47 protein-coding genes and 1 pseudogene are annotated in these 57,653 nt (G+C 37.0%); 10 read left to right on the top strand and 38 right to left on the bottom strand.

Annotated elements, in window-relative coordinates; translation table 11 throughout:
- Nucleotides 1-23 precede the first annotated feature (23 nt).
- The 16 genes and pseudogenes from AB3I72_RS12620 to AB3I72_RS12545 all read right to left on the bottom strand — a co-directional run bounded on the left by AB3I72_RS12620 (nucleotide 24) and on the right by AB3I72_RS12545 (nucleotide 21,001).
- A complete protein-coding gene (locus AB3I72_RS12620) occupies nucleotides 24-335 on the bottom strand; it encodes a hypothetical protein (RefSeq protein WP_061100765.1) in 312 nt (103 codons plus the stop codon).
- Between the two features lie 15 nt (nucleotides 336-350).
- The gene (locus AB3I72_RS12615) at nucleotides 351-1,211 is read right to left on the bottom strand and encodes a hypothetical protein (protein ID WP_002385041.1); all 861 of its coding nucleotides are present in this window, start codon (nucleotides 1,209-1,211) and stop codon (nucleotides 351-353) included.
- Nucleotides 1,201-3,267, bottom strand: a complete 2,067-nt coding sequence (locus AB3I72_RS12610; RefSeq protein ID WP_368023973.1) for a cellulose biosynthesis cyclic di-GMP-binding regulatory protein BcsB — start codon at nucleotides 3,265-3,267, stop codon at nucleotides 1,201-1,203. Before AB3I72_RS12610 ends, AB3I72_RS12615 begins: the two co-directional genes overlap by 11 nt.
- Nucleotides 3,268-3,281: 14 nt before the next feature.
- Complete coding sequence (locus AB3I72_RS12605; protein ID WP_368023972.1) at nucleotides 3,282-4,544, bottom strand: glycosyltransferase family 2 protein; 1,263 nt, start codon at nucleotides 4,542-4,544, stop codon at nucleotides 3,282-3,284.
- Entirely contained in the window at nucleotides 4,541-6,124 is a 1,584-nt protein-coding gene (locus AB3I72_RS12600) for a hypothetical protein (RefSeq protein ID WP_368023971.1), read from the bottom strand. The genes AB3I72_RS12605 and AB3I72_RS12600 overlap by 4 nt, the downstream gene beginning before the upstream one ends.
- Nucleotides 6,114-7,634 (bottom strand): hypothetical protein, encoded by a 1,521-nt coding sequence (locus AB3I72_RS12595; protein ID WP_368023970.1) that lies wholly within the window; start codon nucleotides 7,632-7,634, stop codon nucleotides 6,114-6,116. Before AB3I72_RS12595 ends, AB3I72_RS12600 begins: the two co-directional genes overlap by 11 nt.
- Nucleotides 7,635-7,647: 13 nt before the next feature.
- Nucleotides 7,648-8,856: a hypothetical protein gene (locus AB3I72_RS12590; RefSeq protein ID WP_002415916.1), complete on the bottom strand. Its 1,209-nt coding sequence runs from the start codon at nucleotides 8,854-8,856 to the stop codon at nucleotides 7,648-7,650.
- An 81-nt stretch (nucleotides 8,857-8,937) separates the two neighbouring features.
- Nucleotides 8,938-9,867: a primosomal protein DnaI gene (dnaI, locus tag AB3I72_RS12585; protein ID WP_002355760.1), complete on the bottom strand. Its 930-nt coding sequence runs from the start codon at nucleotides 9,865-9,867 to the stop codon at nucleotides 8,938-8,940.
- Complete coding sequence (locus tag AB3I72_RS12580; protein ID WP_002385033.1) at nucleotides 9,867-11,276, bottom strand: replication initiation and membrane attachment family protein; 1,410 nt, start codon at nucleotides 11,274-11,276, stop codon at nucleotides 9,867-9,869. The genes dnaI and AB3I72_RS12580 overlap by 1 nt, the downstream gene beginning before the upstream one ends.
- 15 nt (nucleotides 11,277-11,291) lie before the next feature.
- Nucleotides 11,292-11,774 (bottom strand): transcriptional regulator NrdR, encoded by a 483-nt coding sequence (gene nrdR, locus AB3I72_RS12575; RefSeq protein ID WP_010827221.1) that lies wholly within the window; start codon nucleotides 11,772-11,774, stop codon nucleotides 11,292-11,294.
- 179 nt (nucleotides 11,775-11,953) lie between these two features.
- Complete coding sequence (gene coaE, locus AB3I72_RS12570; protein ID WP_002390402.1) at nucleotides 11,954-12,553, bottom strand: dephospho-CoA kinase; 600 nt, start codon at nucleotides 12,551-12,553, stop codon at nucleotides 11,954-11,956.
- Complete coding sequence (mutM, locus tag AB3I72_RS12565; protein ID WP_002419374.1) at nucleotides 12,550-13,392, bottom strand: DNA-formamidopyrimidine glycosylase; 843 nt, start codon at nucleotides 13,390-13,392, stop codon at nucleotides 12,550-12,552. The genes coaE and mutM overlap by 4 nt, the downstream gene beginning before the upstream one ends.
- 99 nt (nucleotides 13,393-13,491) lie before the next feature.
- Nucleotides 13,492-16,140, bottom strand: coding sequence for a DNA polymerase I (polA, locus tag AB3I72_RS12560; RefSeq protein ID WP_002415913.1), 2,649 nt, complete (start codon nucleotides 16,138-16,140; stop codon nucleotides 13,492-13,494).
- A 187-nt stretch (nucleotides 16,141-16,327) separates the two neighbouring features.
- Nucleotides 16,328-17,239 carry an aldo/keto reductase family oxidoreductase gene (locus tag AB3I72_RS12555; protein WP_010715059.1) on the bottom strand — a complete coding sequence of 304 codons (912 nt, stop codon included), beginning with the start codon at nucleotides 17,237-17,239 and terminating at the stop codon, nucleotides 16,328-16,330.
- A 68-nt stretch (nucleotides 17,240-17,307) separates the two neighbouring features.
- Nucleotides 17,308-18,733: pseudogene (locus AB3I72_RS12550) on the bottom strand (helix-turn-helix domain-containing protein).
- A gap of 123 nt (nucleotides 18,734-18,856) precedes the next feature.
- Nucleotides 18,857-21,001: a heavy metal translocating P-type ATPase gene (locus tag AB3I72_RS12545; protein ID WP_002361337.1), complete on the bottom strand. Its 2,145-nt coding sequence runs from the start codon at nucleotides 20,999-21,001 to the stop codon at nucleotides 18,857-18,859.
- Between the two features lie 125 nt (nucleotides 21,002-21,126).
- Between AB3I72_RS12545 and AB3I72_RS12540 the strand changes: the two genes are divergently transcribed.
- Nucleotides 21,127-21,825 (top strand): helix-turn-helix domain-containing protein, encoded by a 699-nt coding sequence (locus AB3I72_RS12540; RefSeq protein ID WP_002415909.1) that lies wholly within the window; start codon nucleotides 21,127-21,129, stop codon nucleotides 21,823-21,825.
- Between the two features lie 69 nt (nucleotides 21,826-21,894).
- Here AB3I72_RS12540 and AB3I72_RS12535 read toward each other — a convergent pair whose 3' ends face one another.
- Both AB3I72_RS12535 and AB3I72_RS12530 read right to left on the bottom strand, forming a co-directional pair.
- Nucleotides 21,895-23,901, bottom strand: coding sequence for a KUP/HAK/KT family potassium transporter (locus AB3I72_RS12535; RefSeq protein ID WP_002415908.1), 2,007 nt, complete (start codon nucleotides 23,899-23,901; stop codon nucleotides 21,895-21,897).
- A gap of 333 nt (nucleotides 23,902-24,234) precedes the next feature.
- Nucleotides 24,235-26,880, bottom strand: a complete 2,646-nt coding sequence (locus tag AB3I72_RS12530; protein ID WP_368023969.1) for a calcium-translocating P-type ATPase, PMCA-type — start codon at nucleotides 26,878-26,880, stop codon at nucleotides 24,235-24,237.
- Between the two features lie 823 nt (nucleotides 26,881-27,703).
- On the opposite strand from AB3I72_RS12530, the gene AB3I72_RS12525 reads away from it, so the two are divergent.
- Entirely contained in the window at nucleotides 27,704-28,009 is a 306-nt protein-coding gene (locus AB3I72_RS12525) for a helix-turn-helix transcriptional regulator (protein ID WP_002355748.1), read from the top strand.
- A gap of 344 nt (nucleotides 28,010-28,353) precedes the next feature.
- Here the strand turns inward: AB3I72_RS12525 and queA are convergent, their stop codons facing one another.
- The gene (queA, locus tag AB3I72_RS12520) at nucleotides 28,354-29,385 is read right to left on the bottom strand and encodes a tRNA preQ1(34) S-adenosylmethionine ribosyltransferase-isomerase QueA (protein WP_002355747.1); all 1,032 of its coding nucleotides are present in this window, start codon (nucleotides 29,383-29,385) and stop codon (nucleotides 28,354-28,356) included.
- Nucleotides 29,386-29,550: 165 nt separating this feature from the next.
- Between queA and AB3I72_RS12515 the strand changes: the two genes are divergently transcribed.
- From AB3I72_RS12515 to AB3I72_RS12490, 6 genes are all read left to right on the top strand, one after another.
- Nucleotides 29,551-30,441, top strand: coding sequence for a ring-cleaving dioxygenase (locus AB3I72_RS12515; RefSeq protein ID WP_002355746.1), 891 nt, complete (start codon nucleotides 29,551-29,553; stop codon nucleotides 30,439-30,441).
- 626 nt (nucleotides 30,442-31,067) lie between these two features.
- The gene (locus tag AB3I72_RS12510; protein ID WP_002355745.1) at nucleotides 31,068-32,261 is read left to right on the top strand and encodes a betaine/proline/choline family ABC transporter ATP-binding protein; all 1,194 of its coding nucleotides are present in this window, start codon (nucleotides 31,068-31,070) and stop codon (nucleotides 32,259-32,261) included.
- Nucleotides 32,262-32,264: 3 nt separating this feature from the next.
- Entirely contained in the window at nucleotides 32,265-32,900 is a 636-nt protein-coding gene (locus AB3I72_RS12505; RefSeq protein ID WP_002355744.1) for an ABC transporter permease, read from the top strand.
- Nucleotides 32,901-32,902: 2 nt separating this feature from the next.
- Nucleotides 32,903-33,823, top strand: a complete 921-nt coding sequence (locus AB3I72_RS12500; protein WP_002355743.1) for an osmoprotectant ABC transporter substrate-binding protein — start codon at nucleotides 32,903-32,905, stop codon at nucleotides 33,821-33,823.
- Between the two features lie 3 nt (nucleotides 33,824-33,826).
- Nucleotides 33,827-34,489 carry an ABC transporter permease gene (locus tag AB3I72_RS12495; protein ID WP_002363261.1) on the top strand — a complete coding sequence of 221 codons (663 nt, stop codon included), beginning with the start codon at nucleotides 33,827-33,829 and terminating at the stop codon, nucleotides 34,487-34,489.
- A 71-nt stretch (nucleotides 34,490-34,560) separates the two neighbouring features.
- Nucleotides 34,561-35,025: a GNAT family N-acetyltransferase gene (locus AB3I72_RS12490; protein WP_016630129.1), complete on the top strand. Its 465-nt coding sequence runs from the start codon at nucleotides 34,561-34,563 to the stop codon at nucleotides 35,023-35,025.
- 32 nt (nucleotides 35,026-35,057) lie between these two features.
- Here AB3I72_RS12490 and AB3I72_RS12485 read toward each other — a convergent pair whose 3' ends face one another.
- From AB3I72_RS12485 to AB3I72_RS12465, 5 genes are all read right to left on the bottom strand, one after another.
- Complete coding sequence (locus AB3I72_RS12485; RefSeq protein WP_002379167.1) at nucleotides 35,058-36,881, bottom strand: APC family permease; 1,824 nt, start codon at nucleotides 36,879-36,881, stop codon at nucleotides 35,058-35,060.
- Between the two features lie 297 nt (nucleotides 36,882-37,178).
- Nucleotides 37,179-38,348 (bottom strand): cation diffusion facilitator family transporter, encoded by a 1,170-nt coding sequence (locus AB3I72_RS12480; protein ID WP_002386999.1) that lies wholly within the window; start codon nucleotides 38,346-38,348, stop codon nucleotides 37,179-37,181.
- A 220-nt stretch (nucleotides 38,349-38,568) separates the two neighbouring features.
- Nucleotides 38,569-41,235 (bottom strand): YhgE/Pip domain-containing protein, encoded by a 2,667-nt coding sequence (locus tag AB3I72_RS12475; RefSeq protein WP_080442427.1) that lies wholly within the window; start codon nucleotides 41,233-41,235, stop codon nucleotides 38,569-38,571.
- A gap of 120 nt (nucleotides 41,236-41,355) precedes the next feature.
- Nucleotides 41,356-41,586 (bottom strand): hypothetical protein, encoded by a 231-nt coding sequence (locus AB3I72_RS12470; protein ID WP_002355737.1) that lies wholly within the window; start codon nucleotides 41,584-41,586, stop codon nucleotides 41,356-41,358.
- A 78-nt stretch (nucleotides 41,587-41,664) separates the two neighbouring features.
- Nucleotides 41,665-42,417, bottom strand: coding sequence for a tyrosine-protein phosphatase (locus AB3I72_RS12465; protein ID WP_061100775.1), 753 nt, complete (start codon nucleotides 42,415-42,417; stop codon nucleotides 41,665-41,667).
- A gap of 173 nt (nucleotides 42,418-42,590) precedes the next feature.
- Here AB3I72_RS12465 and AB3I72_RS12460 point away from each other — a divergent pair, with 173 nt between their 5' ends.
- The gene (locus tag AB3I72_RS12460; RefSeq protein WP_261998559.1) at nucleotides 42,591-44,069 is read left to right on the top strand and encodes a helix-turn-helix domain-containing protein; all 1,479 of its coding nucleotides are present in this window, start codon (nucleotides 42,591-42,593) and stop codon (nucleotides 44,067-44,069) included.
- Between the two features lie 51 nt (nucleotides 44,070-44,120).
- On the opposite strand, the gene lepB is transcribed toward AB3I72_RS12460, so the two are convergent.
- The 7 genes from lepB to acpS form a co-directional block, all read right to left on the bottom strand.
- Entirely contained in the window at nucleotides 44,121-44,870 is a 750-nt protein-coding gene (gene lepB / locus AB3I72_RS12455; RefSeq protein WP_368023968.1) for a signal peptidase I, read from the bottom strand.
- Between the two features lie 58 nt (nucleotides 44,871-44,928).
- Nucleotides 44,929-45,255, bottom strand: coding sequence for a hypothetical protein (locus AB3I72_RS12450; RefSeq protein WP_142961169.1), 327 nt, complete (start codon nucleotides 45,253-45,255; stop codon nucleotides 44,929-44,931).
- Nucleotides 45,236-46,531, bottom strand: coding sequence for a hypothetical protein (locus tag AB3I72_RS12445; protein WP_368023967.1), 1,296 nt, complete (start codon nucleotides 46,529-46,531; stop codon nucleotides 45,236-45,238). The genes AB3I72_RS12450 and AB3I72_RS12445 overlap by 20 nt, the downstream gene beginning before the upstream one ends.
- 24 nt (nucleotides 46,532-46,555) lie before the next feature.
- Nucleotides 46,556-47,251 (bottom strand): hypothetical protein, encoded by a 696-nt coding sequence (locus AB3I72_RS12440; RefSeq protein WP_368023966.1) that lies wholly within the window; start codon nucleotides 47,249-47,251, stop codon nucleotides 46,556-46,558.
- Between the two features lie 321 nt (nucleotides 47,252-47,572).
- A complete protein-coding gene (locus AB3I72_RS12435; protein WP_002355729.1) occupies nucleotides 47,573-47,950 on the bottom strand; it encodes a type II toxin-antitoxin system PemK/MazF family toxin in 378 nt (125 codons plus the stop codon).
- Nucleotides 47,951-47,965: 15 nt separating this feature from the next.
- A complete protein-coding gene (gene alr, locus AB3I72_RS12430) occupies nucleotides 47,966-49,081 on the bottom strand; it encodes an alanine racemase (RefSeq protein ID WP_002419384.1) in 1,116 nt (371 codons plus the stop codon).
- A gap of 29 nt (nucleotides 49,082-49,110) precedes the next feature.
- Nucleotides 49,111-49,464: a holo-ACP synthase gene (acpS, locus tag AB3I72_RS12425; RefSeq protein WP_002355727.1), complete on the bottom strand. Its 354-nt coding sequence runs from the start codon at nucleotides 49,462-49,464 to the stop codon at nucleotides 49,111-49,113.
- Between the two features lie 304 nt (nucleotides 49,465-49,768).
- Here acpS and AB3I72_RS12420 point away from each other — a divergent pair, with 304 nt between their 5' ends.
- Nucleotides 49,769-50,035, top strand: a complete 267-nt coding sequence (locus tag AB3I72_RS12420; protein WP_010827210.1) for a hypothetical protein — start codon at nucleotides 49,769-49,771, stop codon at nucleotides 50,033-50,035.
- A 60-nt stretch (nucleotides 50,036-50,095) separates the two neighbouring features.
- On the opposite strand, the gene AB3I72_RS12415 is transcribed toward AB3I72_RS12420, so the two are convergent.
- The 7 genes from AB3I72_RS12415 to AB3I72_RS12385 form a co-directional block, all read right to left on the bottom strand.
- Nucleotides 50,096-51,643 (bottom strand): DEAD/DEAH box helicase, encoded by a 1,548-nt coding sequence (locus AB3I72_RS12415; RefSeq protein WP_002355724.1) that lies wholly within the window; start codon nucleotides 51,641-51,643, stop codon nucleotides 50,096-50,098.
- Nucleotides 51,644-51,945: 302 nt separating this feature from the next.
- On the bottom strand, nucleotides 51,946-53,319 hold the full coding sequence (murF, locus tag AB3I72_RS12410) for a UDP-N-acetylmuramoyl-tripeptide--D-alanyl-D-alanine ligase (protein WP_305728526.1): 1,374 nt from the start codon (nucleotides 53,317-53,319) through the stop codon (nucleotides 51,946-51,948).
- Nucleotides 53,320-53,397: 78 nt separating this feature from the next.
- Nucleotides 53,398-54,468, bottom strand: coding sequence for a D-alanine--D-alanine ligase (locus AB3I72_RS12405; protein ID WP_002355721.1), 1,071 nt, complete (start codon nucleotides 54,466-54,468; stop codon nucleotides 53,398-53,400).
- A 140-nt stretch (nucleotides 54,469-54,608) separates the two neighbouring features.
- Nucleotides 54,609-55,055, bottom strand: a complete 447-nt coding sequence (locus AB3I72_RS12400; protein ID WP_176944838.1) for a YaiI/YqxD family protein — start codon at nucleotides 55,053-55,055, stop codon at nucleotides 54,609-54,611.
- On the bottom strand, nucleotides 55,052-56,080 hold the full coding sequence (locus AB3I72_RS12395; protein ID WP_016614050.1) for a hypothetical protein: 1,029 nt from the start codon (nucleotides 56,078-56,080) through the stop codon (nucleotides 55,052-55,054). The genes AB3I72_RS12400 and AB3I72_RS12395 overlap by 4 nt, the downstream gene beginning before the upstream one ends.
- Before the next feature lie 93 nt (nucleotides 56,081-56,173).
- Nucleotides 56,174-57,184 carry a sugar kinase gene (locus AB3I72_RS12390; RefSeq protein WP_368023965.1) on the bottom strand — a complete coding sequence of 337 codons (1,011 nt, stop codon included), beginning with the start codon at nucleotides 57,182-57,184 and terminating at the stop codon, nucleotides 56,174-56,176.
- 9 nt (nucleotides 57,185-57,193) lie between these two features.
- Nucleotides 57,194-57,653 (bottom strand): KDGP aldolase (locus AB3I72_RS12385; protein ID WP_002379154.1); only part of this gene is annotated, 460 nt, incomplete at its 5' end.

Genomic DNA, 57,653 nt, shown 5'->3' with positions numbered 1-57,653 from the left:
ATCATAGCTAATGCAGAAGCTTTTTAGATTTCTTCTATCAATTCAATCGATTGCCCACCAACATGCGGTGGAATCGACATAGTCATCGGTGGCAAGCCCACGACTGTGAAACGGACTTTGGTCCCTTTTTTCAAGTGAGACAGTGGGATACTTTCCTCTAACTGTTCAACAAGTATGTTTAAAATTACCCCATGAGAAAATAAGGGCACAATGGATTCTGGATCACTTTCTGCTTGGATATTTTCTAAATGTAATCGCATTGACAATGGCTGCGTCTCATTTAACACACCAGCCTCTGCTAATTTCCCTGTAAAAACAGCAATTTTTTCAGTCATTTGTTTGCCTCCTTTTTAAACATCATATTGAAGAGAATTAATTCCATCCCCTAAAAATTCTGAAGCGTTGTTAAATTCGGCAGGATCATATTTGGTATAGGAAACTTGTAATGTCAAAGTAATATTCCTTAAGGTTTCAGAATGGGCAAATTTCTCTTGAGCTTGTTGTTTGAATTCTTTTCTAGTAGTGTATCCGTCATCCCCATCGCGGAAAATTAATAACGCCCAAGTCGGCGGTGTGCCGTCGATAAAGTATGGTAAGAAGCGATCGTCCGTTGTCTCTTTAATCGCCGCTGTCACGATTTGTAGCAATTCATTCTTTTGTTCAGGACTTAATAAGTTACGAATACTTTCCCAATAGGCCACTCGGATCACGACTAAATATAACGGCGCTTCATAACGTGTAGAAATGTCAGAAAATAAATCGAATCCTTCCTCGTACATTTTTGCTGTTCTTAAATTAGTTACTGCATCTAACGCATTTAACCGTGAAGTTTCTTTACGTAAGCGAATATTTTCTTCTTCAATCGTACGAATTTGATAAGTCACTGCATAGATTGTTAAACAGTAGAGCGGCGGCATGATTAGCCAAAATAATGAGCCATAGCTAAACAAATCATGATAGACATACTGATATACAACATAAGTCAATTGTAGAAAAATAAATATAAGCGAAAATGTTAACCCCGCTGTAATTCCTACAAAATAGGTAACAATAATTAAGATAACTGAAATTAATAGACAACTTAAGTCCACAAAGAAATCATTCGTTCCTAAGGCCATAAAGATGGTTGTGCCGACAACCAAAACAATTCCTACCAACAAAGTTAAATCCAAAAGTAAGGTCACTCGTTTTTGATTCACTCTATTCCCCACCTTTCAAATTCTTCTTCACGATGAAGAACGCACTTAATCCAATAATGGTCATACCAATTAAGAAGACAAATAGATAAATCATTAATTTATGATTATTGACAATTCGTTTACCTAATGATTCGTTGCTAACGTTGCTTACACGTTTTTTGAAACGATAATCATAGCGACGATAGTTCGGATCGACCACAATGGCATCTCCTTTGTACATAGAAGTATTCTTCTCTGTATTCACTTGTGTAGAGGCTAAAAAGACACCTTGTGATTTAGCTCCCGTTAAGATTAACGCCGCGGCTTTCGCATTATATGGAGAAAACATTAACTGCGCCGTACCAATTTGTTTACCATAATCTTTTTCAATGCTCAGTTTCTCGTTTGAAACAAAACGTGTGAAGTCCTTATCATAATGGAAATATAACTGATCGTTTAACTTACGAATCATCGGATTATCCTTAGGCGTACCAAAAATAATCAAGTTATGATTTTCTAATGCCGCATTTTTAGGCGCTTTTTTATAATACGTAATCTCACCGACATTACTTTCGGCATAATTACCAATTAAGTTAAATAAATTAGTCAACACTTTAAAATAGTTGTCGTCCATTTTTTCTGGTAATAAAATCGCTAAATCAGCAAAAGAACGGCTTCTGATAAAAATGTTCGGATAGTTATTAAATAATATGTCATTAAGTTCTTCTGTTTGAATAAACGCATTCGAATTATTTTCAATAAAGGCCCATGGAGTCTGACCATTTCGCAAAACTTCTGGTGATTTAACATTCAAATCAAAAGCAACTTTTAAAACAAAACTATCAGCAATTTCTAAGTTCTTTGGAAATTCGAGATTTAATTCATCACCGTTCGCACGAGCAGCGCTTAATTTCTTGCTGCCAATTGGTTTATCATTGGCGTAAACCGTCACTAAAGAAGAATCAAAATCTAAGTTTTCAGCGTATTTAAAATGTAAATGCACGCGACTTCCATTGGCATTGTTTCGATCCACTGGTAAATTGACAAAGTACGTTTGTTCTTGGTGATAGGCCCCTTCTAGTTTGTCCCCCGTTGAGGTTAATGGATAATTTCCATCAAATTCTAAAGTTGAACTAAACGTATCGGTATTCTCATCAACTGTTGTCTCTTCTTTATCTGTTTGGGTCATTAATTCATAATTGGCTAAATAACGTCCCGCACGAACAAGTAAGTCCTCATCTTTAGAAGTAGCTACTAAAACATGCTTGTCTGGTTGATTGAAAAATTTTAAGACAGCCTGGTCCTCCACACGTTTGCTATCAATTTGACTTTTATACTGATCTGGTAATTTATCATAGCTGGCAATAATCAACTGATAGGGTGCTGACTGTTCTTTGTCCAAAGAAGCCATTGGCAACAATTCTTCTGAGGTAGTAATCAAACGAGCAGCACCAGCTAACGCATGGGTCGCTGCAGCTAATTCTTTTTCCGATGCATTTTCTGGTGTCAAAATAACACTGTGTTTATTCGCAATCGTGTCTGCTCCCACAAAATGATTATAAAAAGAATGAATTGTATTCTCTGGTAATTGTAAATCGTATTGGAAGTTTACGTTAGATCCTTCATACATCGTTAACCAATTTGCCGGAGTTTCAATTAAATTATACATATCGTTTCCTGCCTGATTAATAATTTGGCCCTCAACAGTCAATGTATTTGTCTCTTTAATCAGTTCCAAAGGGATTTCAATCGTCTTTTGTTGAATATCAGTTGTATTTTCAGGACGCCAAGAATAAAACTTCACACCATTCACTGCCACAGTTAAATCTGAGGTCTGATTATTTTTTAATTGTGTGATTTGGTAGGTCATATTGAATGATGCTTTTTTAACGTCCCAATAATCAATTTTTGTAAAATACATGGTGCTACGGACAGAAGTACCTGTTAAAGAGATTGTTTTATTTTGAAAAGGTTGTGTAAAGGTATGGTTGTCTTGTTCTTTGTTTTCGGCGTATACGGTCGGACTTGCGACACCAATCAGAATTGCCAGAAAGAACAACCCTATTAAAGTGACTGTTTTTTGTTTCATTGCACGTTTCCTCCTTATTTAAATCGTTCAGTTTTGTACCATTTTGTTTGTGTTTGTTTATGAAAAACATTTTCTTTAATATACATCACCATGCCATAAGCGGCGACTACTAGCCACATCTGACTGTATGTAATATACATCAAGGCAATAATTAAGATATTCTCTAAAGTCATTTCGCCTTTTTCGGTTGTAATACTGACAAAAGTACTGAAAATAAATAACAAAATCGCTAACAACCATAAGGAATTGCTAAATCCTTGCAGGGTCGTTGTTAAGTAACCAGACATTGATAAAACTAACATGATGTCTGACAAAACGAGCGATGTCATTAAGAGAAAATAAATGGACAAGAAATATAAAATATCAAAACGGATCCGACTCGCTTTAGGATTAAACAATAATTTAGCATTTTTAACAATCACATAAATATTGCCTTTGACCCATCGCGTCCGTTGTCGGAACCAAACAGACAAAGTTTGCGGCTCTTGCTCCCACGTCACTGCTTTTGGTTGAAACTTAATTTTATAGCCCATCATATAGATGCGAAAACTGATTTCTGTATCTTCGGCTAACGCTTTGTCATCCCAGCCGCCAATGGCTTCAATAATACTGCGACGAACAATGAAATTTGTGCCAGGAATCGTGCATAACTTAAATAATTGAAAACGACCGGCTTGTGCCATCCATTGAAAGGCAAGTGTTTCGATATTAATAAAGCGTGTCAACAGGCTTGCATTGCGATTTCTCGTTCTAAATTTACCAATAACCGCGCCGTATTCCCCACTAGCAATTAACTCTCCAACTAAATAACGGAGTGCATTCGGTTCAGGTGTATTGTCCGCATCATAAATGGCAATCACGTCCCCCTTGGCTTGCTTGAAACCAATGTTTAAGGCATTAGACTTACCTTTCCCACCTGTTATATTGTCTGTATTAATAATCTGCAAATTTCGATTAACCGCCTTTTTTTGGACATTCGCTAAAAGCTCGGCACTATTATCACTTGAGTTGTCATTAATCACAATAATTTCATAGCGATCTTGCGGATAATTAAAATTTAATAACGCTTCAACTGTCCGCACAATGACAATTCCTTCATTATGGGCCGGCACCATAATTGAAACAAACGGCGCGTCTTCGTCCTCTACAGGTGGCGGTGCGACAGGATCTGTTTTTAAATAATAAACATAGCCAAAAATAACTAAGAGAATATTTACAATTAGTAGACTCCAAATAATGATAGTTGCTGTTAACATTACAATGTCAGCAATGGTCATTTGTCTTCCTCCTTATTAATATATTTCGACCGATAATTCTTTCGTCCAATCATAAACAAAATAATCAGGATGATTAACGTCAGTGTAACAACGCCAACTAAAATATTATTTGTGATGCTAAAAAAGAATGAAAATAACCCTGTAAATCGTTGTTTTTCAACTGTTGAGGCCCCTGTATCAGCCAAACCATTGACAATTTGATTGTTTAAGAAGAACCGATTATTCCGAAATTCGATTTTCTGCGTTTGTGTTTGAACAGTGAAATGTTGATCCGCTTCTGAAACACTAAACACTATTGGTGCTTCTTTGACTTCTTGAATTAGATGATCCACTTCTTTTTTAGAATTTGGAAATGAAAAACTAATGGTGGTCGGCATTGGAAATCGATAGTCATTCGGATTATCTTTATCCGTCCATTCAATCCCCGATAAATAATCATACGGTAAATCAAACAAAGCATTCTTATAAGTGATTGATTCTCCCGTTTGGTTCCGATAAAAAACACGTTCAATCGGCGGATTTTCTCTTAGAATCACTGTATCACTAATTGCTAGACCATCCTCTTGGTATTGAAGGTCTTGATTCCAATATCCTGGAGCAGAAATGCCTACTGGATAGACATGTCTGTCGACCAATAAACTAATCTGCTGCGCCATCAATTGTTTCAAGGCACGTTGGTCATTTAAATCAACATTATTAACGACCGGTGTTTCTAAGAAAATAACCCCCGTCGAAGCAAATGCACGTAACGCATTCGTAAATAGTTTATAAGGTAAAATCGTATTGTTTTGTGAAACGCTCGTACTGGATAAAATATAAGGATACGTGGTTTTAACTAATTCTTCTTGCAAATAGGTTGCCACAGACATATCTCTTAACGGGTTAAAATCAGAAATCGTCAAAAACGGCCGTGACATTTTTTCACTTTCCAGCCATTGACTAATCACGTCCAAGCTTTCTAAAAAAACAGCGCCTTTGCGTTCAAACATTGGTAGAAAAGCATGCCCATTCTCAATTACACCAAATGGATATTCTTCTGGTGCTAATTCTTGTGTTTTTAATCGACCAACTGTCTGACCTTGCGTATTTTCCAGCACAACTGATTGATCTTGAAAAGGCAATACTTGAGAAAAGCGTTTTTTTTCATCTTCTAACCGATATTGACGATGACTTAATTCTTTCCACGTACCGCTAAAATATTGTTTTTCATCGTCACGCATGTTTCGACCAATGTGTAATTGTTTACCTTTAAAATGAACTCGATCTGCTAGAAAATCAGAGGCAATAACGCCGGCTTGTTCAGGCCAATTCACCATAGAAATCAAACTGTCATAGCCATCATTTAGCAATTCGCCAGGCACATAATCTGACACCGCCACACTCTGAACTTCTACTCCAAAACTCGTCAACACTCGTTGTAAAGCATCCACATCATTTTCTTTTTTTCCAGCAATATTCAAGCTGTCATAGACAAGTAAGACATGTTTACTTGGTGCAGCCAGCGCCGGTTTAGCAAAGCCGCAAAAAACGAAAAAGAGTAAGACACACACCCAGCCAATAAGATATTGTTTATTTTTCAATTTTCTCTACCTCCCCAATGACTTGTGGTGTTGTATCTTGCCACATTCGTTTACCAATAACATCAGAAACAATTTGTAACAAGAGAAAATCTAAAAATACTGAGACTAAAAACAAATGACGTACTAAGTCACTATCCCCATCAATAATAATTGTTGAAATGAAAACAACTAATAAATTTAGATAAATCCCTGTCATTAAAAAGAAGCGAAAAACTAATCTCGGTTCGTTTCTCTTGAGTCCTCTGTATAAACCAACGCCATATAAACCAAACAGGATCACGCCTAATAATAGATAGAAAGCAAAGTTTTTAGGAAAAAAACTGGCTTTAATACGGTTATACACCATAAAAAATTTAGATTGTTCCAGCGGTGCACGCCCCGTCGTTTTCTCAAAATTCCCCACATTATTAGGCTTTACTAAGTAAACATTTGGGACCGCTGAATTCAGTCCTTGCCATAATTCAGATGGATAATTTAAATAATTCAATAACACCCAGCCAAAACTCGTTTTATCAAAAAAATCTTTTTTCATTTGTTCAGAAGTTGGTGACACGGGACTGTATTCTTCAAAGTAGGAACGTCCCTTTTGCAACCCATATTGCGGGTTAATTCCGCCCTCTGACATCCGTTTATCTGGAACCTTACTATCCTTCATTACACCGCGCGTCATGCTGTGGTAGACATCACGTTCATAGATATCGTTAGGAACGATAAAAGCCGCTAACGTTGTAAAACCAATCAACGCAATTAAAAAGGCCGTCATTGACAATCGTTGGTAACGTTGTGACAAGTAGACAAAAAATCCTAATCCAGCAATAATTACGCCAATAATCAACAAATATTCTTGGCGTGTTGTTCCTATTAAAAGTACTACTGCTTGTGCCAAGATAACTAAAACTATTCTTCTGAGCCAAGTTCGTGGTTTCGTCACCCGATAAAAATAGACTGAAAATGCTAAGACACTCACAGAAAGTAAAAAACTCGTCGCTTCTGTATAAAAGGAATTAAAATAAATCGTATAGGAGGTATCCCCTAAGATGAAAATAACCAACAAGGAGATAAGATAACTTTTTTTCAAAGATACGTCTTCGGTTAAGCCTCGTACCAGAATATAAATTGACACTAAAAAACAACTAAGATAAACGAAACCTAAGAAACGAATATCGAAAAGTGTTTGACTATAAAAAAGTTTATTAAGCCAAATGGCAACGGTAATGAAAAATTGTTGAGTGGAAACAAAGTGCGTCGTTGTTTCATTAAAATAACGCATAATTGAAAAGTCCTTAACAAAATAGGCCACATTGTCGTAGCTATCACCATTGACACGATAAAGACTATTTGAATTTAACACACGAAAATACTCGCCATTATCTCCCAAGCCATTAATCGGATAAACAAATAACAAAATGCTTGTCACTAACCCAATCCCTAAAACGGCCAAAAGACTTGGAGAAATATAACGACTCAACCATTCAAAAGCTGAGTTCATGTGTTTTTTGATCTTTTCCATGCTTTCACCTCATCTAGAAATCATAGGCCAAAAGAGCCATTAAGTTATTATAGGAATAGACTTGTTTCGTAACTTTATCACCAAACCCTCCATAAATCGGGCTGCTTGAATCCATAATTTGAAAATTATTAAGTACTGTAATTGCCGCACGATACAACTCTTTGTCATTTTCGGCAACACCAATTAAAGCCGCTATCGCATAACTGGCTGCAGATTGATTTTTATCCACAGGCGATCCATTTAAATCATACGAGTTAAAAAGCGTTCCTTGCTGAACTTGTTTTCGCACAAAATCAATACTAGTCTGCTTCGCCATACCCACTTCACTTAAATGGACAATCGTTAATAAAGATTCAATAATATTAAGTGTTCCGTTGTTTTCGTATTTATTTGTTTGATGATTAAACTTCGTTTGATAAAGAGGTAAATCATCAGAAATATAGCCATCGTCTATTAATTGGTAATGATACTGCAAGTAGTCTGCTGAAATCCCAAATTCTTTGTATAGATAACCCAGCGTAATTAAGTCAATATAAAACAAAGAAGTTTCTGAAGACTGTTGTTTTGATTTACTATCGTAAAAATCAATTAGAATATTATCTTTCATAGAGGTTTTCATAAAACTCTTACCTAATTTTTTAATTTCTTGATCATACTGATCTGTGTTAAAATGCCCACCTGCTTCAATCAACGAACGAATGATCCGTAAATCATCAATCGAGGCATTGACATTGTACTTATTGCCTTGCTCGTCAATTCGGTAACTAAATTGGACGCCGTCATAAAAAGTGTCTTTCGTCTGCTTATAAAAGTTATCAAAACGTCCCTGCGTATCAAAAGCTAAATCCCGCAAATATAGACCAGAAGACTCACTTAGCAACTCATGTCCTGTAGCGACATCTTTGCGTTCAGCATCTGGTAAATAATTGGTTAAAAAACCGCCGTCTGTTTTGAGCCGGGTTTCAATAAAAAACTTCAACAAATCTTTGCGCTCAGCTGTTTCTTTTGTGTGAAATTCATGTTTTGTTAAAAAATGTTGTTTGTCTGTCGACATTAAGCGTTGAATTTTTGGATTCACTTTTTCCACCTCTACTTTATAGGATTTTTCTCTAAACAAAAGAAAATATCCTCCCAGAAGCACCACGAATACCCCAATAAAAATCCAAAGTTTTCTCTTCATTGTTACGCCTCTTTTCCTCACTTCTTTATTGTCAGTGTACACAAAAGTACTTGTTTTTGCGAAACTTACGCTACCTCTTCAAGCGCAAGAAAAAAAGCAATCCATAAAAATAAAAGGATTGCTTTAACCGTTTCGTCGATCATTTCCTGTCATCGTAATCTCTTTTGACAGATAACGCACACGTTCCATAATTCGTCTGGCTTTTAGCGGCTCTTGTTCTCCTCGTTGCGTCACGGTTAAATGCTCTTCTAAAGCTTTTAAATCTAGATTGGAAGAGAAAAAAGTAACTAATTGTTCTTGCATTCGGTATTGCAAGATTACGCTTAAAACGTCGTCACGAATCCAACTAGTCATGGATTCCGCACCAATGTCATCAATCATTAATATAGGGGATTTTTTTACTGCATCGAGCTTTTCACCAACTTGATCGCGACCAATGGCTTGTTTCATTTCTACTGTAAATGTTGGAAAATGAACAATTGTCGTAGTAAATCCACGTTCTGCTAAAGCATTAGCCATCGCACCTAATAAGAAAGATTTTCCTACACCGAAGGGGCCTTGTAAATAGAGCCCTTTATGAAACTCTTTTGGTGTCGCAGGATATTCTCTTAAAAATTGCATTGCTTCTGCTAACGCTTTGGCTCGACCTTGAGAAGATGGATCGAAATCTCGTAAATTTGCTTCTCGGACATCTTTTGGCATGTCCATTGCCCTTACTCGATTGCGAATTTCTTCTTCCTTCTGACGGGCGATTAAATCAGCCGTTGGGACATATGTTACATCAATGTAATGAAAATTCAACATTAATCTTGGCTCATAGCCGGGGGCAATCATTGCCGGATCGTTTAATTGAAATTTCTTTTTTTCTTGAACAAATTCATACAGCTTAGCATAACTTTTACGAATATCTTCATCGGTTAAACGCTCTCGGTTTGCTTGTATAAAGGCTTGAACATCTTGATCTTTCAATACTTCGTTAACCAGCTCTTCATATCGTTCATTGATGTCACGCTTCTGGATAATTTTTGACATTTCTTTTCCTACGTCTTCCATCATTGGTCACCTCCTTGGTTTAAAAATTCTTGAATTTGGCGATCTAACTCGGCTTGTTCTTCTGGGGAAAGTTTTGTTTCATCGTTTGGCTGATCGGCCCATTCTGGCAATCGCTCTTGTCGAACAGTTTGGCGTTTCCCTGAATAATTTTGTTGTCGCTGTTTTTGTTTGGTTTGGCTTTGTTTTGCCAATTCTCTGACATGTTCAATTGCTTTTTCTGGTGAATGAATGCCACTTTGTCCCCATTCATTCGCAATTCGATTCACATACTCCGCTTTTAAAGTCGGTTGTTGTTGAATGTTGTAAACATAGTTAATCAAAATATTAATCACACTAGTCGGTAAGCCTGATTTGGCAACCAAATATTTCACTAATGAACGTTCTTGTGGTGTCGTATAGCCGCCTCGACTATTTTTTAAAGCTTCTAAATATTGAATAGGCGGATTCTTTTCACTATCCATAATCATTTGAATATCCAGTTCAGAAAAACCATTCATTTTTAATGCGTTATATCGATACGTTTGTTGCTCTTCCACCGTCAATTGTGCTTGCTTGTTTGTCACTACGTTTGTTGGTTGTGGTTTTTTATCAGGATCAAACGCTTGATGAATCGTTCGCACTAATTCCTTAGGCAAAATTCGACTTGTATAATAGTCAAATGATTTCGAAGCAAAGTCTACCATATCTAACTCATTGATGCCATATAATTGATGAAAAACATAGACTTCTTCTTGAAAACTAGCCTCATCTTCAGGCAGTTGTAAACCTAAACGGTGCAAACCTTCCACAAAATAGTGCCAATCAAAAGAATCCGTTGATACAGAAATTTTCTTCGATTTTTCTTGTTGAGAAAAAGTTTCTTGAATCGTTGTCAATCGGTTCGCTTCGGAAACAATTTGTTCTTCTTTAAAGGCATAAACCTCTTGAAAGCTAGCGGAAACATTTTGATAGCCCTCTGTTTTAGTAGGATGCGGTTGGAACTTTTGCACTAATTGATCAAATTTCCGTTGTCCAACCCGATTAAATAACACTAAAGCTAACACTTCATCTTTAAAAAAACGAGCGGCTGTTTCAGGTGCTTTTAAATAATATAAATAACAATCTCCTAATTCCCGATCTGTTTTTTTATACGTTTCTAGCAACCCAATGCCTTCTAATTTGTAGCAAGCTTCTTCTAATTGTTGGCAACTCAAGTCCAGCAAACTAATTAAATCTGCATGAAACAGCGAGCCATTCTCCTCTGAGTCTGTTGTTTCAGATAACAAAAGCCAATATAAACTAAACGCATTGGCGCCGACAATTGGTTGATATAAAAAGGTTAAAACCTCTTTCTCTTGATCAGAAAGCGGTGAATCAATAACCGCTTGAAAAATATTTTTTGGTTGGATTCTTTGCCGATTTCCTTTCAAAGAAAGACCTCCTTTTTAATTTTCTGAGTCAGGAGAAGTAGATTTTGCTTTGTCGACAATGTCCTGTAACTCTTTCAAAAACACGCTCATATCTTTAAATTGTCGATAAACACTTGCAAAGCGGATGTAGGCAATTTCATCTAGATTGACTAAATCTTCCATCACATATTCACCGATAAGCGTTGTAGAGACTTCATTTTCCCCTAAACTACGCACTCGATTTTCAACATTATCGACAATTTGAACCATTTGTTCCATAGCAACGGGTCTTTTTTCCGCAGAGCGAATAAGCCCCCGCAAAATTTTATCACGATTAAATTCTTCACGATCCCCATTTTTCTTGATCACAAGTAATGGCGCCGCTTCAATTCTTTCAAATGTAGTGAACCGATAACTGCAATTTTCACATTCACGACGACGGCGAATTGCACGTCCATCATCTGCTTGACGGCTATCAATAACACGGGAATTATTATGATGACATCTTGGACAACGCATAACGTTCACCTCTTCTATTCTGTATAATTTTTGTTGCCTATATTATAACATGAAATTGCGCTATTACTAGGTCTTTAGAACTGGTTCTTCGTTGAATCTTTGCCATTTTTTAATAAAAACAAAGACTTTCACTGTTTTTTCTGAAATTTTCAAAATATTTTACGCCATTAAAAAAATATTCACTTCTCTTCAGTTTGTTCCTCTAGCCACTTCTTCACTTGTTGTTCCGTTTCTTCTCTAGTTCCTTGATTATCAAACACGATATCTGCTCGTTCTTTTTTCATTTCAATCGGCCATTGGCTAGCAATTCGTTGTTGTGCTTCTTCTTCTGTTAATTGGTTTCGGGCCATCAGACGCTCTTTTTGAATCTTTTCTGGTACATATACCACAGCAACTTGATCCATAATCGCCTCATAATGAGCTTCATAAAGGAGAGGAATATCAACAATAACCAGGGCGGCTTTCTTTTTAGCTTCTTCAATTTGACGTAAAATTTCTTTTCTTAAAAAAGGTTTCAACGTTTCATTTAATAGCTCTCTTTTTTGAGGATTAGCGAAAATTAATTGTCCTAATTTTTTCCGATCCAATTCACCAGTTGTTAATACTATTTCTGGTCCGAAAGTTTCAACGATTGCGGCTAAGGCTGGTTGCCCTTTTGCAACAATTTCGCGGGCGATAATGTCGCCGTCAACAATTGGATAGCCTGCTTTTTTAAAAAGAGCCACAACCGTACTTTTACCTGTCGCAATCCCTCCTGTAATGCCTAAAACTTTTGTCATTTCAATCGACGACCTTTCAATTGTTGGCATTGTGGACAATAATGCGTACCACGTTGTGCCACTTTTGTTTTAACAATTGGCGTACCACAACGATTGCAAGGTAAGCCTGTTTGCCCATAGACATTCAACGCTACTTGAAAAGTCCCTGCTTCTCCTAACGCGTTTAGATAGGTGCGGATAGTGGTTCCACCTGCTTCAACAGCGCGTGCCAAGACATCAATGATTGCTTGATACAACGTAGCAACTTCCGCAGGCTTTAAGAAATCTGCTGGTTGCTCTGGATGGATTTGCGCTTGCCAAAGTGCTTCATCTACGTAAATATTCCCCAAGCCCGTCACTAGCTTTTGATCTAACAGTAATGGCTTAATTGCCTTATGATGCTTTTTCAATCCTTGTTGAAAAGCAGCTAATTGAAAAACGTCTGGTGTTGGCTCTGGGCCCAAAGCTAAAATCCCTTTATATTGATGACCTTGATTCTTAGGAACCAATGTCATACGGCCAAATTTCCGTACATCTAAATAACGTAATTGTGTGCCATCTGTAAAAGTAAACATTACATGGGTATGTTTGGCAATTTCATCATCAGCCTGATGAAACTCATATTTACCTTCCATTCGTAAGTGAGAAATCATATCATTATCAGACAATTTAAAAATCAGAAATTTTCCTCTTCGCTCAATCCCTTCAATCGTTTGACCAGCTAATTGACCTTGAAATACATCAACTTCTGGTGATTCAATAATTCTTGGCCAAAAAACAATGACTTCTTGAATGGTTTTTCCTACAACAAGTTTTTCAAGTCCTTTTCGCACTGTTTCTACTTCTGGTAATTCTGGCATTATTTTTGCTCCTTTATATAAAGAGGTCTGAACGCTTAGATATCAACGTCCAGATCCTACTTATCCTTATTTTATTCATCGTTCTTAATGGGTAAGCTATTATTTTGCTTCATACCATGTTTTTCCCCAACTGCTATCGGTGATAAGTGGCACATGTAAGGAAACTGCGTGCTCCATCACTTCTTTGACGAGTTGATTTAATTGTTCTAATTCTGATTCTGGTACTTCAAAAACTAATTCATCGTGCACTTGTAATAACATTGTCGCTTGTAATTTTTCTTCTTTTAAACGACGCGCCATTTCAATCATCGCAATTTTTAAAATATCTGCGGCACTTCCCTGAATCGGTGTATTAATCGCTGTACGTTCAGCGAACGAACGTAGATTAAAGTTTCTTGAATTAATATCACTTAAATAACGACGGCGATGATACAATGTTTCCACATAGCCTTTGTCTTTGGCATCGCGGACTATCTCTTCCATATACTGCTTCACGCCTGGATATTTTTCAAAATAGGTGTCAATATATTGTTGTGCTTGCTTCCTAGTAATGCCTAAGTTTTGGGACAAGCCATAATCACTGATACCATAGACAATTCCAAAATTCACTGCTTTAGCTTGACGACGCATGTTAGGTGTGACATCTTCTGCTTTTTCAACACCGAAAACTCGCATTGCAGTGCTGGCATGGATATCTTGTCCTTCCACAAACGCTTCTTTTAAATGCTCATCATTAGAAATATGCGCGAGCACACGTAACTCAATTTGAGAGTAATCAGAAGAGAAAATCAACCAATTATCCTCTCTTGGTACGAAGGCTTCTCTAATTTTTCGGCCTTCTTCTAAACGGATAGGAATGTTTTGTAAATTGGGATCTACTGAGCTTAATCGTCCTGTTTGTGTCAGTGTTTGTACATACCGAGTATGAATTTTATTATCTGGCTGAATTACTTTTAAGAGTCCTTCAACATAGGTCGATTGAATTTTGGCAATTTGACGATAAGTTAAAATATCTGCCACAATTGGTGCTTGTTCTTTTAGTTGTTCTAAAACATCCACCGCTGTTGAATAACCAGTTTTCGTCTTTTTGATCACAGGTAAGCCCATTTTTTCAAATAAAATAACGCCTAATTGTTTAGGTGAATTCAAATTAAATTCTTCGCCAGCTTCTGCATAGATTTTTTCTTCGATTTCTTTCAAGCGTTCTGAAAATTCTACTTGCATTTCTTTTAAGCGCGTGGCATCAACACGGATCCCAGTTATTTCCATATCGCCTAAAATACGAGAAAGTGGTAATTCCATTTTATAGAATAAATCAGCTTGATTCTTTTCTGTTAATTCGCTATCTAATTTGCTTGTTAAAAATTGAATTGCTTTAATCTTACGTGCTAAATGACCAAAGAAAACTTCTTCGTCCTCTGGCAAGCCTTTTTTGGCCCCTTTCCCATAAATGGCTTCATCAGATTGAATCGCATCATATCCGTAATGTTGTGCTACGCCTTCAATATCCGCGTTATTGTCATTGGTATCAAGTAAATAAGCAGCCAATAAAACATCAAAGGCAATCCCTGTCATTTTTCCTACATAGCGATTTAGTGCAACGTACGTCCGTTTTGCATCATAGACATTTTTTTTACGTGTCTCATCCATCAACCAATCGATAAATGGCTGACTTTCAAAAACAGCTAAATTATTCGTGGTATAAATCTTCTTGTCGTTGCCCCAAGCAAGGCCGACAATCGGTGACGTATGATAGTTATCTTCCATCATCTCAACATAAAGAGCCATATCGTCTGTAAACATTTCATTGGTTAACTGATCTTCGACTACTTCAAATAAAATATCTTCCATTTCAACAGGTTCTTCTGTAATGTCCAACTTAGCTAAAAATTGTTTAAAATCCATTTCTTTATAAAAAGGAACCAATTTTTCTAAGTTTTTCCCTTCATATGCCAAGTCTTCCACATTGACTTCGACTGGTGCATTGACTTCAATTGTTGCTAAACGTTTAGAAAGAAAGGCTTGCTCTTTATCATTAATCAAGTTTTCTTTCATTTTGCTTTTTTTCATTTCATCGATATTCTCATAAACCCCTTCAACTGAGCCATATTGTTTTAACAGCTTAATCGCGGTTTTCTCACCGATTTTCGTTACACCTGGAATATTATCCGATGTATCGCCAGCCAACCCTTTCATATCAATAATTTGCTTAGGCGTTAATCCATCATATTTTTCAGCAATATGCTCAGGCGTATATGATTCAATATCGCTAACTCCTTTAACAGTGATATCTACTTTGACAGTGTCCGTCGCTAATTGTGTCAAATCTCGGTCCCCTGATAACACGACAACATCATATTCATCTTTATCAACTTTGTTGGCTAATGTACCAATAATATCATCTGCTTCATAGTTAGGTAGTTCATAATATTTTACGCCTAAACCTTCTAAAAGTTCACGAATATACGGCATTTGTTCTTTAAATTCGCCCGGTGTTTTTGAACGTCCGGCTTTATATTCTGAATAAAATTCTGTTCTGAATGTGGTTTTCCCTGCATCAAAAGCGACTAAAACATGAGTAGGCATTTCTTTTTGCATTACATTTTCAAACATATTGTTAAATGCATAAATAGCATTTGTATGCAAGCCGTTCTTATTTTTGAATCGTTCTAATGAGTTATGTAGCGCAAAAAATGCACGAAAGGCTACACTGTTTCCATCAACGAGTAATAATTTTTTTTTGGTCATTTTTTTCCCCTCATCTTTAGCAAACTAGTTTCCTTTCTATTTTAACAAAAAACTACAGAATTTGCAGTAGACGGCGATTGCAGAATGAAAGAAAAAGGTATTTGACATAGTTCCTTAGTGACAACTATATCAAATACCAAAATCAATCAGCAATACACGCTGAATCTTCACAAGTATGAAAATCTTTTTACGGCAAAACATTTCCCGCTGCACGATAAATATCGTACCAATCTTCGCGACTAATCACAATGTCTGCTGCTTTAGCAATTTCTTCAATTCTACCAAGATTCATACTTCCTGCGATGACTTGCATATTAGCAGGGTGGCGCAGAATCCAGCTGCTGGCTAAGCCAGTTGGCGTTGTTTGATATTTTTCAGCCAATTCGCTTAATTTTTGATTTAACTCAGGGAATTTTTCATTTCCAATAAAGACACCTTCAAAATAACCATATTGGTACGGTGACCATGCTTGAATAGTCATTTGTTTCAACCGTGAATAATCTAAAATACCATGATCATAATCAATGCTTCCTGATATTTCCATATTTGTTTGTAAGCCTTGATCCACCATGCCAGTATGCTTGATGCCAAATTGTAATTGATTGGCTAATAATGGTTGTTTAACAGCTGTTTTTAAAAGTTCAATTTGTCCTGGCGTTTGGTTACTTACACCAAAATAGCGAACTTTCCCTTGTTTTTCTAATAAATGAAAAGCTTCAGCTACTTCTTCTGGTTCCACTAAAGTATCTGGACGATGCAACAATAATGCATCGACTGAATCTACACCTAAACGCTGTAAACTCCCTTCAACCGCTTCTAAAATATGTGCTTTCGAAAAGTCAAAAAAGCCTTGGCGAATCCCACATTTCGTTTGTATAAAAATATCTTCACGACGAATGGCACTTTCTTTTAAGGCCTTACCAAAAATGGTTTCGCAGTCGCCGCCACCATAAATGTCGGCGTGATCAAAAAATGTAATGCCGTGATCATAAGCAGTTTCAATTACCTGTTGAGGATTTTCAGCACCATTTAAGCGCATACATCCTAAGACAACCGAAGAAACAGTTTCGTCACTTGTACCAAATTGCAGTTGTTTCATTTTAATATCCTCCTCATCCATTCCTCTTACTTCTTCATTTTAACACTATTTAGACAAAATTGGACTTCTTATGGTAGATTCGCTTCGACTTTTTCAAAAAAAGCAGGAGATAATTCCTCTGGCAAATAAACAACTGTCTCAGAAGAAAGCGCTACGTTCATCTGAAACAAATGATTGACAATTAAGAGGTGTGCTTGGTGAAGTTGATACGTTGGTTTTCCATGAATAATTGTAATATTCTTTTTTTCACTGAAATAGTTTTTTATAGATTGCCCCAGCGCTTGTTCCTTTTCTGGAGGAAAGTCCGTCAATAGGCAAATAATATATTTTTTTTTCATATAAAATCGGGTCAAATAAATCTAGGATGTGATAAAAATAGCAACTCGTAAATTCCCGTTCTTTTACTGAAGTAAAGACTGGATACAGGCGTTTTAAAAGCCTAATTAGTTTCTGTAATCTGTGCCAAGTTTGCTGATAACGTACAGCGAGTATTTGTTCCTGTTTATGAGCTGGCAACCATGTTTGTCCGTCTAATAAACTATTCATATGCGTACTTAAAAATCGACATAAATGAATTTCTTGATAATTAAAATGATGTTGTGTAAAATTTCTCCTAATTTCTTTCATAATAAAAATAGCTGTTTTTAAGCATAAACTTTCTATTTTCATTTGCTCATGAATAAAATACTTTCGCGCTCTCTTGCCAAAGCAACCACCAAAATGTGCTTCAAGAATCACAAATAACGCTTTTTGTTCTTTAAGAGATATAAAGGAAGTGCTCAACACTTCCACACGAAATAAATAAAAAAAAGCACTTGTTTGTTGAAATAAATTAGCATTTGGCACTGAAATTCCATGCCCGTCTCGATATCGTCTCTCCCAAATATAAATTAGCCAACTAAGATGATTCTGTTGTGCCACATTTAAATCCAACTCAAAAAAGGTAATGATTTTCCGAGTCATGTCTCTGTTTTCTTCCAGACAGCTTTCTTGAAAAAACAAATAAAAACAAAGGATTAACTGTCGAATTTGCCATTCATTGCCAGTTAAATCGTAATGTTTTTGACGTACAATAATATCAAAATTAACTAGCCAACGTCGAATATTAGAAAGTTTCTTCCGAAGAGTTGATTCCTGTAATCCCAATACCTGGGTCAATTGCGCATAATTGATTCGCTCTTCAATTAGACAACGTAAAATATAAAATTCGGGAATAAAATAACAAAATTTTTGTCTAAATCGAGCCAAGCCACAAACGCATAATTCACGATATTTTACAATTCCTTTGGTCGTTGTATAAATCTTACAAAGCCCTTCTATCTTAAACGTTTCCTGCTTTTTTTCAAAACGTTGAATGTAACAATGGATGGTTTTGTCGCTCACCTTTAGTTTTTCTGCAGCCATCAAAACAGAAAATGTCTGCTCTTGTTGCAGTAAATCCAACAATTCCAACATATTTTTATGTTCAAAAGACAATAATTCCTTGAAATCCATATATCGTCCCCTTTCACTCCCTTGTTATAAGAATACGTCAAATAAGGCAAAAATTTTTTTAAGAAGAAAAAAATAGAGAACAAAAAGTATTGATTACTTTCCGCTCTCTACAATTATATCGAATTATTTTTTTGAAATATGCAGTGTCATAGCATTTGCTGCTACAATAATTGTACTTAATGACATCAAGACAGCACCTACAGCTGGATTTAAAACAATCCCAATTGGTGCAAGAACCCCAGCCGCTAAAGGAATGGCGACAATATTGTACCCAGCTCCCCACCAAAGATTTTGGATCATTTTACGTCGTGTTTGTTTGGCTAAATCTAAGAACCTTAAAATATCTTTAGGATCACTATCCGTCAGTACAACATCTGCCGAATCAATCGCTACATCTGTACCAGCGCCTATCGCAATGCCGATTGAAGCACGGGCTAAACTTGGTGCATCGTTAATACCGTCTCCTACCATCATGACCTGATGCCCCTCAGTAAGATACTGTTGCACAATTTTTTCTTTATCTTCTGGTAAGAGCTCTGCGTAGTATTCCTTCATTCCTAAATAATTAGCAACTGCACTGGCAGCTGTTTGATTATCCCCTGTCAACATGACTGGCGTAATGCCTTGCGCTTGTAACTCTGCAATAAATGTTTTAGCTTCTGGTTTGACTTTATCTCCTAAAGCAAGCAGTGCGACTAATTGACCAGCGATGATTAAATAGCTCAAAGTATTTCCTTGCTCTTGATAGTTTGTTTTAATTGTTTCATCGAAGGTTAACTGTAACCGTGCAACTTCTTTTTCATTGACTATTTTGACTTCTTGGTTTTGAACAGTAGCAACCAGTCCTACGCCTGATAAAGCTTGCAGATTATGGGCTTCATAAGGTTGAACGGCTTGTTTATTTAAATAGTTCATGATCCCAATTGCCAACGGATGGTTTGCATTTTTTTCCAATGCCCCAATATATTTAAGTGCTTCTTCTCTAGTAAACTGCTTACTCATTAATTCTAAGCCAGTAACTGTAAATTGTCCTTCTGTTAAAGTACCAGTTTTATCCAGCAACACATATTCAACCTTATTGGCTTGTTCTAATGCATTCCGATTTTTTAAAAGTAAGCCATTTTTAGCAGCAATGGAGGTACTTCTAGCAATCACTAAAGGAATTGCCAAGCCTAACGCATGGGGACAGGCAATAATAAAAACTGTAACCATTCGTTCAAATGCTAGCGACAAATCTTTCGTTACGAGTAACCAACCGATAAATGCTAACACACCTACGAATAAGGCAATATAGAATAACCACTTGGCTACACGGTCTGAAATAGATTCTAGTTTTGATTTTTCCGATTGCGCTTGTTTAACCATCTCCATAACTTTTGACAGGTAACTATTTTCACCCGTGCCAGTTACTGAAATTTCAATCATTCCGTTGCCATTGACAGCTCCACCAATCACGGAGTCGCCAATGTTTTTTTCTACTGTTTTTGATTCCCCTGTAACCATCGATTCATCGACTGTTGTGCTTCCTTTCAAAATTTTACCATCTGTCGGAATTTTATCTCCCGAACGAACAATCAAGCGATCGCCTTCTTGGACATCTTGCAAAGGAATTTCTTCTTCCCCATGTTCAGTCATTCGCTTGACTGTGTCAGGTAACAGTTCAGCCATTTTTTTCAAGGCATCACCAGCATTAGAAATAGCATTCATTTCAATCCAATGGCCTAAAAGCATAATAACAATCAGAGTGGCTAATTCCCAGAAAAAGTCCATCACGTGGGCCTGATTCGTAAAATGATTCATGTAAAACGCATATAGGCTATAAAAATATGATACCGAAATCCCCATCGCAATTAACGTCATCATTGCTGGACTCTTTTGCTGTAATTCCATTTTAGCGCCACTTAAAAATGGTTGTCCACCATAAAAAAATAGCACAGTTGCTAAAATTAAGACCAACCAATCAGAACCTGGAAAAGTAAATTGAAAAGGTAATTGAAAACCCATCATTGGTGAAAGAACAATAATCGGAATAGCTAAAATCAATGACAGCCAGAATTTTTGTTTAAAATTCCCCATATGCATTGAATGGTCCATTCCCTTCATTCCTTCATGTTGGTGTGACATAGCCATTTGTTCATGCGCCATATCATGATTCATGTGATTCATTTTATCGTGGGACATTGTTGGCTGTTTTTCCTGGTGTTGTTCATGATTATGTTTTGCTGACATATGATCCCTTCTCTTCTTAAGTATTTTCATCTTAAGCATAGCACAAGATGAAAATTGTTAGAAATAATTACTTTTTTTAGTTTAGAAAAAAAAAGAGCCGAATTTTGCGTATGTATATTTTAAGAACACCTTATCCTCATATTTATTACAAAAGGAGTGTTTCAATGAAAATTACTACAAAGCAAGTCGGGGCGCGCATGCGTGAAGCTCGAAAAAAGAAGAAGTACACTTTACGTTATTTAGCCAATAAAATTGGTTTATCTAGTGGAAGTACAATTAGTAACTGGGAATTAGGTTTGAATTTACCCAATAAACGATACTTAAAAAAAATCGCTAAAGCCTGCGACACAACAGTAGATTGGCTACTTTATGGTGATTTCGATCGATTTGTGCGCCAGCTATTAAAAGAAAATTTTCAAAATAAACAACTGCTAAAACCACCTTTTTTTACTCAGTTGATGATACGTTTATCTGAAGAACAGCTATCCTATCACGATTCCTTAAAAATTATGATTCAAGCGCAAAAGTTACAGCAGTCCTTTTATGCTTTTCCTTTAACAGTAGAAGCCCCCTCTCATTCCCAAGAGAGTATTTCTATTTATGAACCAACAACTGCAGAAGAACAGTCTGACCAATCTTATTATCATCCGTTTATTTTGTCGGAACTCCATGAATTATTTACACATTCTCAAAATCCAGAATTGGATTATTCTCTGATTATCGCTTTTCTTCCTTTGTTAAAAGTAGATCAATTAACTGAACCACAAAAAGAAGTCTTACTGGCCATCTTTAAGCGAATGAATTCCTTTAAAGACCAAACACTTTTAAATGAATTCTTTGTGGAATTACAGTATTTACTCTGATTCTACAAAAAAGATTGAGCCATGTATCTCAAGGACTTAGGCTCAATCTTTTAGTTAAATTTCTTCTATTTATGAACGATTCTTTCGTTCGACTAAGTGCGTTTTCCGTTGTGGTCCAATGATTAAAGGAACGGATTCATATTTGACTTCACTGTATTCCAAGCCAAACCAACTTTCAGGAGAGGTAGTTAAGTTTTTGATAGCTAATTTTGCCTGCATAATTTGTCGATCCCATTTTTTCAGTTCAGAAACGTTAGATAATTCTTCTTGAATTAATACAAATTGGAAATCGCCAACTTCTCTTCCTGGCGTTAATGAATAACGTTGTGGCTGTTTTGGCAAGCGGCCTGTTTTCATCAAGTCATGAACAATTTGTCTTAAATATACATTCACTTCTTGAGAAATATGGAAGCCTAAATATAGCTGAACTTGCACAATAAAATCAGTTCCTAACATGTCAACAGAATACTCTTGAGTAAAGGGTTCATCTGTTACCTGAACATTAACAAACCAATAAACGTTCGCTCGTTTTGGTTGTTTGTCCAAAATCGAATAAATAATATTACGATTAATTTCGCCGTCCACTCGATCGGAGGTTAAAAAGACCACGTTGGTTTGATACATAGGTACAGATGTATCTTCTTTCAAAGCTTTAAGTTGTGGTACATATTTTTCCAACGACACTTGTTCCGCCGTTGCTTCCTTAATCTCGTTGCCGCGTTCCCAAATAATCATGATGCATAACAAGAAGACTGCCATTCCCACAGCAACATATCCACCATGGAAAAACTTCGCAGCACTTGAAAAGAAAAAGACAACTTCAATGGCAGCAAAGAACAAGGAAATTAGATACGCAGACCAAGCTGGAATTTTATCCAAAAGATAAAACAACAATAAAATGGTTGTCATCAACATCGTAATCGTAATCGATAGACCATACGCAGCCTCCATGTGTGTCGATGTTCTAAAAGCCAGCACGATTGCTGAACAAGCTAACCATAAAATTAAATTCACCGCTGGAATATACATTTGACCGATATTGCTCCCAGGATAAATAATTTTGAGTCTTGGTAATAACTTCAATTTAATCGCTTCAGAAACTAAAGTATACGAACCTGATATTAACGCTTGCGAAGCAATCACTGCGGCGATTGTTGCAAAAACAACGCCAAATACGAGAATACCTCGTGGAATCATTTGGAAAAATGGGTTAATTTCAGCTAATGCCTGCATTTCAGGGTTTTCTTTGACCGTTAACAACCATGCAGCTTGACCTAAATAATTAAGAATCAAACAAATCTTAATATACGGCCAGCTAATGCGGATATTCATTTTTCCTACATGCCCTAAATCAGAATATAAAGCTTCAGCACCAGTTGTAGCCAAGAAAATATTCCCTAAAATAAATAGACCTAGTTTATTTTCTGGACTGACTAGTAATTGCAAAGCATAATATGGATTTAATGCACGAATAACCGTCCAATCTTGGCTAAAATTCATTAAACCAATGATGCCTAAAAAAGTAAACCACATGAACATAATCGGCCCAAAAGCTTTCCCGACCAATTCTGTTCCAAATCGTTGAACAGAAAAAAGAATTAAAATAATCGTCAACGTAATAACCACTATAATCGTTTGGTCATTACCAAAACGTTCAAAAAATGCCGGAATCCCCCGTAAGCCTTCGATCGCTGTCGTCACTGTCACAGCTGGGGTCAAAACGCCATCAGCCAGTAAAGCGGCGCCGCCAATCATTGCGGGAATAATCAAATACTTACTTTTTTTACGAACCAATGTATAAAGAGAGAAAATCCCACCTTCTCCATGGTTATCAGCATTTAAAGCAATAACTACATATTTAATCGTGGTTAAGATAGTCAATGTCCAAAAAATTAACGAGACCGAACCTAAAATAAACGATTCAGAAACCCGTGCCAAGCCACCATTATCTCCTACAATGGCTTTCATTACATATAAAGGGCTCGTTCCAATATCTCCATAGACAACGCCCATGGCAACTAAGATCCCTGCCATCGTAAATTTCCGACGATCAAACCCCTCTGCTTTGTGTAACACAATACTTTCCTCCTACAAAAGAAATGACTTCGTTTAGTTTAACCAACAGCTCCATAAAAACTTTTAAAACTCTTTATTATATAACGTTTTATATATCTTTTTCATTAGTCAAAAAGCGCTTTTTGACTAACGATGCTACTCACTATAATACGTTTTAAATCGTTTAGCAAGTCTTTTTATTAGAGAATGTTCATCTTAGATAAGAAACCCACCTATTTTGAAAAAAGGAAAATCAAAAATAAGTGGGGCAGCAGTCGAAACGACTGCTGCCCCACTTGCTAACTATTAAGATAATTTTCTGAACAAAAGCAGCTTCTTTTATTCCTGTTAAATTTAAATCACTTCTTCTTCCTCTTCAACTTCAGAGAAATGGAACTTAATCATTTCATTGACGAAAATTGGCACAAAGGATAGGAAAATTGCTAACATCCAATGATTTAAACTAATATGCACTAATCCAAATAGTTCTTGTGTGAATGGTAATAAAGCAATGGTTGTGGTAATTAGTAATGCTAAAACGACCATTTCAAAGAGCGACTTGTTGCTTGATAATTTTACACGGAAAACAGAGTTCGCACTACGAACATTAAAGACATGTAAGATAGAGGAATAAGCTAAGATTAAAAATGCCACTGTTTGTCCCACTTCATAGCTGTTTGAAACATAGGCTGAAACACCTGGTACAAAAGCACCTAGATAAAAACCAAACAAAGTAATGACTGTGAACACTGCTGCATTAATCCCAATCTTTTGCCATAAGCCTCGTGCAAAAATCCCTTCATTTTTAGGAATTGGTGCCTCATCCATAATTCCTTTTTCCGCTGGTTCTTTCCCTAATGCAAAACCAGGTAACCCATCTGCGACCACGTTAACAAACAACAGTTGAACCGCAGTAAATGGCGCACCCCAACCAAGTAACATGGCAATTAAAACAATAAAAATCTCAGAAATATTACAGCTTAACAAGAAGTTAATGGCTTTACGAATATTTCGGTACACGGCACGTCCTTGCGCAACCGCATCAACAATAGTTGCAAAGTTATCGTCCGTCAAAATCATATCTGAAGCGCCTTGGGCCACATCTGTTCCAGTAATCCCCATTGCGCAACCGACATCACTAGCTTTCAAGGCTGGCGCATCATTCACGCCATCTCCGGTCATTGCTACAACAGCGCCAGAACGTTGCCATGATTGAACAATTCGAATTTTATCTTCAGGGGTTACACGTGCATAAACGGATAAATCTTTAACCCGTTTATCTAATTCTTCATCACTCATTTTTTTCAGTTCTGAACCAGATAAGGCTTCACTTTTATCTTTTAAAATTCCTAATTCTTTAGCAATTGCACTGGCTGTTACCACGTGATCACCAGTAATCATGACTGTTTTAATTCCAGCTTTTTTCGCACGAGCAATGGCGCCCTTACTTTCTGGACGTGGTGGATCAATCATGCCAATTAAGCCTAACAAGCGAAGATTTTTTTCTAAAGCCTCCGATGTAATTTCCTTGGGTGGTTCATCATATACGGCATAACCGACAGCAATAACTCGTAACGCTCGTTTTCCGAAACGATCATTAACAATAGCCGCTTGATCGACATCCCCGAAACCAAAACGAGGTAGTAACACATCAAAGGCTCCTTTAGTAATTGAGATGTGCTTTTTCCCCCATTGATGGACCGTAGTCATCATTTTACGTTCTGAATCAAAGGGAATTTCACCAATACGAGGATATTTTTCTTCAAGTTCTTCTTTCGTATGATAATTCTCTTCGACAGCACGAACAATTGCCGCTTCTGTCGGATTCCCTGTAACAGTTAGTTCATCGCCTTCTTTTTCCACAATGACATCTGTACATAAAGCAGCCATTTTCAGTACTTCCATGGCTTCATCGGTCATGGCATCTTCCGTATCCGTTACTTCATCACCACGATGCCATACTCGGCGGACACGCATTTTATTTTGTGTCAGTGTTCCTGTCTTATCAGAACAGATAACATTCGCAGTTCCTAGCGTTTCTACTGCTGGCAATCGGCGAATAATCGCATGTTTTTTAGCCATTTTTTGAACACCATATGCTAAGGTTAACGTTACAATCACGGTTAGTGTTTCTGGTACAGCTGCCACCGCTAAGGAAACGGCTGTCATAAACATTTCAAGAAGCGGTTCTCCTTGCAGTTCACCAATAATGAAAACAATTGCCGCAGCCCCTAAGGCTAACAAACTAATACGTTTGCCTAATTGATTCAAGCGTTTTTGTAATGGTGTTTTTTGCTGATCGCTGTTATTCAGTAACCCAGCAATTTTACCCATTTCTGTATTCATTCCTGTTGCAGTTACTACTGCTCGTCCGCGGCCATTCACAACGGTACAGCCTTTGAAAATCATATTTATTTGATCTCCTAAGCCATCATCGTCATGCCCCACGTATGTAGGATCTTTTTCAACAGGTTCACTTTCACCTGTTAGTGCTGACTCTTCTACGCGCATTTGAGAAGCTTGAATAAGTCGTGCATCGGCTGTAATCATTGAACCAGCTTCAAGAACTAGAACATCTCCTACTACTAGTTCTTCAGCATCGACTTCGATTACCTTGCCATCTCGTAAGACTGCACTACTTTGCTTGTTCATGTCTTGTAAAGCCGCCAGAGATTTTTCAGCATTTCCTTCTTGAACAATGGCTAAAACAGCATTGATAATCACAATTGCAATAATTAAGATTCCTTCAAAATATTCGCCATGTTCTGTTACGATTGCTGTATAAAACGAAATTGCCGCAGCAACTAATAAAATAATCGTTGTAAAATCAGATAAACTGTGAATAAATTTCTTTAACACAGAATCCTTCTTAGCCTCTTCAAATTGATTGCGGCCATTTTCTTTCAGCCGTTGTTGGGCCTCTTGTTGTGTTAAACCAGTTTCAGTATTGACTGAAACTTCTTTTGTGACAGTATCGACAGTTTGCTTGTAAGCTTCCATCCTATTCCCCCTCTAATTTTTTCTTCCTATATAATAGTGTCTCTATTAAATATAACATGATTTTTTTTGAACACGCAACTTTTTTCATCTTTGGCTTAGCGTTCTCTCATATGTCCAGAAAAAACTGGTATTTTCGTTGTTGCTACAGCAATGTTTCTATTTGATTATGGGAATTTTATGAAAAAGGAAACGAATTCAGCCAAAAAGCAATGGACATTTTTTTCATTTTGTCTGATAAAAAAATAGTTTATTTCTATATATTCAACACAAAAACAACAAAAAAATACAATGTTATTTAGTTCGCACGATTATTTATTTTACATGTTATAAAATAACCAGAAAAATATTATATTTAATCTTATTAATAAGTGTTATAACTTGCAAACGCTTCCAAAAAGTGCTATTCTTTAAGTGTAAGGAGGACATGCAAATCAATTGGTTGAAGATTTTCTCAGTAGATAAAAATCGGTAAACTCAAAGTTGTTAGAATTGCAAGATTCACCTGTAAACAATACGTGTAGAGTAATTGTTAGTGATAACTCGTATCGGAAAATAGGGAAAGGTTATAGAAGGATGGAGTTTCTATAAAGCATTTACCCTATCTGTTATCACCTAACGCAAGTTATCCACCATCCAAGCGTCGAAACTGTATGAAAACAAGGTTTTAGTTTCACCACATCACGTTCACCTTTTGCTTTACATGTATCGCGAAATGTAAACACTTATTCAACCAATTGATGTCTTCCCGTTAACAAGGCCGAGCTTAAATTTAAGCTCGGTTTTTTCTTTTAGGCAATAAAATATATTTGTATCAAATAATCATATGTGTTATATTCAAGGTGCACATTCTATTTTATCTTCTTTTAAAGGAGGGAATGCTATGCGAAAAAAGAAAAAATCTTCGTTTGAAAGTTCAATTCATGTTTATCGTGCTATGGCTCGTATGACTCAGCAAGATTTGGCCAATCGAGTCGGTGTCTCTCGACAAACAATTATTCAACTGGAACGAAACAAGTACAATCCTTCATTACTTCTTGCGCATGACATCGCGAACGTCTTTGGCGTAACCATTGATGATGTGTTCACCTTCAAAGAAACACTGAATGACGATGTAGAACAAGAAGCCTAAACAGTATAAGCTGTACTTAACAAGACAATTTTTCTGATTGTACTTGGAGTTGCCGAGGTACAACTTAGTACCGGCAATACGAAGAAAGCACTTCTTCGTATTGTTGTTTCAATAATTAATCTTTGCTTACATAAAAAAAGAACGGCGCAACCGTGGTTGCGTCGTTCTTTTTATTCTAAGATTGTCTACTAAGCATTTTTGCTCTAGTAGCGTTTTGGTTTCTAACTTTATTATTTACAGGGGAAGAAAAAATAAAGCACACCTTTACTGTGATTCCAAAAATCACGTGTTTATCATAATATATTTTTGTTTCAATCCCAAGTATTCTGCTCACAAAGTGTCGCTTATTTAATAAACATTGCATCGCCAAAACTAAAGAAACGATATTTTTCTTCAATTGCATGTTGATAAGCAGCCAATGTTAAGTCTTTTCCTGCAAAGGCACTCACAAGCATCACTAACGTAGATTTTGGTAAATGGAAGTTCGTTGAAAAAGCCTCTACAACTTTAAATTGATACCCTGGTGTGATAAAAATATCGGTCCAGCCACTGTCAGCCTGGATTTCACCATTAAATTTTGTGCCAATTGTTTCCAACGTACGAATAGAAGTTGTTCCAACCGCAACAATCCGACCGCCTGCTTGGCGTACTTCATTTAATTGCTTAGCCGCTTCTTCAGTTAAACGATAGAATTCGCTATGCATATGATGTTCTTCTATATTATCAACGCTCACGGGACGGAATGTTCCTAAACCGACATGTAACGTTAAATAAACGAGATGAACACCTTTTGCTTTGATCTCTTCTAATAGTTCTTTTGTAAAATGCAAACCCGCTGTTGGTGCTGCAGCTGAACCATTTTCTTCAGCATAAACCGTTTGATAACGATCTGGGTCATCTAAGCGTTCTTTGATATATGGCGGCAATGGCATTTCTCCTAACGATTCTAAAATTTCTAAGAAAATACCATCATATTTAAATTCAATGATTCGACCACCATGTTCCAACTCTTCTTTAACTACCGCTTTTAGGCGACCATCGCCAAATTGAATTTCCGTGCCGACTTTTGCACGTTTCGCGGGTTTAATCAAGGTTTCCCATGTATCGCCTTCTGTATTTGTTAAAAGTAAAACTTCCAAATGACCGCCTGTTTCAGGTTTTTCTCCATATAAACGGGCCGGCAGTACCCGGGTATTATTCATGACTAATGCATCCCCAGGCTGTAATTCATCAAGAATATCATGGAAATGTTTATCCTCCATGTCCCCTGTTTCTTTATTTACAACTAATAATCGTGAACTAGCGCGATCTTTTAGTGGGGTTTGAGCAATTAATTCTTCTGGTAAATCAAAATCAAAATCTTCTGTACTTAGCATTTCCGTCACTCTTTCTACTAGTTTTTATCTTGGTTATTCTAACACTTTTTCTTGTTTCTGGCTATGTCAGCCTTCTGAATCAAACTAAATAGTTGTCAAAAAATGTCAGAAGCACTATACTTACTTTAAGTAAGTATACATAGTTATTTAGAGGAGGAACTCAAAATGCATGCTCAATTTCATCATGTTTCACTATTAGCGCGTCATGGTCAAGAAAACCAATCATTCTATACAAAATTGTTAGGCTTACGTTTTGTCAAAAATACCGTAAATCAAGACAACAATCGCATGCCTCATTATTTTTATGGCGATTATCAAGGCACACCGGGAAGCTTAGTAACTTTTTTTATCGTGCCCTTATTAGGCAACCGCTATGAAGAAAAAAATTATTTAGCCACGATTGGCTTAAAAATCCCCCAAAATAGCCTTTCCTTTTGGGAACAACGTTTAACAGAAAACAAAATTCCATTTAACAAAAAAGAAAAGAGCCTACATTTCAGTGATCCAGATGATACGCATATTATCCTGACAGAAGTTCCTGAAAATCCATTAAAAGAAACACTCGTTGTTTCTAACGACATTCCAGCAGCGGTTCAAATTATCGGTTTGGCCTCTACTGAATTTCATGTGCCAGATTCTGAAAAAACCTTGGCCTTTTTTGAAACATTTCTTGGTTGGCAAGCAGTTGGCAATACGATTATTTTAAGTGAGACGGAAAGCTTTTCTGTTCATCAAACAACGTCGGATAAAACAAGCCGAATGGGGCGTGGCAGTATGGATCATATTGCTTTTTCTGTGGCTGATGATGAAGCATTACAAGAACTACACACTCGCGCTTTAGCACAAGGCTGGGAAATTGAAATGTATGTAAGTCGTGGATATTTTAAAAGTTTATACATTCGTGAACCAGGCGGGAATCGGGTTGAATTTGCTACTTTGACTCCTGGTTTTACATTGGATGAGCCTCTGGAACATTTAGGGGAAACGTTGGCTTTACCGCCTTTTTTAGAACCAAAACGGACTGCAATCGAAGCCAACCTCTACAAAGATATGTAACCAACGCTTTAGAAAACAACGGAAGACGGACGTAATAATCGGTGACAAAATTACGTCCGTCTCTCTTCCCCTATGTTTGAATGTTTGAACAAGAGAATAAAAAATGACCTTCAGATTTTTCTGAACGTCATTGCACATTCCATAAAAAGCATCCTTCGTTCTTCCACTTCTTACTTCTTAAAAAAACTGGTAATTTTTTCAAAAATTCAGTAAAATAAAAGTGATCAATGGTTTCCATTGATTGAACGGGCAACTTGATGGTCCACTTGCACAGGTGACTATTCAAGGCTTCGTGATTTAGTTGCCGCTAAATCATGAAGCGCCTTTTTTTATTTTATTCCCTTGTTCTCTTTCCATTCTAATGAAAAACTCAGCTCCCGTCAACTTGCTATAAAGGACACTTTTCTTTGTTATAGCGGCTTTTCCCCCTTCTCAGAATACTCTTTTTAACATCTTGTTTCGTTCAGACAACTTTTACTAAACAATAGTTGTCTTTTCTTTTTTTTAGAACGAATTAAAAAATTTTTACCGCCTTCTTTTTCCCATTAAAAATAGATTACATTTGTCGAAATCGCATTTTTATAGCATACTAGTAATAAGATACATTTTCAAAATATTTAGTTGAGGTGAGTAAGTTGATAGAATTTCAGCATGTATCAAAATTTTATAAAGGCGGAAAAGTCGCCGTTGATGACATTAATTTGTCTTTCGATAAAGGTGAATTTATCTGCTTCATCGGAACAAGTGGTAGTGGAAAAACGACATCAATGCGGATGCTTAACCGCATGACTGACCCTTCAAAAGGAAAAATTTTAATTGATGGCCAAGATATTCAAAAAATCAATCCTGTAGAGCTACGTCGCCAAATTGGCTATGTCATTCAAAATATCGGCTTGATGCCTCACATGACCATTCGTGAAAATATCGTTTTAGTGCCTAAATTATTAAAAGTACCTGTGGAAGAACGCAATAAGATAGCCGAAAAAATGATTGATTTGGTTGAGTTACCACGAGAAATGTTGGACCGCTATCCCAATGAACTTTCTGGCGGACAACAACAAAGAATCGGCGTTGTGCGGGCTTTAGCTGCCAATCAAGATATTATTCTAATGGATGAACCTTTTGGTGCTTTAGATCCTATCACCCGTGATTCATTACAAGATTTAGTGAAAGATTTGCAAGAACGTTTAGGAAAAACGATTGTCTTTGTTACCCATGATATGGATGAAGCGTTGAAATTAGCAAATAAAATTGCCATTATGAGCGAAGGCAAAGTAATTCAATTTGACACACCAGATAATATTTTACGTCATCCAGCCAATGAATTTGTAGAAGAACTCATCGGAGAAGATCGCTTATTACAAGCCAAACCTGATTTCACCACTGTTGATGAAGTCATGTTAAATTCAGCTATTACTATCACGCCAGAAAAATCTTTACAAGAAGCGATTAAATTGATGCGTGAAAAACGGGTTGATACCTTATTAGTTGTTGATAATTCCCATGTGCTTAAAGGCTTTATCGATGTTGAAACATTAGATCAGCAACGTGGCAAAGCTTCTAGTGTTGGTGATATCTTGAATAAAGATGTCTTCTTTGTTCAAAAAACCGCTCTTTTACGTGATGCTTTACAAAGAATCTTAAAACGTGGCTTAAAATATGTACCAGTCGTTGATGAACAAAAACGAGTGGTGGGCATCTTAACACGTGCTTCCCTTGTTGACATTGTTTATGATGTTATCTGGGGCGATGAAACAACGATTAGTGAAGCTGTAGAAGCAAAACAAAGCGAGTCCGAAACTGATAAAGAGGAGGCGTAAGCAATGAGTAGCTTCTTTCAAGAATATGGATCAGAAATGATTTCAAAAAGTATTGAACATATTTATATTTCATTCTTTGCACTTTTATTAGGGGTCGCTATCGCTGTGCCCGTTGGCGTTTGGTTAACACGTTTGCCCAAAGTAGCCAATATTGTCATTGGTTTAACAAGTGCCTTACAAACGGTTCCTTCGTTAGCTTTATTAGCTTTGATGATTCCAATTTTTGGTGTCGGCAAAACACCCGCTATTATCGCGCTATTCATCTATTCCCTTCTACCTATTTTAAGAAACACGTATATCGGAATGAAAAATGTCGATGAAAATTACCGAGATGTTGCTAAAGGCATGGGCATGACCAATTTACAGTCTATTTTTAGTGTTGAATTACCCATTGCCATGCCAACAATTATGGCCGGCATTCGTTTAGCTGCTGTCTATGTCATTGCTTGGGCTACACTGGCTTCTTATATTGGTGCAGGTGGTCTTGGTGATATGATTTTCAGTGGATTAAATAACTATCAGCCAGAATTAATCTTTGGCGGGACTATTCCGGTAACTATTTTAGCGCTTTTAGCAGATGTTCTTCTTGGATTATTAGAAAATCGTTTAACGCCAAAAGCTTTAAGGGAGGGCGAATAATGATGAAAAAGAAACTCAAGTTAAGCTTACTCTTCTTAAGCAGTTTACTTTTATTGGCAGGTTGTTCTTTACCTGGTCTCGCTTCAACTTCTGATGATAACACTGTTGCCATTACAGGTGGGATTACTTCAGAAGCGCAAATTTTAGGGAGCATTGTAGCGGATATGGTTGAGCACTACACAGATAAAAAAACAAATGTGATTAACAACTTAGCCACTACGACCATCAATCACCAAGCAATGTTAAACGGAGATGCTTCAATTTCTGCAGCTCGTTATACTGGTACTGACGTGACTACTACGCTTGGCTTACCAGCGGAAAAAGACCCTAAAAAAGCGTTCAATCTAGTTCAATCAGAATTTGAAAAACGTTATCAACAAACTTGGTTCCCTTCATATGGTTTTGAAAATACTTATGTATTCTTAGTTACAAAAGAAACGGCTGAGAAATACAATTTAAAAACAGTCAGTGATTTAGGGAAAGTCGCAGACAAATTAGTTGCTGGTGTCGATACTGCGTGGATCACACGTGAAGGCGACGGTTATGAAGGCTTTAAAAAGGAATACAACTTCCAATTTAAATCTATTTTACCAATGCAAATTGGCTTGGTGTACGATGCAGTCAACGCTGGAAAAATGGACGTTATCTTAGGTTACTCAACAGATGGCCGGATTGGTAGTTACGATTTAGTCATGTTAAAAGATGACAAGCGCTTCTTCCCGCCTTATGATGCCGCTCCTGTGGTTAGTGACAAATTATTAAAAGAAACGCCGGAAATCAAAGATGTCTTAAATCGCTTAGATGGTAAAATTTCTACCAAAAAAATGCAAGAATTGAACTATCAAGCAGATAATGATTTAATTGAACCTGCTGTCGTAGCCGAACGTTTCTTAAAAGAAAATAACTATTTTGAGGGGGAGTAACAGATGAATAATATGAATTTATTCCAACAATTTATCTACTATTTCCAACAAAATGGCGGCTACGTCTTTCAACAATTTTTACGTCACTTTTTAATTTCGATTTATGGCGTAATCTTTGCTGCAATTGTCGGGATTCCTATTGGGATTATGATTTCACGTAAACGTAGCTTAGCCAACTGGATTATCCGTTTAGCGAACATTATCCAAACAGTACCAGCTTTGGCAATGCTTTCGATTTTAATGTTGGGGATGGGCTTAGGCGTCAACACGGTGGTTGTAACGGTCTTCCTTTATTCTCTCCTACCAATCATCAAAAATACGTACACTGGCATGATTCAAGTAGATCGCAATATTTTAGATGTTGGTAAAGGAATGGGTATGACAAAAGTACAACTTCTTTATATGGTCGAGTTACCTTTATCTGTGTCAGTAATCATGGCAGGTATTCGAAATGCGTTAGTCGTCGCAATCGGGATTACTGCGATTGGTGCTTTCGTTGGTGCTGGTGGTTTAGGGGATATTATTATTCGTGGAACCAATGCCACAGATGGTGCTTCTATCATTTTAGTCGGTGCCTTACCAACGGCCTTTATGGCGATTATCACAGATTGGGTTCTAGGGATTATTGAACGTCGTTTAGACCCAGCTAGCAAACATTCCAATTAATAAAAAATGCAGAGCAGATCCAACATTGTTTCTTTTCAATGGGATCTGTTCTTTTATCTAGGAGATTAATAATGTCTAACTACACTATTATCGATTTAAACCAACAACCACACTTAATTCCGTCAGCTGCTCAATGGTTTAGCCAAAAGTGGCAAATCCCCGCTGAAGCGTATCAAGCAAGTATGCAGGAAATGCTAACTAGCGAAAACCACGTACCACATTGGTGGTTCTGCTTGAATAAACAGCAGGACATCGTTGCAGGCGTGGGCGTAATTGATAATGACTTCCACAATCGTGCAGACCTTACGCCAAACCTTTGTGCATTGTATGTCGAACCAACATTTCGTCACCAAGGCTTAGCAGGAATTCTTTTAACAACAGTTGGTGATTTTCTTGCTAATTCTGGATTTAAAAAGCTTTATTTGCTCACAGACCATACTACTTTTTATGAAAGATATGACTGGGAATTTTTGACCATGGTAACCACTGAAGAGCAGTCTTGCGCTAGAATTTATCAAAAACAATTACGTCAATAAAAAAATCTGCCATCAAAAGATGGCAGATTTTTTTATTTTTTCAAGTGATAACTATAGGTAGCCACAATAATATTTTCCCGCCACGCTAAACGAATCCGCAAGCGTAAACTTGTTTGGTTATGCAAAATATTTTGCCAACGTTTATTCGGTACAAATTGTGGTACTAAAACTGTTGTACTGTAGTTATGCTTCGTGGCATTTTTACTAACTAAATCAACATAACGTAAGATAGGGTTTTGCAGTGAGCGATACGAAGAATGGACAATTGATAGACGAACGTCCGGGAAGTGTTTTTTAAACTCTTCCTGAATTTCTTTTTCCTTCTCAACGTTTTCATCCATTGAGACATGCATGGCAACAACATAATCACCAATGGAACGCGCATAGTTCAAGGCGCCGACATTTGCCTTGGTTACGTTCCCTACTAAAACAATAACTGTATTCCCATCAAACTCATGCAACTGTGCCCCATCTTCTAAACGTAGCTGTTCCGCCACATTTTTATAGTGAGTGTTGACCCGATAAAATGCATAAATCAACACTGGCATAATAATAAAGAACGGCCAGATGTCCCCTAATCGATAAATAAACAAAATGGCGATAATCGCGAAAGAGATAAAGGCGCCGACAATGTTAGCAATTGATTTTGGCAACCAATTTTTAGTTTCTTTTCGCCATTTTACAACCATCCCCGATTGAGACAAAGCAAACGGAATAAACACACCAATTGAATACAATGGGATTAAACGTTCTGTGGAACCTTGGAAAATCAATAATAAAACAATGGAACCAGCAGCTAAAGTTAAAATACCGTTTGAATAGCCTAAACGGTCGCCACGATCCATATACATATGCGGCATAAACTTATCTTTGGCTAAGTTATAAGCCAAAACTGGAAAGGCTGAGAATCCTGTGTTAGCGGCAACCGCTAAAATTAAGGCTGTCGCAAACTGTAATAAATAATATAAAATATTTTGACCAAAGACCGCTTTCCCAATTTGTGAAAGAACTGTCACTTCTTCTTTTGGCACAATCCCATACCAATAGTTAATAAACGTAATCCCCACGAAGAAGAACCCTAAAATCGTTGCCATTAACGCTAACGTCCCAGCAGCATTTTTTGCTCGTGGTTTCTTAAAGAATGGCACTGCATTACTGATTGCTTCAACCCCTGTTAAGGAAGAAGAACCAGATGAAAAAGCCCGTAGAACTAAGGCAATAGAAATTCCTGGAACCACGGCTCCTGGTAAAGCTGTCGCATTCAATGGCTGTGCGCCAGTCACAATTTTAAATAGCCCAACAACAATCAGTAAGGTAATAATTGCGATAAAACTATACACTGGCAACATTAAGAACGAAGCAGATTCTCGCAGGCCTCTCAAGTTCATTAAGGTAATCAATATCACAATCCCAATAGAAATTGCTACTTGATGACCATATAACGCCGGAATCGCCGATATAATCGCCTCTGCGCCCGCTGAAACTGAAACGGCTACTGTTAGCATATAATCGACTAACAACGAACCACCAGCCAATAAACCGGCATTTCTGCCGAGGTTTTCACTACTAACAACGTATGCGCCGCCGCCATGCGGATACGCATGAATAATTTGTCGGTACGACAATGTTAAAGAAATAAGTAAAATAATAACAAATGCAGCAATTGGCAATGAATACCAAATCGCAGCCGCCGACAAAGTAACCAGAACCACCACTATTTGTTCTGTACCATACGCAATGGATGAAAGTGCATCAGAAGATAACAACGCAAGCGCTGCAAATCTGCTTAATTTATGTTCATCATTTTCGGCTGATTTCAATGGTTTCCCAATGAACAGTCGTTTTAAATCCGCCATTTTTTTCTACTCCTTTTCTCTAGAGTGACCCGCTCACTTTTTTCATTATTTTTTATCAAACAAATCCATATGCTACGCTTCTCACAATGAAAAGTCAATTGATTTTTGTTACTGAAAAAGATAAAAAAATCACCATCTTTTTTTAATCAGACACTCATTTAAAGTCCCCCGCTTCCTTTATCTTATCAAGAGAATCCAGATAACAAAAGGATTTGCATTCTCTAAACAAAAAAGCGAGAGCTAAAAGTCTATTTGACCTTTTGGCTCACGCTTAAAAACTTAGTTAATTATTCCCTTTTATTGTAACAAGTACGTATGATCGAAGGTAATTTCCACTTTATAACGACCAATTTTTTCATAAACTTGCCGCTGAATTTCCACACCCAGTTCAAATTCAGATAATTTTGATTCTGTAGGTAAAACCAAGTCGAACAAAATCTTCGGCTCTTCGCCATGGGTAACTAAGCGGATATCATGGACTTTTAAAGACGCATCAAAAGAACGAATAATCTTTTTGATTGTTTGATGAACAAATTGTTGTGTTGGGTCATACAAATTCACTGGATCAATATGACAAACAAGATTAACATCCAACTCTTCTTTAAACTTCGCTTCAATCGCATCGATTGTCTGATGGGCCTTATTTAAATCCCAGCGATCATCAATTTCAATGTGAACAGACGCAAACGTTTGGCTAGGACCATAATTATGAATCAGTAAATCGTGATACCCTACAATTGTTTCCATTTTTGATAAGACATTTTTCATTTCATCAATTTCTGTTTGGCTCGGACGCATGCCCATCAACTCATTAATAAATTCGCGAATTAACTGCAGCCCACTATAAATAATATATGCAGCAATTAAAAAACCAATATATCCATCAATTCGCAAACCAGTGACGCCTTCAATAAATGCAGAAATCAAAACAGCTAATGTAGTATAAACATCATTAAAGCTATCCTTAGCAGAAGCAACTAATGCTTGAGAATCAATTTTTGCTGATACTTTTTTGTAAAACAGCCCTTGCCAAATTTTAATCCCAATTGACAAAGCTAAAACAGCAAATAAAATGGGTGTCACCTTGATTGATTCTGGATGCAGGATACGATCAACGGAGGTCGTTAGAAACTCAAACCCAATAAACGTAATCACTAATGATACAAGCATTCCACTAATATATTCAAAACGTTCATGGCCATAGGGATGTTCTTTATCCGCTGGCTTACCAGCAATATAAAAACCGACTAATGTTAAAACTGAAGAAATAGTATCGGACAAGCTATTAATGGCATCTGCCATGATTGAAACACTACCTGAAAGCAAGCCAATCATAAATTTACTAACGAATAAAAATAAATTAGAAACAAGCCCAATCCGCCCGGCAAAAGCACCGAATGCTGTTCGTTTTTCCAATTTACGACGTTCAATTTTTTTCTCATATCGTTGAAGCAATGCTTGAATCATTTTACAACCCCTACCCACTTTTTATTTCTTAAAAAAATACTATAAAACCTTTTTATACATTTGTACACAAAAAACCTCACTTTCTGAGGGAGATTTTATTATTTAGCATTGCCAAAAAGTCAAAAGCAAGAGCCCCCAAAACTTCTTTGTTAGGGTTACCTTGAAAATAAAGAAAAACAAAAAGCCGAAAACGCTAGAGACGTTTTCAGCTTTTTGTTTTTTAATGGAATAAATGGCTCTTTTGTGCTAAAGCCGCAAATTTTTTCGATCTGTGTTCCAGATGTGGATAAAGAATTGCGCCGCCAATACTAAAGACGACTGAAATCCCCACCATAATCCAAATGGCAAACCAAGCATTTGGCCAGTAAATGCCTCCTGCTGATTCCCTTAGCAAGTTCACGGCATGCGTAAACGGCAAGAACGGATTAATCATTTGGAAGAATTTACCTGAGACTTGAATTGGGTAGTTCCCACCCCCACCAGAGATGGATAGTACCAAGATTATTATCGCAATTCCTTTCCCTACATTGCCAAAGAGAGCAACGAGCACATAAACCATTATCATAAACGTAATGGCAATCAATACAGCAAACCAGACACTATACGCTGGATTACGAACATCTACGCCTAACGCAAAGTAATTACCTAAGGTTACAATCAGTGCTTGACCAATCCCCATGACAATGAAGGTAAACATCCGTGCTGAAAATTGTTCCCGTTTAGAGAAGCGTTTTTTATCTTTTCCTTCGAGATAAACATCCGTTGTCGCAACACTTGAGAATAACACAGCTCCAACCCATAAACACAAAGCTGTATAGAATGGCGTACTTGCCGAACCATTATTAGCAATCGGATAAACAGCATGTTCTTTGACTTCAACTGGTTGTGTAAAGAAGTCACTTTCTTTATTGGCATCTAATTTTAGTAATTTAAGAATTTCGCCTAAATCAACTTCTTTTTCACCTTTACGGATTGCATTCGCTGCTTTGTGTAATCCTGTTTTGATATTTGGCCAATCATTAATAATCAGCTCGTTGGCTTTGTCTAAGGCCGCTTCAACATCTGGCATTTTCTCATTGACTGTTTTCAAGGTATTCGTTAAATCTTTTCGGATACCTGGATAGTCATTTTGCATAAAGGCTGCCGCTTTGCTGACTTTGTCTTGAATGACTGGTAAATCGTTTTTATACAAATCAGCACCACGATTAATGCCATTGACAATGGTTTCCATATTGCCATTCAACATCGTATTCGCATCATGAATTTCTTGTTTAATTGCCGGCATTTCGGCTTGATATTTTTCTAATAAAGAAATCGCATTAGTTACCGTTTGACTTGTTGAGCTCAATAACCCTTCAAAGTCAATTTGTTGTGCTTTGTTTAGTTGACCTTGAGCGTTTTGGATGGTACTAGTTAGTTTGTTTAAAATGGTTGAAACGGTATTACTAATTTCATCTGGATGAATCTTTGCTGCAGTATCCTGTACTTGTTTCGCTTGATCTTGAATTATTGTTAAGTCATCATTTGTTACTGCGTTGACGTCAATACCATCAACTACCGTTTTCAAGTCTGAAATAATTTGATTTAGCTCATTCAATTTATCAATTGAATCTTGCAATGCAGTACTTCCAGTTGCTTCTTGTAGTTGCGTAAACAATTGAATTAATTGCAGAATATTCTCATGCTGTCTCGCTAAATTTTCAGATATTTGTTGTTTAATTTGCTCTCTTTCTTCCACTGGCAAACGTTTATCCTTCAGTTGCTCTAATCCGATATTTATACCAGAACTAATTGTTTCAATTGCCTTGACAATCGTCGCAACACTCCGCGTAATATCAGGTAACGCCTCTTGCAATTTATTGGCGCCATCTAATGTGACATTCCCTAAATCATTGGCTTGATCACCTAGTTTACGAATATCTGGTAACGCCGTTTGAACTTGTCGAATGATTTCTAATCCTTGTTTTGCTTCTTGGATTCCTTCGCTCATTGTTTGTTCCACAGAGGCAAAGTCTTCATCAATCATAGCAATTTGTCGGCCAGCGTTTTGAATTTCTGGAATTTTTTCTTGTAACGTCAAAATAACACTAGCTTGTTCTTTGATGCTTGGCATTTTGCCATTTAGCTCAACAATCTTCTCTCCTAAAGCATCAACTTCAGGTAAATATTTCATCGCATCGTTGGCTTTCGCTAATTTTTCTTTTAGCTCAGGCATCTTACCATGTAAGTCTGTGACTTGTTTTGCATACGTATCAATGGTTCCAATGTTGGCATCTGTATCTAAAATCATGCTCTTAACTTTTTGAATGCTAACCATGTTTTTATCAATATCATAGCCAATATCATTGAATGTTTTGATTAACGTACTACTTGCTGTTTTAATGAATTCTTCCGAAATTTGTGACTGAATGGAAGAAGCGCCTTTTGACGTAATTTTCGGTGCAATTGCATTAATTTTTTCATTAATTGAGTATTCAATTTTAGGTTTATTGATATCACCGGAAGTAAAACTTAGCAAATCTTTGGAAAAATCTTTAGGTAAATAAATCCCGGCAAAATATTTTCCTGATTGGACCCCTTTGTCTAATTCCTTTTTGGAATCAACAAAACGCCAGCCTAATTGCTTGTTTTTCTTCAAGTTTTTCAAGACTTCATCACCAATATTGACCGATTTATCTTGAAAAGTTGCTGTTTGGTCATCACTATAGACCGCTATTGGTAACTCTCCTGTATTTGAATACGGATCCCATAGTGCTTTAATATTAAACCATGCATATAATGATGGAATAATCATTAAGGCAACAATCAAAAATGTTGCTACTGGGTTTTTAAAAATTCTTTTCCAATCTAAAATAAATAGTTCCCATGTATTTTTTATATGTTTCATAAAATCACCTGCTTTTTTTTGTGCCTGAATAACTTTAGCATAAAATACAAGAGAATAACAAACAAAAGCTTGAATGTTACGACACATTTTTAAAATGTCGTAAGTTCAAGCTAAGATTGTTTATTTCATATTTTTAGAAAATTCCGAAACGACTTGTTTAACTTCATCAATGGCTTCTGGTTTTAAATAAGCCAAAAGTTTTGGTGCTTTTGTCATCAAGTACATTTTATCTAATTTGCCTGTTTGTTGGCGTTCAAACATTTCTGCAAGTAGCGCTTGCATTTTTTCTTTTTTATCTTCTTTTGTTCGATCTAGTATGAACGTTAAGAATTGTTCTTGTCCTTCTTTCATTCCCTATCCCTCCTTACAAACAGATTCTTTTCTATTATAAAACTTCTTTTTTAGAAAGGATAGTCCTTTTTTTAGGATCTATGATTTTGTGTACAGACTTAGCATGTCTTTTTTGGCGGATAAAGGTAAGCCGAGTCCCTCTTTTAAATAGCCCTCTACCGAACCAAATTCTTTTTCAATCGCCTGTAAAGCGGTCGCTAAGTACTCTTTTTTCACGTAAAGCATCGTTTCTAATTGTTGAATTTCTGCTGGAGATGTTCCATTTGCTTGATATTGTGCAATAATCTGCTCGTTAGCGGCTTTTCTTTGCTCATTCGTCTTTAAATAATCTTCTAAAATATATGAATGTTCCACACCTAAAGCACTTAATATCAAGGCTGCACCGATTCCTGTTCGATCTTTTCCTGCGAAACAATGAAATAAAATAGCTTCCTGTGGATAACTTAAAAAGTTTTCAAAAAATGTTTGGTAACCTTTGCGGCCCGAATTGGAAAGAACCATCTCTTTATAAGCCATGTCCATTGCTGCATCGGGTGAACCAACCGTTTTAAGCATTCCTTCTAATGAAGCGGTCTGTGCCTGAATATCGGCCAAAATATCTATATGTAAATAGTTGGTTCCTTGAATTGAATCATCTGGTCGTTCTTGCGTTTCTGCTGCACTTCTAAAATCATAAATCCGTTTAATTTGATAATTCTCTACTAGCATCTGTTGATCCTCTTGTGCAACATTAACGAGTTCCCCACTCCGAAAAAAATGCCCTGTCTTGACGGATGTGCCTTGTTTCGTTGGAAATCCTCCGATATCTCTAAAATTCACTACGCTGTTCATATTCTGTCGCTCCTTCATTTTAATTATTTTGTTGTCATTTAAATGCTTTGTTTTTTTCTTTTATTCCTTTTTTTAAATGATAATAAAAAACACTTCAAAAAGCAATCTTTTTATCAGTTGTTTATTGCCATTTTATCATAGATGCAGTATTCTTAAAAGAGAGGTGAGCAACGATGTTAAAAAGAGATTTTCTAGAGAAACCTTATGATTATATGAATGATATTTTATTATTCCTATATAATAATAAAGGTCAAGCAACACGAAATGAATTAATAGATTTTTTCAATATTAGTTTACCAACATTGAATGAATACCTTTCTTTTTTAGAGCAATTTTTGAAAGAAGAGCAACTTCAAGAAAGCCTCACCGTGACTGCATTAGGTGATACCCTTTATCTAAACAAAGCACCAACCTTTTCCATGAAATCAATGATCATGTTGTTCTTGGATAAATCTATTAAGTTTCACATGGTCCAGCAGCTCTTCCATAAGAATGAAATAAATGGCGGATATTTTCAACAGAATTATGCCATTAGCTCTGCTACGTATTATCGAAAAATTGTTGAATTAAATGATTTACTCAATGAGTTTAATTTACGTATCAAACGAGGAAAACTTGTTGGCGAAGAAAAACAAATTCGCTTTTTCTTTTTTAATTTTTTCTGGTTTATCTTTGAAGAAAAAACAGATTTGGAAAAAGAGCTGGCCAATCAATACCTAGGATTAATTGAGATATTACAAGAAATTCCCAGAATTACCTTTGATCATACAGAAATTCTCCAAATTAAACTTTGGATGAAAATTTCTTTTCGTCGCATGGTTTTAGAACCCCTGCCAACGATTAGTCCACAGGATGCCCAACTCGATCGACCTTTATTTGAAGAAATTAATTTATCTATACATACATATATGAAAAGAATCGACCGTCCATATACAAGCAACGAAGCCTATATGTTTTATGACTTTTTTTGTTCCATGCATAATTATTCTGCGAATGCTGCTTTCGCCTTTCGTTTAGCAAAACAACAACGAATCGAAAAAACGTATCTTAACGAAATGAACCGAGTTATTTTAACGTATCTTAAAGCACATGGTTATCTATCTCATTACGTACTGCCTATTCGATTACTTTATATTGAAAATTTACTTTTTCAATTACATGCGCAACTCTACTATTTTTCTGGATTTATTTTACCCTTTGATTATTGGACAATTCAGTCACTTTTGAAAGTCTTACGTCATCCTTTTAGTGAAAGTGAAGTTTACGAATTAGTGGAAATCGCTACAACGAACTTTGCCACAGAAGCCACTATTTCTAAGTACCAAAATCAATTTACTGAAATTAATTATACGCTTATTTTGAATCACATTGCTGAATTAAATGAAAAAAAAATAACCATTGGCGTTTATCACTCACTGAGCAGTGCTTATAGCGAGTTGGTAGCACAAAAAATACAACAGAGTATCGCTGGAAAATATCCGCTGAAAATTGAGCCTTACAACGCAGAAAACCATTATGATTTGCTTTTAATGAATACCAATAATGAACCGCTCGTTGCCCAGTATGACCATTACTATATTTTTTCGGATATTAGTAATCGTTATGACCTGCAATCAATTGAAAAAATCATTCAATTGTTATTGGGCAAATAATTTCCAAAAAAAGCTTAAGTACCCTACTCTTAGATGGCTGACTTAAGCTTTTTATTTTACTTTCCCTATTTCCTTAAACGGCGCCATTTTAAATACCACGATTCCTTCAATCGCTTGTATCTCGACAAAGCCGAACGTACGACTATCACTTGAATGCGTACGATTGTCCCCTAAGACAAAGTAATGACCGGCTGGAATCTTCTGAAACAGGCGAAGTTGGGCAGCCGCTTCTTCTGATAAGTCAAAACGACTGGCATTCTCAGGCAGTGCCTCATTATCGCTTGCTATAGGTTCTTCTGAAAGATAAACTTTCCCCTCGTTTACCCAAATTCGATCACCAGGAACCCCGATAATTCGCTTGACGTACGTACCTTTGCTAGCTAGCGGTGCTTTAAATGCAATCACATCGTACCTTGTTACTTGCTTCGTCCGTTGTACTAAGACTCGTTCCCCTGCGTTAAGTGTCGGCTTCATGGATTGCCCAGCAATTGGGTAGCTAGATGTCTTTAAAACAAAAAAGAACACAAAAATGGCGAAAAGAATAGCTGGCATAAAAAATCTAACGACTTGGATGCGCTGTTTCTTTTGGTAGGCTTGCCGCTTTTTTTTAATCTCTTCAGCGGTCATTTTTCTTTGCGGTCCTCTTATTGATTGATGGTTATCTGTTTGCTCAAGCAAATATTCCGTTGCTTTGTTAGTCTTTTGCTTTTTTAGCTGATATGTCGCAGGCAACTTTTGCTTCAAGAAGGCGCGCTTAATGTGGCGAATTGTTCGCATAACTGGCTTTATCCATTCTTCCATCGTTTTCTTAAAAGGAAAAGCTCCTTAAATAAACTTTTCCTTTCTTTACTCCTTTTTTCTATTTGACTAATTGCGTTCCTTTTTTTATATAACTACTACGTAACTGGTTCTCCTTCATAAACTGATTCAGTGGTTTCTGCGCATCTTGTGCCAGCTCCCAGATACTTTGATTTGCTTCTACAAGATATTCGCTCTTCTCTGTTACTATGTTTTTCCTGATAAGCGGTTGCCTTAGCGACTGCTCTTCCTTTGAGATAGCAGCAGCCTGTAATCGTTCTGCAGAGCCACTTAGTGTAACAGCTAAAAAAAGGACTCCAAGACAATGTAGTTTCCTTGCTCCCATTAACTTTTTACTGACCATTTTATTAATAATTATCTTGTTCAAGACGTGTCAGTTTAGTTAAGCGTTCCTCTAATTCTCGATAAATCTCAAGCACTTCTACTTTTGACGCTTCGACTTCATTCGAAATACTTTTCGCTCGGTTACCAATATTTAACATTTCTAATTCTGCAGAATTAATTAGGTGTTTTGCTTCTACTTTTGCTTCATTAACAATCCGATTGGCTTCTTTTTTGGCAGAAACCATCACTTCGCCAATTTCTTGTTGCGATTTTAAAGCCTCTTCTTGTAATTGCTGATTTTTCATTAATAAATCGTTAATTTGCTGTTTTGCACGTAGCAGTTCTGTTAACTGCTCACTACTCGGTTCAATATTTTTTGAAACGGCTTGTAGTGTCTTCAATTCTTTTTGAACTTGTTCTAAACTGTCTTCTTTGGACTCTACTTCTTTTCTTAGAGCAGCTAATTCCCCTTCGTAAACTTGCTTTTCAGCAAGATGTTTGTCATTGACACCTTGCAGTCGCCCTAATTTTACTTCCGCTTCATTTTTTTGCTGTAAACTATTTTGAAGCTCATTCTTTAACTCCTCCATGCGTTGTTTCACAATCACTTCTTGTTGGGCAGCCTCTTGTAAGGTTTGTTTTTCGGCTTCTACTTTTTGTAATTGTACAGTTAGTTTTTCAATTTGTTCCTGCAATGCTTGTTGAGTCGTTGTGCTTTCTTCTAATTCTGTCGTTAACGTTTCTACTTGCTTTTCCATTCCTGTAATATCCCCTTTTTTCTCCAACTTTCCTTTTTCTTCTGCTAACTGGTTGTGTAATGTCTGGATATGTTGTTGCTGTTCAGCCGATTCTTTTTCTAATTCTGCCACTTGCTGCGTTAATTCACTTTCTAAACGTTCCATTTGATTATGTACAGTGGTTAATTGTTTTTCTGCGTTTTGCAGATTTGTTTGAAGAGTAGTAGCCTCTGTCGTGGTTTCACTGTTTGTTTCCAGTTGCTCTTCCAATTCAAAAATTTCATGTTCTTTTTGATTTAGTGTTTCAAGTAATGCCTGATTTTTTTCTTCTAATGCTTGTTTTTCCGTTTCTTGTTGGTTCTTTAATTGCTCATTTTCTTCTTGAAGTTTTTTAAAGGCTGTTTCTTTTTTCTGATAGTAGGCGAGCCTTTCTCTTAACGTCGCCATTTCTTTTTCCTGTTGTTCTGGTTTGATTCCGCTAATTATTTTTTCTGGTTCGAATCCTGGCTGAAAAAAGACTTCTTTTTCAAGCGTATCATCCGAAATATCTTTAATTTTTTTGATTAAACGTCTTTTTGTCATTTATATGTCCTTTCTCTCGTCCTTTTAACTAATCACGACAGGCTCCAAATTTGTTTCAAGTGTCTCACGAGCATACGTATCAATGGATTTGACAAGGGTTTGCTCTTGATCTCGATAAGTAAAATTAAAATCAATCATGGTAATTTCTTTGACTGAATTCAATTCTGAAATAAGTGCTAAAATATTGTCTTGGGCTGTTTGAAATTCAGGGTAACTTAAGCCAACTGAAAAAACAGACAGTGTCAAGGTTTGTGTTTTTTCACTTCTAATTATTGTGATACTCGTCTCTCCGAGGTAAGGACGCCATTCACGCGCTAATTGTAATTCATAATTCGTCAAGACAGCGGCCGATTCTGCCGAAACAGCTTGCTTCCAGGGAAACTGATTTAAGGCTGTTTTTTTAATCGCTTGTTTTTTTATTTTGTCACCTTGAGTAGCTTGGCCCTGTGCCAAACGCTCGATCCGCTGTTCCATGCGGATATTTCGTTGATTTAATTGATAATATGTATAAACAATTCCTAACAATAATACGCTAAGTAGACAAACACTAAACAATAAATAAATCATTAAACGACTATTTTTCTGATACTTATAGAAATTTATTTTCCTCTTTAATGTCCGGTCCTCTGAATCCAGTTTTTCGACAAGTAATCGCAAATACAATTGATAGCTTACAAATAAAAATAAGCAACTACTCATTAAAAGTACAACAATCATCATACAAATATAATCTCCTTTATGTCATCACTCGACAATCAAAACTTGTAAAATCACCAGTTACGCTCTTTAAAAACTCTATATAGTATTGATTGTAACATTCCGTTTGAGCCTTGCCAACAACTTTATTTAAAACAAGATGATAAAAATTCGAATTTTATATTTATATTTTAATTTTTTAAATACAAAACAAAAAAACAAGAGAGATGCCACTTGGCTATCCCTCTCGCTTTTACTCAAACTATGTTTAGCAAACCAAATTCAATCAGTTGCTTTTTCAAAAATCCAATTCGTCTTTGTTGATTTCATAGTAGCTATCGTTCTTTATGTAGCTGAATTTGCTTTTGCTGGGGCTGAATCGCTACTAAGTCCAACACTGATGCCTAAGGCACGATCAACTTCTTCCATAATATCAAGTCTCAAATGACAAACTTTTTCTTTCAAGCGGCCCTTATCGATTGTTCGAATCTGCTCTAAAAGAATCACTGAATCTTTTTCAATGCCTGTTTCATCAGAATTAATCCCGATATGTGTTGGCAATTTTGGCTTTGCCATTTTGGCTGTGATCGCCGCAACGATAATCGTTGGGCTAAAATGATTACCTAAGTTATTTTGGACAACAAGGACAGGTCTGACGCCACCTTGTTCCGAGCCCACTACTGGGGAAAGGTCTGCAAAATAAATATCTCCGCGTTTGACCATAGTGGAACCTCCTATCTAGTTATATTCTCTGGGGATTCTTTGTGAGAAAGTACATGCAACTTCATAATGAATGGTTTCTAATTTTTCGGCTACCATTTGTAACGTATTTTCTTCATTGCCATCTTTTCCAACTAATGTAACGACTGAGCCGACAGGAACTTCTTCTGCTAAACGAATCATACATTGATCCATACACACTCGTCCAACGATTTCGCAACGCTTGCCATTCACGAGCACTGTAAATCCTTGGAGATGACGCAACCAGCCATCTGCATAACCGATTGGCACTGTCCCAATCCACTCTTCGGATTCAGTCACGTAGGTTTCGCCATAGCCAATTCCTTCGCCAGCCGCTAAGCGTTTTACATGGATGAGTTCACTGGTCAACCGCAAGGCCGGCTTTAACGCATAGCTTGGGGCCAGCTTATTACCTGAAGGGTTCAACCCATACATGGCTACACCATAGCGAATCATGTTTCCTGGCACATCAGGATGCCATAACGCTGTCGCACTATTGCTAACATGGACATACTGAGGTAACTCTTCTAAAACTGCTAGAACAGCCTTAAAACGCCCTGCTTGTTTTTCAAAATAGCTTGTATCGATTTCATCAGCTGTTGAAAAATGAGTGAAAATCCCTTCCCATAAAAATTCTTTGTGGGATTGAACAAACCGCACTGCTTGCTTAGTCTCTTCTGGGGTTAAAAAGCCAATCCGTCCCATGCCAGTATCGACTTTTAAGTGAACACGTAATGGCGTGTTACTCTCAGGCGTTAGTTGTTGAAGAGCAGCTTCTAACCATTCTTGTGTAGCTACCGTTACAGATAAATCATATTGAATCAACAAAGGCACATAAGCTAAGTCTACCACACTCAAAATTAAAATGGGGTCCTGAACACCTGCTTCTCTCAATTCAATTGCTTCATCCAATAAGGCGACACAAAAACCTGTCGCGCCACCTTTTTTCGCCGCTTTGGCGGATTCTACGGCGCCATGCCCATAGCCGTTCGCTTTCACAACCGCAAATAAAGCAGTTCCTTCTGGCAAACGTTGACATTCATTTTGGACATTTTCAGTAATTGCTTGCGTATCGATATGTAACCGTGTAGGACGATGCCATCCAACGACCATTGTACATCCTTCTTTCTTCGTTGCTTCTGTTATTCGCTTTCTAAAACAATTTGTGCAATCGCCATAGTATCTGTGTGCGTAATCGAGACAAACACTTTACCATTATGGGGCGAATTTGCTACGTACGGTGCACCTGTCTTTTCAGTCAGCACCTCAATATCTTGTAAACCAACTTTACCAATCCCTGTGCCCCATGCTTTAGAAAACGCTTCTTTACAAGCAAAACGACCAGCTAAAAATTCTATTTGACGTTTTGTAGATAACTTTTCAAAAAGGGTCAATTCGTTAGGTGTTAAAACCCGTTGAATAAACGATCCTTGTTTTTCAACAATCGGTTTTATCCGACTTAATTCTACTGCGTCAATACCAATTCCCTTTATCATTTTCCGCCTTACTTCCTATTTAATATAGTTACTCCGAATTACCTTTCATTTTAACAAAATTTCAAAATTTTTCCACTGATTCGCTAAAAAAATAAAGAATGTTTTACAAGATCCTCACACAAATTGAAGTACCATACGTTTTCTTCCTATTTACATTTTTATAAAATTTTTCTGAATTTTTATAAAAGTAAGACAACAACTAAGAAGTATCGGAAAAAAATCAGGAAACTAAGCGGATGTTCTAATATTTTATAGCAAATTTTGGCTACTTATGGGAGAATAAAAAGAAAAAGGAGAAAAACGTATGACTTTAACTTCTCGGCAAAAAAAGTTACTTCGTTGCGCCCTATTTATTTTTACTTTGTTACTCTACATATTTCCAATCTTCTTTAAAAATCCCAGCCTATTTTTTCTCTTGCAACTGGTTTGGATTCTAACCATTCATTTGCTACAACAAAAACTGAAACTCTTCAATCTAACTTCCCCGTTGAAAACTTGGATGATTTTGGCGTTTTTCTTTTTCTATATCATTTTGATGCCTTTTTTACTTTTTTTAAGTTTTTCTATTTAACGATTATCTACCAAAAAAGAGCGAGTGTTCCGTTCATAGACGGAACACTCGCTCTTTTGATTATTTAGCGTTTTCGCGAATGACGAAACCACGTTTTTTATCGTTATGACGTTTGCCGCCACGTTGATCTTTATTTTTGCGGTCGCTATTTTTGTAATTACGGTCGCCATCTTTATGGTTTTTGTTGCCACGATAGCTGCCACCTTTACCATTGCCACCACGGTTGCGATTACGGTTGTTCCCACCGCCACCACCACGGCCATTTTTGTTAAAGCCTTTTTTATTTGAAGGCAATGGTCGTTCTGGGGTAATTTTTACAGGAACCGCATCTGCTGGATCTTTCGCTACTGTTTTTAATAATAACGCAGCTAAGTCTGTCGCTGAATATTTTTCTAATAATGCTTCAGCAGATTCTAGATATTTGTCTAAACCATTTTCTTCTAGATCACTTTCGATGGTTTCAACAGCTGCACTTAATTGTCCTTTAAATGCTTCTTTTTCGGTTGGTGGACGTAATGGTGTCATCCGTTTTTTCGTTAGGTTTTCGATGACATGTAAGTAACCCATTTCGTTTGGTGTTACAAACGTCACAGACATACCACCTTTACCAGCACGACCTGTCCGACCAATACGGTGAACATAACTTTCTGGATCTTGTGGAATATCGTAGTTATAGACATGGGTGACACCTGAAATATCTAACCCACGTGCTGCTACATCTGTTGCCACTAAGATATCTAAGTTACCATTTTTGAATGAACGTAAAACGCTCATCCGTTTTTGTTGTGATAGGTCGCCATGGATGCCTTCTGCTTTGTAACCACGCGCTTCTAACCCGCGGGCAAGTTCATCAACACGGCGTTTTGTCCGACCAAAGACAATGGTCAATTCTGGGGTTTGCACGTCTAGTAAACGTGTCATAATGTCAAATTTTTCAAAGTCTTTTGAACGTACATAATATTGATCAATTAAATCAGCCGTCATTTCTTTGGCTTTAATCTTCACATGTTCTGGTTGTTTCATGAATTTCACGCCAATATTCTTGATTGCTGGCGGCATAGTTGCTGAAAATAGAAGTGTTTGACGTTGTTCTGGCACTTGTGAGATGATTTTTTCAATGTCTTCCAAGAAGCCCATGTTTAACATTTCATCTGCTTCGTCTAAAACTAATGTTTCAACAGTTTCTAATTTCAAGGTACGACGATTAATATGGTCTAGTAAACGTCCTGGTGTACCTACAACGATATGTGGACGATCTTTTAGTCCACGGATTTGGCGACCGATATCAGCCCCACCGTAAACGGCTTGGACGCGAATCTTTTTATCGCGGCCTAAACGGAATAACTCTTCTTGTGTTTGGATAGCCAACTCACGGGTTGGTGCAATGACTAATCCTTGAATAACGCGGTTGTCTGCGTCAATTTTGTTAAGCATTGGTAAGCCAAAAGCAGCGGTTTTCCCTGTTCCTGTTTGTGCTTGTCCGATTACGTCTTTTCCTGCTAACGCTAACGGAATTGTTTCTGATTGAATAGGGGTTGCTTCCTCGAAGCCTGCGCGTTCTACCGCTGATAATAATTCTGGCGCTAAACCAAGTTCTTTAAATTTCAAATGATATCCTCCTAGATTTTGTTTCGGAAAGAACGATTTCTTCCTAGTTTCAGGTGTCTTCACTTTCAGTTGTTAAAAAGAAATCCATTATAGTGTGCCAACTATTTCTTCTTTCCTGATTTCACCGAAAAATTCACCTTATGGCATTAGAAAAGCCAAACGTGGTCGTTCAGCTTCACATTTATTATTAAACATAGAAATAGATCTATTTTATTTACTACGATTCAATTTTTCTCGTCATCTTCCGGCAATAGGTCATTCTATCATAGAATCCTATTTTCAGCAAGTTTTATGAAACTTATTTACTTTTCCAAAAGTGCATCGATGACTTCACGAAGTCCCATCCCGTTACTTCCCTTTAAAACCACCATGTCTTCTGGCTGTAAGACTTTTTTGACAGCTTCAATCAACTCATTTTTTTCTTCTTTTTTAAAAGAATGAATGTTAGCTGGTGCATAGGTTTCTTGCAATTTATCAGCTAAATAAGCCATTTCAGAACCATATAAAAAGACTTCTTCAATCGCATCTGGGGCTAAATGCTGCGCCATTGCTTGATGCATGGCAGCAGAATCAGGACCTAATTCCAGCATGTCTCCTAAAACAGCAATTCGTTTTCCTACTTTGGACATTTTGCTAAAACTGTCCAGAACAAGACCCATAGCTGTCGGATTGGCATTGTACACATCACTTAAAATTTCGGCCCCATTCGCTGCTTTCAGCCATTCTGTCCGATTCTTTGTTAGTTCCGCTGTAGCCAACCCTTTTTGAATCTCACTATCCGTTAATTCGAAATACCGACCAATGCCAATTGCGATTAATGCATTGGTGACATTATAGGTTCCTGGCACTGGAATCGTAAACGTCATTTGTGTATCACTGATTTTGAATGAGGTTTGCTCTTTGGCTTCATTTGTGACGATTCCTTGAAGTTGACTTTCCTGGCTAAAACCAAAAGTAATCACTTGTTGCGTGACTTTTTCCACCAATGGTTCTAGCAAAGGTTCATCGCTTGGCACAAATAAACTACCGTCTTTGGCTAAACCATCTACGATTTCCATTTTTGCTTGTGCAATGCCTGCTCGTGAGCCTAAATTTTCCACATGAGCTTCGCCAATCATTGTGATGGCGGCAACTTCTGGCTGAGCCAGATTGGAAAGGAAAGAAATTTCCTGAGCGTGATCCATACCCATTTCTAAAATCAGTTTTTCTGTTTCATCAGGCATGTGTAAAATAGTATAGGGTAAGCCAATTTGATTATTGTAATTGCCTTGCGTTTTGTAAGTCACAAACTTTTCAGATAACACAGCAGCAATCAAATCTTTAGTGGTGGTTTTTCCATTACTGCCAGTCACAGCGATGACATTCGGTTGCATTTTATTTAAATAATAGGTAGCTAATTTTTGCATAGCAACCAGTGGATCAGTAACATGCAAAACAGGCAATTGTTGCGGTGCATCGACTAAATCCTGTCCCCAAAAAGCGGCCTGACAGCCATTAGCCATGGCACTCTCAATAAAACGATGACCATCATTTTCACCTTGTAAAGGAACAAAGAGGTTTCCTTTCACAATTTTACGACTATCAAATTCAATGCCTGTTAAAGGAAAATCAGGCCATTGTTGCCAATTATTACTGGCTTCAACCGCTTGCGCTACTTCCCAGAAGGTTAATTTCATTATGTTTTGCTCCTCTGACACAGGGACTGGGACATGCCAAAGTCTTGTCATGTCCCAGTCTTGTGTGATTTTTTCTTCTTAGTTATTATAAAATTCTTGGCGTTGTTTAAAACGATTCAAAGCTAACTGAATCAATTCCTCAATTAAATCACTGTATTTCAAGCCCATATTTTCCCATAGTAAAGGGTACATACTAAAGTCAGTAAAACCAGGCATGGTGTTCAATTCATTCAGGAATAATTCGTTTTTGCTTGTTAAGAAGAAATCACAGCGACTTAAGCCACTTCCATCTAACATAATATACGCTTTTTTAGCGTATTCTTGCGCTTGATGAGCTACTTCTTCTGGAACATGTGCTGGGATTTGCATTTCAATCGTGTTATTGATGTATTTTGCATCATAATCATAGAAAGCGACATCTTTCACCACTTCACCAGGTAAAGTCGTACGGACATCTTCATTTCCTAAAATGGCTACTTCAATTTCACGTGCTTCAATCCCTTGTTCAACAATTGCTCGGGCATCATAACGGAAAGCTTCTTCCAATGCTTCTTGCAATTCTTCACGATTTTCCGCTTTGCTAATTCCGACACTAGAACCCATATTGGCAGGTTTAACAAAGACCGGATAGATTAAAGAACCTTCACATTTTTCAAAGACTTCTTTTGGATTTCCTTTCCAGTCACTTCTTAAAACTGGCACGAATGGTACTTGTGGAATGCCAACAGTTTGTAAAAGATATTTCGTCATGATTTTGTCCATTGCATTAGCACTAGCTAAGACACCTGCGCCCACATAAGGCATATTAATGGTTTCCATGAATCCTTGAATTGTTCCATCTTCACCATTTGGCCCATGTAAAACAGGGAAAACAATCGCTTCTTCTTCATAAATTTCCGAAGGACTGATTCGTTTTCCTGAAAATTCGCCTGTTTCTTCAGGTGTTTGTGCCCAAGTTAAATGTAAAACTTCTTTATTTTGTGGTCGTTCAGATAAGAGAGGGCCTTTTACCCATTGACCATCTTTACTAATAAAGACTAACTGTACTTGATAATATTTATAATAGATTGCATTTAAAACGGAATATGCAGACAAAACAGACACATCGTGCTCTTCACTTCTGCCGCCATACAACAAAATAATCTTCAAATGCTTGTCCTCCTAGTTTCTTTCCTGTCTTTTAGAAAAAATTATTTTTCAAATTATCCTTACTTATTTTAGCATAAAACCCAGTTTCATAATAGAAGCAAATTTAGTGAAGGAAAAATTCTTTGCTTGCCTTTTCCTTGCTAAAGACTCCGTTCCACCAGCTCAATAAGGGCTTGTTTAAACGTTGTTCTATCTTTGTCTGTAAAAGGTTTAGGTCCTTTCGTTCGGCCACCTTTTCGCCGAATTTGGCCACTAAAATAGCGTTGTTCTAACAATCCATCAATATTTTCTTTCGTATATTGATAACCTAGTTGATGTAAAACTGACACTCCTTTTGGCAAAACCAAGGAAGCTAAGCCATAATCTTGTGTAATTAAAAGATCCCCTTTTTTTATTAACTGCACAATTTTAAAATCAGCAGCATCCGCTCCTTTATCAACATACACAAAAGAGACATTTTCTGGATAATCTTTTAAGGAATAATGATCTACACTAGTAACAATCACCACATCCAAAGCTTTCTCTACAGCGATTTCAATAACCGTCTCTTTCACAGGTGAACCATCGCCATCGACAAAAATTTTCATTCATTTCCCTCGCTTCTTCCTTGCTCTAACCATTTGGGATGACGTTGAAAGTAGTGTTGTAATTCGTCAAAAACGACTTCTTTAACCACTTCATATAACTCTGTATTTCTTAAAATGGTTTTCGTTGCATCCGTGTAGCGGGGCTTTGGTATCGTAATGGCTAAAACAAAATCAAATTCTGCTAAAAAACTATCTGCTGTCACAGATAATGAATAATGTTGCTCCTCTAAAAATTGATTGAAGGCGGCCACTACGCCATCAAGAAAGCCCTCATAGTGGGTTCCACCAAGACTGGGATAATGCCCATTAACAAATGTTTTTTGCACTTGCGGCGCATGATTTTTACTCAAAATAAATTGAACAAGGGCCAATTCTGTTTGCTTGGCTTGAATAATCGGTGCGGCTTTTCTAGTTAATGGGTTATCTTTTTCAAATAAATAATTACTTAAACCTTTAGGGTAATAACAAATATTTTTTTGTTCCTCTTCTTGTGTTAAGAGAATCTTTAAGCCTGGATTCAACATGGCAATCTGTTGACATTGTTGTAAAACACGCATATAAGAAAGTGATTCTGTACCAAAAATTTGCGTATCTGGCCAAAACAAGACTTCAATTCGTTCCTGGGTTTCTTCAATAGGTAATAATAATCGTTTTTTCAATTGCCCTCGATGGTAAATAAAAATAGTCCGCTGTTTTTCTTGATCGATACTGATTCCTACTTGTTTTGAGAAGGCTTGTAAAACAGATAAATACAGAAAAGGTGGTTCTAAATCGACTTGCTTTTGTTCAAAAACAAGCGGTCGTGTGGAAGATACCTGAAAAGAGATTTGTTGACGTGATAACTGTATAGCAATTTTCCCTTGATTCTTTTCAATGAAAAACTCTAATAAACCGTTAATTGTCTGAACAAGTAAATTCTCTAAGCCGACTAAGCCAGTCGTTCCAATGAACGCTTCTGGTCGTTTTTGAATCCGTTCAATAAATTCATCATTTTCTAAAACTGTTAAAAGATGTGCAACACTCATCCTGCTGCCTCCTTTGCAATCTGTTTCTTTTAATTATAATGAAAAAAAGACCAGAAGAAAAGCCACACACGACTTTTCTTCTGGTTTTCTTCTTTAACGAATTAAATCAAGATTCGGATGCTCAAGAACGTGATTCACTTGTTTGACCGTTGTCAAAGGAATATCTCCTTGAATCGTATGTGCAAGGACCCCATTGACTGTGGCAAAGGTAACTGCCTTTTCTAACGACCAATTTTGGCTATAGCCATATAAAATCCCCGCCGCATAAGCATCACCAGCACCAATTCGATCAAGATTTAGAAGCGGTCTTTTTTCACTCTGTTGGTACTCATTTTGGGTATATAAATACCCACTTAAGTAGTTTTGATTTTGGGAATGACTTCTCGTTGTCCCAGCAAACCATTCCAAATTGTATTGAGACATGAAACGCTGAATCAGTTCAGTTTCTTGTGCCTCACCTTCTAAATCTTCTCGCGGAATGAAACCTAATAGCTCGACCAAATCACGACGACTGCCAAAAACAATATCACAATAAGGTAAAATGCGTTCGTACTGTTGACGCATAAAGAGTGCGCTATTTGCTGTATTCAAACTAGGGCGATAATTAAAGTCAAAACAAACTTTCTTTTGACAGGCATGCGCCTTTTGAGCAAGTATCAAAGCAGCATCACGAGTTTTTTCAGTTAAACTTAACGAAATACCACAAATATGCACCATATCTACTTCCGCTAAAAAGGCCTCAAAATCGTAGTCCTTCGCCTCGCTGATGCCAAAAGCACTCTGATGGCGATTTTGATAAGTTACTTGTGTGGGTCGGATTCCATAACCCATTTCTGCAAAAAAACTACCAATATGATCGCCCTTTTCTCCTATCCATTGATCTGAAATTCCTAACTTCCTTAGCGCTGCTTTGCCAGCTTCACCAAGACGATTGGCAGGTAATTTCGTAATCAATGCTGTTTCTAGTTGAAAATGAGCCAAATTTGCTAAGAGATTTACGCCAGTCCCTACAAAGTTCATTCTTAACTGCTCTGTTTGTTCTAACATTAGATACTCTGGCGGAGTGAAACGAAGCATGACTTCACCAAACGCAGCAATTTTCATCTTTGCCACCTACTTATTCAATGTGTTTTTCATCATGGTTAGTAACGTTTTCACGTCTTCTGTTCTAGTGTCCCCTGTTTCTTGATCGATAATTGAGCTGTAAACATGAGGAATGATTTTTTTAACGCCAGCATCCACCGCAATTTGAACAATTTCTTCAAAGTTTTCTAAATCAATGCCCCCTGTTGGTTCTAAATAAAAGTCATACTTGGCACAAGCTGCTGCTACTGCTTGGTATTCTTCTTTGTGAGCCAAGCCTTTCATTGGGAAATATTTAATAGAACTGCCTCCCATGTCTTTCAACAATTTGATGGCAGTTTCGATAGGTACTTCTGCCGCTGGCGCACCCGAGCTTAACGGACCTGTCGCAATGTTAACATAGCCAACTTTGCCTGTGGGTGAAACCAAGCCATTAATCACTGTTTCGTCTTGACGAAGTAAGGCCCGCGAAGCGCCGACACCTGTGAAA

Source organism: Enterococcus sp. GC34 (assembly GCF_040886645.1).
Lineage (GTDB): Bacteria > Bacillota > Bacilli > Lactobacillales > Enterococcaceae > Enterococcus > Enterococcus faecalis.
The sequence above is the reverse complement of the archived record's forward strand: the minus strand, read 5'-3'. Positions and strand labels throughout refer to the sequence as shown.

Excerpts from the sequence above, each read along its gene's own strand:
- AB3I72_RS12620 (WP_061100765.1), bottom strand. The coding sequence starts at position 335 with ATGACTGAAAAAATTGCTGTTTTTACAGGGAAATTAGCAGAGGCTGGT.
- AB3I72_RS12610 (WP_368023973.1), bottom strand. The coding sequence starts at position 3,267 with ATGAAACAAAAAACAGTCACTTTAATAGGGTTGTTCTTTCTGGCAATT.
- AB3I72_RS12605 (WP_368023972.1), bottom strand. The coding sequence starts at position 4,544 with ATGACCATTGCTGACATTGTAATGTTAACAGCAACTATCATTATTTGG.
- AB3I72_RS12595 (WP_368023970.1), bottom strand. The coding sequence starts at position 7,634 with ATGGAAAAGATCAAAAAACACATGAACTCAGCTTTTGAATGGTTGAGT.
- dnaI (WP_002355760.1), bottom strand. The coding sequence starts at position 9,867 with ATGGAAGACGTAGGAAAAGAAATGTCAAAAATTATCCAGAAGCGTGAC.
- nrdR (WP_010827221.1), bottom strand. The coding sequence starts at position 11,774 with ATGCGTTGTCCAAGATGTCATCATAATAATTCCCGTGTTATTGATAGC.
- coaE (WP_002390402.1), bottom strand. The coding sequence starts at position 12,553 with ATGACAAAAGTTTTAGGCATTACAGGAGGGATTGCGACAGGTAAAAGT.
- mutM (WP_002419374.1), bottom strand. The coding sequence starts at position 13,392 with ATGCCAGAATTACCAGAAGTAGAAACAGTGCGAAAAGGACTTGAAAAA.
- polA (WP_002415913.1), bottom strand. The coding sequence starts at position 16,140 with ATGACCAAAAAAAAATTATTACTCGTTGATGGAAACAGTGTAGCCTTT.
- AB3I72_RS12555 (WP_010715059.1), bottom strand. The coding sequence starts at position 17,239 with ATGAAACAACTGCAATTTGGTACAAGTGACGAAACTGTTTCTTCGGTT.
- AB3I72_RS12545 (WP_002361337.1), bottom strand. The coding sequence starts at position 21,001 with ATGCTTAAGATGAAAATACTTAAGAAGAGAAGGGATCATATGTCAGCA.
- AB3I72_RS12540 (WP_002415909.1), top strand. The coding sequence starts at position 21,127 with ATGAAAATTACTACAAAGCAAGTCGGGGCGCGCATGCGTGAAGCTCGA.
- AB3I72_RS12530 (WP_368023969.1), bottom strand. The coding sequence starts at position 26,880 with ATGGAAGCTTACAAGCAAACTGTCGATACTGTCACAAAAGAAGTTTCA.
- AB3I72_RS12525 (WP_002355748.1), top strand. The coding sequence starts at position 27,704 with ATGTGTTATATTCAAGGTGCACATTCTATTTTATCTTCTTTTAAAGGA.
- queA (WP_002355747.1), bottom strand. The coding sequence starts at position 29,385 with ATGCTAAGTACAGAAGATTTTGATTTTGATTTACCAGAAGAATTAATT.
- AB3I72_RS12515 (WP_002355746.1), top strand. The coding sequence starts at position 29,551 with ATGCATGCTCAATTTCATCATGTTTCACTATTAGCGCGTCATGGTCAA.
- AB3I72_RS12505 (WP_002355744.1), top strand. The coding sequence starts at position 32,265 with ATGAGTAGCTTCTTTCAAGAATATGGATCAGAAATGATTTCAAAAAGT.
- AB3I72_RS12500 (WP_002355743.1), top strand. The coding sequence starts at position 32,903 with ATGAAAAAGAAACTCAAGTTAAGCTTACTCTTCTTAAGCAGTTTACTT.
- AB3I72_RS12495 (WP_002363261.1), top strand. The coding sequence starts at position 33,827 with ATGAATAATATGAATTTATTCCAACAATTTATCTACTATTTCCAACAA.
- AB3I72_RS12490 (WP_016630129.1), top strand. The coding sequence starts at position 34,561 with ATGTCTAACTACACTATTATCGATTTAAACCAACAACCACACTTAATT.
- AB3I72_RS12485 (WP_002379167.1), bottom strand. The coding sequence starts at position 36,881 with ATGGCGGATTTAAAACGACTGTTCATTGGGAAACCATTGAAATCAGCC.
- AB3I72_RS12480 (WP_002386999.1), bottom strand. The coding sequence starts at position 38,348 with ATGATTCAAGCATTGCTTCAACGATATGAGAAAAAAATTGAACGTCGT.
- AB3I72_RS12475 (WP_080442427.1), bottom strand. The coding sequence starts at position 41,235 with ATGAAACATATAAAAAATACATGGGAACTATTTATTTTAGATTGGAAA.
- AB3I72_RS12470 (WP_002355737.1), bottom strand. The coding sequence starts at position 41,586 with ATGAAAGAAGGACAAGAACAATTCTTAACGTTCATACTAGATCGAACA.
- AB3I72_RS12465 (WP_061100775.1), bottom strand. The coding sequence starts at position 42,417 with ATGAACAGCGTAGTGAATTTTAGAGATATCGGAGGATTTCCAACGAAA.
- AB3I72_RS12460 (WP_261998559.1), top strand. The coding sequence starts at position 42,591 with ATGTTAAAAAGAGATTTTCTAGAGAAACCTTATGATTATATGAATGAT.
- lepB (WP_368023968.1), bottom strand. The coding sequence starts at position 44,870 with ATGGAAGAATGGATAAAGCCAGTTATGCGAACAATTCGCCACATTAAG.
- AB3I72_RS12445 (WP_368023967.1), bottom strand. The coding sequence starts at position 46,531 with ATGACAAAAAGACGTTTAATCAAAAAAATTAAAGATATTTCGGATGAT.
- AB3I72_RS12440 (WP_368023966.1), bottom strand. The coding sequence starts at position 47,251 with ATGATGATTGTTGTACTTTTAATGAGTAGTTGCTTATTTTTATTTGTA.
- AB3I72_RS12435 (WP_002355729.1), bottom strand. The coding sequence starts at position 47,950 with ATGGTCAAACGCGGAGATATTTATTTTGCAGACCTTTCCCCAGTAGTG.
- alr (WP_002419384.1), bottom strand. The coding sequence starts at position 49,081 with ATGGTCGTTGGATGGCATCGTCCTACACGGTTACATATCGATACGCAA.
- acpS (WP_002355727.1), bottom strand. The coding sequence starts at position 49,464 with ATGATAAAGGGAATTGGTATTGACGCAGTAGAATTAAGTCGGATAAAA.
- AB3I72_RS12420 (WP_010827210.1), top strand. The coding sequence starts at position 49,769 with ATGACTTTAACTTCTCGGCAAAAAAAGTTACTTCGTTGCGCCCTATTT.
- murF (WP_305728526.1), bottom strand. The coding sequence starts at position 53,319 with ATGAAATTAACCTTCTGGGAAGTAGCGCAAGCGGTTGAAGCCAGTAAT.
- AB3I72_RS12400 (WP_176944838.1), bottom strand. The coding sequence starts at position 55,055 with ATGAAAATTTTTGTCGATGGCGATGGTTCACCTGTGAAAGAGACGGTT.
- AB3I72_RS12395 (WP_016614050.1), bottom strand. The coding sequence starts at position 56,080 with ATGAGTGTTGCACATCTTTTAACAGTTTTAGAAAATGATGAATTTATT.
- AB3I72_RS12390 (WP_368023965.1), bottom strand. The coding sequence starts at position 57,184 with ATGAAAATTGCTGCGTTTGGTGAAGTCATGCTTCGTTTCACTCCGCCA.